Origin of the sequence: Pseudokordiimonas caeni, assembly GCF_026719705.1 — a bacterium.
Taxonomy (GTDB): domain Bacteria; phylum Pseudomonadota; class Alphaproteobacteria; order Sphingomonadales; family Kordiimonadaceae; genus Gimibacter; species Gimibacter caeni.
The window spans coordinates 1,576,865-1,634,535 of record NZ_JAPPRR010000001.1; the positions used below are offsets into that span (position 1 = coordinate 1,576,865).

45 protein-coding genes (2 of these 45 running past the window's edge) are annotated in these 57,671 nt (G+C 61.1%); 28 read left to right on the forward strand and 17 right to left on the reverse strand.

Annotated elements, in window-relative coordinates; translation table 11 throughout:
• The 3 genes in view from narH to OU694_RS07200 are tightly spaced (at most 10 nt apart) and all read right to left on the reverse strand, a layout consistent with a single transcriptional unit that may run on beyond the window.
• Window positions 1-373, reverse strand: partial view of a nitrate reductase subunit beta gene (gene narH, locus OU694_RS07190; RefSeq protein WP_308910297.1) — the 5' portion only. 1,178 nt of this gene lie to the left of the window's left edge; only the first 373 of its 1,551 coding nucleotides appear in the window; its start codon is at window positions 371-373; the stop codon falls past the left edge of the window.
• 10 nt (window positions 374-383) lie between these two features.
• Entirely contained in the window at window positions 384-4,121 is a 3,738-nt protein-coding gene (locus OU694_RS07195) for a nitrate reductase subunit alpha (protein ID WP_308910298.1), read from the reverse strand.
• Window positions 4,118-6,880, reverse strand: a complete 2,763-nt coding sequence (locus OU694_RS07200; RefSeq protein ID WP_373460272.1) for a nitrate/nitrite transporter — start codon at window positions 6,878-6,880, stop codon at window positions 4,118-4,120. Before OU694_RS07200 ends, OU694_RS07195 begins: the two co-directional genes overlap by 4 nt.
• Window positions 6,881-7,088: 208 nt before the next feature.
• Here OU694_RS07200 and OU694_RS07205 point away from each other — a divergent pair, with 208 nt between their 5' ends.
• From OU694_RS07205 to ytfE, 4 genes are all read left to right on the forward strand, one after another.
• The gene (locus tag OU694_RS07205) at window positions 7,089-8,657 is read left to right on the forward strand and encodes a nitrate- and nitrite sensing domain-containing protein (RefSeq protein WP_373460273.1); all 1,569 of its coding nucleotides are present in this window, start codon (window positions 7,089-7,091) and stop codon (window positions 8,655-8,657) included.
• Between the two features lie 115 nt (window positions 8,658-8,772).
• Window positions 8,773-9,759, forward strand: a complete 987-nt coding sequence (gene moaA / locus OU694_RS07210; RefSeq protein WP_308910301.1) for a GTP 3',8-cyclase MoaA — start codon at window positions 8,773-8,775, stop codon at window positions 9,757-9,759.
• Window position 9,760: 1 nt separating this feature from the next.
• A complete protein-coding gene (locus tag OU694_RS07215) occupies window positions 9,761-10,606 on the forward strand; it encodes a MogA/MoaB family molybdenum cofactor biosynthesis protein (protein WP_308910302.1) in 846 nt (281 codons plus the stop codon).
• A 25-nt stretch (window positions 10,607-10,631) separates the two neighbouring features.
• Entirely contained in the window at window positions 10,632-11,297 is a 666-nt protein-coding gene (gene ytfE, locus OU694_RS07220; RefSeq protein ID WP_308910303.1) for an iron-sulfur cluster repair protein YtfE, read from the forward strand.
• A 70-nt stretch (window positions 11,298-11,367) separates the two neighbouring features.
• Here ytfE and ubiV read toward each other — a convergent pair whose 3' ends face one another.
• Genes ubiV through ubiT form a run of 3 tightly spaced genes read right to left on the reverse strand, consistent with a single transcriptional unit; the run spans window position 11,368 to window position 13,786 of the window.
• Window positions 11,368-12,273 carry a ubiquinone anaerobic biosynthesis protein UbiV gene (gene ubiV, locus OU694_RS07225; protein WP_308910304.1) on the reverse strand — a complete coding sequence of 302 codons (906 nt, stop codon included), beginning with the start codon at window positions 12,271-12,273 and terminating at the stop codon, window positions 11,368-11,370.
• Window positions 12,264-13,247, reverse strand: a complete 984-nt coding sequence (gene ubiU / locus OU694_RS07230; protein ID WP_308910305.1) for a ubiquinone anaerobic biosynthesis protein UbiU — start codon at window positions 13,245-13,247, stop codon at window positions 12,264-12,266. Before ubiU ends, ubiV begins: the two co-directional genes overlap by 10 nt.
• Entirely contained in the window at window positions 13,244-13,786 is a 543-nt protein-coding gene (ubiT, locus tag OU694_RS07235; RefSeq protein WP_308910306.1) for a ubiquinone anaerobic biosynthesis accessory factor UbiT, read from the reverse strand. The genes ubiU and ubiT overlap by 4 nt, the downstream gene beginning before the upstream one ends.
• 185 nt (window positions 13,787-13,971) lie before the next feature.
• On the opposite strand from ubiT, the gene OU694_RS07240 reads away from it, so the two are divergent.
• The 6 genes from OU694_RS07240 (at window position 13,972) to OU694_RS07265 (ending at window position 20,196) form a co-directional block, all read left to right on the forward strand.
• Window positions 13,972-14,778 carry an outer membrane protein gene (locus OU694_RS07240; protein ID WP_308910307.1) on the forward strand — a complete coding sequence of 269 codons (807 nt, stop codon included), beginning with the start codon at window positions 13,972-13,974 and terminating at the stop codon, window positions 14,776-14,778.
• 118 nt (window positions 14,779-14,896) lie between these two features.
• A complete protein-coding gene (locus OU694_RS07245; RefSeq protein ID WP_373460221.1) occupies window positions 14,897-16,270 on the forward strand; it encodes an NAD(P)/FAD-dependent oxidoreductase in 1,374 nt (457 codons plus the stop codon).
• Window positions 16,267-17,064 carry a DUF1365 domain-containing protein gene (locus OU694_RS07250; protein WP_308910309.1) on the forward strand — a complete coding sequence of 266 codons (798 nt, stop codon included), beginning with the start codon at window positions 16,267-16,269 and terminating at the stop codon, window positions 17,062-17,064. The genes OU694_RS07245 and OU694_RS07250 overlap by 4 nt, the downstream gene beginning before the upstream one ends.
• Complete coding sequence (locus OU694_RS07255; RefSeq protein ID WP_308910310.1) at window positions 17,064-18,290, forward strand: class I SAM-dependent methyltransferase; 1,227 nt, start codon at window positions 17,064-17,066, stop codon at window positions 18,288-18,290. Before OU694_RS07250 ends, OU694_RS07255 begins: the two co-directional genes overlap by 1 nt.
• On the forward strand, window positions 18,277-19,551 hold the full coding sequence (locus tag OU694_RS07260; protein WP_308910311.1) for an MFS transporter: 1,275 nt from the start codon (window positions 18,277-18,279) through the stop codon (window positions 19,549-19,551). The genes OU694_RS07255 and OU694_RS07260 overlap by 14 nt, the downstream gene beginning before the upstream one ends.
• Before the next feature lie 60 nt (window positions 19,552-19,611).
• Window positions 19,612-20,196 carry a DUF3833 domain-containing protein gene (locus OU694_RS07265; RefSeq protein ID WP_308910312.1) on the forward strand — a complete coding sequence of 195 codons (585 nt, stop codon included), beginning with the start codon at window positions 19,612-19,614 and terminating at the stop codon, window positions 20,194-20,196.
• Here OU694_RS07265 and OU694_RS07270 read toward each other — a convergent pair.
• Together OU694_RS07270 and OU694_RS07275 are read right to left on the reverse strand one after the other, a co-directional pair.
• Window positions 20,193-20,954 carry an SDR family NAD(P)-dependent oxidoreductase gene (locus tag OU694_RS07270; RefSeq protein WP_308910313.1) on the reverse strand — a complete coding sequence of 254 codons (762 nt, stop codon included), beginning with the start codon at window positions 20,952-20,954 and terminating at the stop codon, window positions 20,193-20,195. The two genes, OU694_RS07265 and OU694_RS07270, sit on opposite strands and share 4 nt — an antisense overlap.
• Window positions 20,951-21,634 (reverse strand): DUF6134 family protein, encoded by a 684-nt coding sequence (locus OU694_RS07275; protein WP_308910314.1) that lies wholly within the window; start codon window positions 21,632-21,634, stop codon window positions 20,951-20,953. Before OU694_RS07275 ends, OU694_RS07270 begins: the two co-directional genes overlap by 4 nt.
• Window positions 21,635-21,812: 178 nt before the next feature.
• Here OU694_RS07275 and OU694_RS07280 point away from each other — a divergent pair, with 178 nt between their 5' ends.
• Entirely contained in the window at window positions 21,813-22,589 is a 777-nt protein-coding gene (locus tag OU694_RS07280) for an EAL domain-containing protein (RefSeq protein ID WP_308910315.1), read from the forward strand.
• 33 nt (window positions 22,590-22,622) lie between these two features.
• On the opposite strand, the gene OU694_RS07285 is transcribed toward OU694_RS07280, so the two are convergent.
• Genes OU694_RS07285 through OU694_RS07295 form a run of 3 tightly spaced genes read right to left on the reverse strand, consistent with a single transcriptional unit; the run spans window position 22,623 to window position 25,682 of the window.
• Entirely contained in the window at window positions 22,623-23,900 is a 1,278-nt protein-coding gene (locus OU694_RS07285; RefSeq protein WP_308910316.1) for an alanine racemase, read from the reverse strand.
• Window positions 23,893-25,308, reverse strand: a complete 1,416-nt coding sequence (locus tag OU694_RS07290) for a D-arabinono-1,4-lactone oxidase (protein WP_308910317.1) — start codon at window positions 25,306-25,308, stop codon at window positions 23,893-23,895. The genes OU694_RS07285 and OU694_RS07290 overlap by 8 nt, the downstream gene beginning before the upstream one ends.
• Window positions 25,308-25,682 carry a c-type cytochrome gene (locus OU694_RS07295; RefSeq protein WP_308910318.1) on the reverse strand — a complete coding sequence of 125 codons (375 nt, stop codon included), beginning with the start codon at window positions 25,680-25,682 and terminating at the stop codon, window positions 25,308-25,310. Before OU694_RS07295 ends, OU694_RS07290 begins: the two co-directional genes overlap by 1 nt.
• A 143-nt stretch (window positions 25,683-25,825) precedes the next feature.
• On the opposite strand from OU694_RS07295, the gene OU694_RS07300 reads away from it, so the two are divergent.
• Entirely contained in the window at window positions 25,826-26,446 is a 621-nt protein-coding gene (locus OU694_RS07300) for a TetR/AcrR family transcriptional regulator (protein WP_308910319.1), read from the forward strand.
• Window positions 26,447-26,517: 71 nt separating this feature from the next.
• Here OU694_RS07300 and OU694_RS07305 read toward each other — a convergent pair whose 3' ends face one another.
• Together OU694_RS07305 and OU694_RS07310 are read right to left on the reverse strand one after the other, a co-directional pair.
• On the reverse strand, window positions 26,518-29,772 hold the full coding sequence (locus OU694_RS07305; RefSeq protein WP_308910320.1) for a WD40/YVTN/BNR-like repeat-containing protein: 3,255 nt from the start codon (window positions 29,770-29,772) through the stop codon (window positions 26,518-26,520).
• Window positions 29,773-29,943: 171 nt separating this feature from the next.
• The gene (locus OU694_RS07310; RefSeq protein ID WP_308910321.1) at window positions 29,944-31,866 is read right to left on the reverse strand and encodes a TonB-dependent receptor plug domain-containing protein; all 1,923 of its coding nucleotides are present in this window, start codon (window positions 31,864-31,866) and stop codon (window positions 29,944-29,946) included.
• 576 nt (window positions 31,867-32,442) lie between these two features.
• On the opposite strand from OU694_RS07310, the gene OU694_RS07315 reads away from it, so the two are divergent.
• On the forward strand, window positions 32,443-33,789 hold the full coding sequence (locus OU694_RS07315) for an MFS transporter (RefSeq protein ID WP_308910322.1): 1,347 nt from the start codon (window positions 32,443-32,445) through the stop codon (window positions 33,787-33,789).
• Between the two features lie 3 nt (window positions 33,790-33,792).
• Window positions 33,793-34,599 carry an inositol monophosphatase family protein gene (locus OU694_RS07320; RefSeq protein ID WP_308910323.1) on the forward strand — a complete coding sequence of 269 codons (807 nt, stop codon included), beginning with the start codon at window positions 33,793-33,795 and terminating at the stop codon, window positions 34,597-34,599.
• Window positions 34,600-34,676: 77 nt separating this feature from the next.
• Here the strand turns inward: OU694_RS07320 and OU694_RS07325 are convergent, their stop codons facing one another.
• The gene (locus OU694_RS07325; RefSeq protein ID WP_308910324.1) at window positions 34,677-36,737 is read right to left on the reverse strand and encodes a phytase; all 2,061 of its coding nucleotides are present in this window, start codon (window positions 36,735-36,737) and stop codon (window positions 34,677-34,679) included.
• A gap of 282 nt (window positions 36,738-37,019) precedes the next feature.
• On the opposite strand from OU694_RS07325, the gene OU694_RS07330 reads away from it, so the two are divergent.
• Window positions 37,020-39,830, forward strand: coding sequence for a TonB-dependent receptor (locus tag OU694_RS07330; RefSeq protein WP_308910325.1), 2,811 nt, complete (start codon window positions 37,020-37,022; stop codon window positions 39,828-39,830).
• Window positions 39,831-39,945: 115 nt separating this feature from the next.
• Here OU694_RS07330 and iolG read toward each other — a convergent pair whose 3' ends face one another.
• Window positions 39,946-40,935 (reverse strand): inositol 2-dehydrogenase, encoded by a 990-nt coding sequence (gene iolG, locus OU694_RS07335; protein ID WP_308910326.1) that lies wholly within the window; start codon window positions 40,933-40,935, stop codon window positions 39,946-39,948.
• Window positions 40,936-41,087: 152 nt separating this feature from the next.
• Between iolG and OU694_RS07340 the strand changes: the two genes are divergently transcribed.
• Genes OU694_RS07340 through iolE form a run of 4 tightly spaced genes read left to right on the forward strand, consistent with a single transcriptional unit; the run spans window position 41,088 to window position 46,582 of the window.
• The gene (locus OU694_RS07340; protein ID WP_308910327.1) at window positions 41,088-41,900 is read left to right on the forward strand and encodes a 5-deoxy-glucuronate isomerase; all 813 of its coding nucleotides are present in this window, start codon (window positions 41,088-41,090) and stop codon (window positions 41,898-41,900) included.
• Entirely contained in the window at window positions 41,897-43,840 is a 1,944-nt protein-coding gene (locus OU694_RS07345) for a bifunctional 5-dehydro-2-deoxygluconokinase/5-dehydro-2-deoxyphosphogluconate aldolase (protein WP_308910328.1), read from the forward strand. The genes OU694_RS07340 and OU694_RS07345 overlap by 4 nt, the downstream gene beginning before the upstream one ends.
• Window positions 43,837-45,693 carry a 3D-(3,5/4)-trihydroxycyclohexane-1,2-dione acylhydrolase (decyclizing) gene (gene iolD, locus OU694_RS07350; protein ID WP_308910329.1) on the forward strand — a complete coding sequence of 619 codons (1,857 nt, stop codon included), beginning with the start codon at window positions 43,837-43,839 and terminating at the stop codon, window positions 45,691-45,693. Before OU694_RS07345 ends, iolD begins: the two co-directional genes overlap by 4 nt.
• On the forward strand, window positions 45,686-46,582 hold the full coding sequence (iolE, locus tag OU694_RS07355) for a myo-inosose-2 dehydratase (RefSeq protein WP_308910330.1): 897 nt from the start codon (window positions 45,686-45,688) through the stop codon (window positions 46,580-46,582). The genes iolD and iolE overlap by 8 nt, the downstream gene beginning before the upstream one ends.
• Before the next feature lie 21 nt (window positions 46,583-46,603).
• On the opposite strand, the gene OU694_RS07360 is transcribed toward iolE, so the two are convergent.
• The gene (locus OU694_RS07360; RefSeq protein WP_308910331.1) at window positions 46,604-47,719 is read right to left on the reverse strand and encodes a Gfo/Idh/MocA family protein; all 1,116 of its coding nucleotides are present in this window, start codon (window positions 47,717-47,719) and stop codon (window positions 46,604-46,606) included.
• 153 nt (window positions 47,720-47,872) lie between these two features.
• Here OU694_RS07360 and OU694_RS07365 point away from each other — a divergent pair, with 153 nt between their 5' ends.
• The 3 genes from OU694_RS07365 (at window position 47,873) to OU694_RS07375 (ending at window position 51,753) form a co-directional block, all read left to right on the forward strand.
• Window positions 47,873-48,736, forward strand: coding sequence for a MurR/RpiR family transcriptional regulator (locus OU694_RS07365; RefSeq protein WP_308910332.1), 864 nt, complete (start codon window positions 47,873-47,875; stop codon window positions 48,734-48,736).
• A gap of 120 nt (window positions 48,737-48,856) precedes the next feature.
• On the forward strand, window positions 48,857-50,482 hold the full coding sequence (locus OU694_RS07370) for a solute:sodium symporter family transporter (protein WP_308910333.1): 1,626 nt from the start codon (window positions 48,857-48,859) through the stop codon (window positions 50,480-50,482).
• A 20-nt stretch (window positions 50,483-50,502) separates the two neighbouring features.
• Window positions 50,503-51,753 (forward strand): metallophosphoesterase, encoded by a 1,251-nt coding sequence (locus OU694_RS07375; protein ID WP_308910334.1) that lies wholly within the window; start codon window positions 50,503-50,505, stop codon window positions 51,751-51,753.
• 206 nt (window positions 51,754-51,959) lie between these two features.
• Here OU694_RS07375 and OU694_RS07380 read toward each other — a convergent pair whose 3' ends face one another.
• Complete coding sequence (locus OU694_RS07380) at window positions 51,960-52,964, reverse strand: hydroxyacid dehydrogenase (protein WP_308910335.1); 1,005 nt, start codon at window positions 52,962-52,964, stop codon at window positions 51,960-51,962.
• 129 nt (window positions 52,965-53,093) lie between these two features.
• On the opposite strand from OU694_RS07380, the gene OU694_RS07385 reads away from it, so the two are divergent.
• From OU694_RS07385 to OU694_RS07410, 6 genes are all read left to right on the forward strand, one after another.
• Entirely contained in the window at window positions 53,094-53,495 is a 402-nt protein-coding gene (locus OU694_RS07385; RefSeq protein ID WP_308910336.1) for a saccharopine dehydrogenase NADP-binding domain-containing protein, read from the forward strand.
• Between the two features lie 168 nt (window positions 53,496-53,663).
• Entirely contained in the window at window positions 53,664-54,002 is a 339-nt protein-coding gene (locus OU694_RS07390; protein WP_308910337.1) for a PepSY domain-containing protein, read from the forward strand.
• Window positions 53,999-54,664 (forward strand): response regulator transcription factor, encoded by a 666-nt coding sequence (locus tag OU694_RS07395; RefSeq protein ID WP_308910338.1) that lies wholly within the window; start codon window positions 53,999-54,001, stop codon window positions 54,662-54,664. The genes OU694_RS07390 and OU694_RS07395 overlap by 4 nt, the downstream gene beginning before the upstream one ends.
• Window positions 54,661-56,049, forward strand: a complete 1,389-nt coding sequence (locus tag OU694_RS07400; RefSeq protein ID WP_308910339.1) for a sensor histidine kinase — start codon at window positions 54,661-54,663, stop codon at window positions 56,047-56,049. The genes OU694_RS07395 and OU694_RS07400 overlap by 4 nt, the downstream gene beginning before the upstream one ends.
• A gap of 4 nt (window positions 56,050-56,053) precedes the next feature.
• Window positions 56,054-57,106, forward strand: a complete 1,053-nt coding sequence (locus OU694_RS07405; protein ID WP_308910340.1) for an efflux RND transporter periplasmic adaptor subunit — start codon at window positions 56,054-56,056, stop codon at window positions 57,104-57,106.
• Window position 57,107: 1 nt separating this feature from the next.
• Window positions 57,108-57,671: the 5' end (the start) of an efflux RND transporter permease subunit gene (locus tag OU694_RS07410; protein WP_308910341.1), read on the forward strand. 2,526 nt of this gene lie beyond the right edge of the window; only the first 564 of its 3,090 coding nucleotides appear in the window; it begins with the start codon at window positions 57,108-57,110; the stop codon falls past the right edge of the window.

Consider the following 57,671-nt stretch of genomic DNA (forward strand, 5'->3'; position numbering starts at 1 on the left):
CACGCGCCGTCGGCACATCCTTGGCCTCGCCCGAGGTTTGCAGGTGGCCGTAATCGAAGGTGAACGGTTCGTAATAGTCGTCGATCTCCGGCAGGTCCGGGTTCGCGAAGATTTTGGCAAGCAGGCGGAACTTGCCGCCCATCTTGGGCTGCAGCTTGCCATTCTCCTTGCGGACCCAGCCACCGTTCCAGCGCGACTGGTCTTCCCAGTGGCGGGGATAGCCGACGCCGGGCTTCGTTTCCACATTGTTGAACCATGCGTATTCAACGCCGGCGCGGCTGGTCCAGACATTCTTGCAGGTGACGGAGCAGGTATGGCATCCGATGCATTTGTCCAGATTAAGGACCATGCCGATCTGTGCACGTATCTTCATCTTGCCCCTCCTATTCGGCAGCCGTCGCGGGAACTTCGTCCCCGAAATCGACATTGTGAAGTTTGCGGACGGTGACAAATTCGTCCCGGTTGGTGCCGCAGGTGCCGTAATAGTTGAACCCGTAGGCAAGCTGCGCATAACCGCCGATCATGTGGGTCGGCTTCACCACAACCCGCGTCACGGAATTGTGGATACCGCCCCGGTTGCCGGTGGCCTTCGACTTGGGTGTGTTGATGATCTTTTCCTGGGCGTGGTACATCATCGTCATGCCTTCCGGCACACGCTGCGACACCACGGCCCGCGCAACGATCGCCCCGTTGGCGTTGTAAAGCTCGATCCAGTCGTTATCGGCGACGTCGATCTTGCGAGCATCAATCTCGCTGAGCCAGACCACCGGCCCGCCCCGATTGAGGGTGAGCATCAGGAGGTTTTCGGAATAGGTGGAATGGATGCCCCATTTCTGGTGCGGGGTGATCCAGTTCAGCGCCACTTCCTTAGAACCATCCCGCTTGCCTTCCACGGATTTCAGGGTGCGCGTATTGACCGGCCCCTTGTAGACGCAGAAGCCTTCGCCGAAGTCGCGCATCCATTCGTGATCCTGATAGAATTGCTGGCGTCCGGTAAGGGTACGCCACGGGATCAGCTCGTGAACGTTCGTGTAGCCGGCGTTGTAGCTGACATGTTCGTCCTCAAGGCCCGACCAGGTCGGAGAGGAGATGATCTTGCGGGGCTGTGCCTTCAGGTCATGGAAGCGCAATTTCTCATCTTCCTTCGGCGTGGCGAGATGGGTGTGATCGCGCCCCGTGGTCTGGCTAAGTGCCGCCCACGACTTGACCGCAACATGGCCGTTGGTTTCGGGTGCGAGCGACAGGATGACCTCGGTTGCATCGATGTCGCTGTCGATCTTCGGCCGCCCGGCGGCTGCCCCCTTCAGATGGGTGCCGTTTAGCTTGCCGAGGAATTCGACCTCTTCTTCCGTTTTCCAGTTGATCCCCTTGCCACCATTCCCGAGCTTTTCAAGCAGCGGCCCGATCGAGGTGAAGCGGGCATAGGTGTTCGGATAATCGCGCTCGACCACGACGACAGACGGCATCGTCTTGCCGGGCACCGGGTCGCATTCACCCTTCGTCCAGTCCTTCACGTCATAGGGCTGGGCCATCTCGCCCGGCGTATCGTGCAGGATCGGTACTGTCACCAGATCCTTTTCGATGCCGAGATGACCGGGGCACAGGTCCGAAAACTTGCGGGCAAGGCCCTTGTAGATGTCCCAGTCGCTGCGGCTTTCCCACGCCGGGTCAACCGCGCGGGTCAGCGGGTGGATGAAGGGATGCATGTCGGATGTGTTGAGGTCGTTCTTCTCGTACCATGTGGCGGAGGGCAGAACGATATCGGAATAGACGCAGGTGGTGGACATGCGGAAATCGAGCGTCACCACAAGATCGAGCTTTCCTTCCGGTGCCTGCTCGTGCCAGCACACATCCTGCGGTTTCTGCCCGCCGGATTCGCCCAGATCCTTGCCAAGCAGTCCGTGCTGGGTGCCAAGCAGGTGCTTCAGCATATATTCGTGCCCCTTGCCCGACGAGCCGAGCAGGTTGGAGCGCCAGATGAACATGTTGCGCGGGAAGTTGACCGGATTGTCCGGATCGCTGCAGGCAAAGCCGAGCTTGCCGTCCTTCAGCTCCGACACAATGTAGGCATCGGCCGCTTGCCCGGACGCCGCCGCGCCCTTCGCGACCTCAAGCGGGTTGCGATCAAGCTGCGGGGCGGAAGGCAGCCAGCCCATGCGTTCGGCGCGCACGTTGCAGTCGATGAAGGTGCTGCCCTTCCACTTTTCCCGGTCCGCTGTGGGCGAAAGGATTTCACCCACCTCCAGCTTCTCGTACCGCCACTGGTCGGAATGGGCATAGAAGAAGCTGGTGGAGTTGATCTGCCGGGGTGGACGGCACCAGTCGAGCCCGAAGGCGAGCGGCAGCCAGCCAGTTTGCGGCCGCAGCTTCTCCTGCCCCACATAATGGGCCCAGCCACCACCGGACTTGCCGATACAGCCGCACATCACCAGAAGGTTGATGATGCCGCGATAGACCATGTCCATGTGATACCAGTGGTTCACGGCGGCGCCGAGGATCACCATCGAGCGGCCGTGGGTCTTGTCGGCATTGTCGGCAAACTCGCGTGCGACCTGGATGACACGGGCTGCCGGCACGCCGGTGATCTTTTCCTGCCAAGCAGGCGTGTAGGGAATGTCCTCGGAAAAGTCCTTGGCTACATTGCCGCCGCCAAGGCCGCGGTCGATGCCATAGTTGGCAACAAGCAGGTCGAAGACGGTGGCGACGAGAATCTCCCCATCCTTGGTTTTCACCCGCCGCACCGGGATATTGCGGTCAAGCACGCTGTCGTGTCCGGTGTGATGGAAGATCGGCTGGTCGTTTTCGATATTGCCGAAATATGGGAAGCCAACAGCCACCACATCGTCATGCTTCTTGACGAAGGTCACTTCCGGCCACAGTTCACTGCCGTCGGCGGCGGCGCGCATTTCGAGGTTCCATTTCGCGCTTTTGTCCCAGCGCGAGCCGATGGTGCCATTCGGCACCTTCACCTTGCCGGAATTGGCGTCGAACACGACCGGCTTCCAGTCGGCATGCTCGCCGGCGGCAAGGCCGTCCTTGAAATCGGCAGCGCGGAGCGTGCGGCCGGCTACGAAGCGGCCATCCCGTTCCTCAAGCTGCACAAGGAAGGGCATGTCCGTATACTGTCGGCAATAATCGTCGAAATAGTCGCTCTTTCCGGCGAGATGGAATTCCTTCAACACCACATGGCCCATCGCCATGGCGAGCGCGCTGTCGGTGCCCTGGCGCGGATTGAGCCACAGGTCCGTGAGCTTGGCGACTTCCGAATAGTCGGGCGTCACCGAAACTGTCTTGGTGCCCTTGTAGCGAACCTCGGTGAAGAAGTGGGCGTCGGGCGTTCGGGTCTGCGGCACGTTCGAGCCCCAGGCGATGATATAGCCCGAATTGTACCAGTCAGCGCTTTCCGGCACGTCCGTCTGCTCGCCCCACGTTTGCGGCGACGAGGGCGGCAGGTCGCAGTACCAGTCATAGAAGCTCATGCAGACGCCGCCGATAAGCGACAGATACCGGCTGCCGGCCGCATAGGACACCATCGACATGGCGGGGATCGGCGAGAAGCCGACCACCCGGTCGGGGCCATAGGTCTTGATCGTGTGAATATTGGCCGCCGCGATGATTTCGTTCACTTCATCCCATTCAGCGCGGACAAAACCGCCAAGGCCACGCACCACCTTGTAGGATTTAGCTTTTTCAGGATCGATGACGATGCTGTTCCAGGCGGCCACCGGATCGGCGTGCGTTGCCTTGGCGTCCCGCCACAGGCGCAACAGGCGGCTCCGGACCATCGGATATTTGAGGCGCGCGGCGCTATAGAGATACCAGCTGTAGCTTGCCCCCCGTGCGCAACCGCGCGGTTCATGGTTCGGCAGGTCGGGCCGTGTGCGGGGATAGTCCGTCTGCTGGGTCTCCCAGGTGACAAGCCCGTTCTTGACATAGATTTTCCACGAGCAGGACCCCGTGCAATTGACCCCGTGTGTCGACCGCACGACCTTGTCGTGTGCCCAGCGGCCGCGATAGGCCTTTTCCCAGTCCCGGCTTTCGCCGGTGGTGATGCCGTGCCCGTCCGCAAAAGTTTCGGGCGTGCGGGTCAGGTAAGTGAGCCTGTCCAGAAAATTGCTCATGACGATGATCCTTGTTCCGCAGGTTGTTCAGTAAGGGTGGCGAGCGGCGCGGCACGGCCCCGCTCGATATCGTGGAGAAGGCCGCCCTTTCGGGTGTAGACGAGCCAGGTGATGACGGCGCAGCTGACATAGAAGATCATGAAGCCCCACAGCGCGCCCTGGGGGCCGCCGGTGAGTGCGATCGAGCTGCCGTAAGCCTTGGGGATGAAGAAGGCGCCATAGGCGGCAATCGCCGAAGTGAAGCCGATGATGGCCGCCGCTTCTTTCTCCGCCTGACGCAGCCGGTCGGCCGGGTTCAGGTGCGGCATCAGATGCTCCATTTCCTTGCGCATGATCACGGGGATCATCTGGAAGGTCGAGGCGTTGCCGACCCCTGTGGCAAAGAACAGCACCATGAACATGGCGAAGAAGCCCCAGAAGGCGCCCGGTTGATCCTTGATGCCGAGGAAATAGAGGACACCGACGACGCCGAGGATCATCAGAATGAAGGACCAGAAGGTCACACGCCCGCCGCCGAACCGGTCTGAAATCCAGCCGGTTGCGGCCCGTGCAAGTGCACCGACAAGCGGCCCGACAAAGACGAACTGCAGCGAGTCAACCGTCGGGAACTGGCTTTTCGCGAGAAGCGGCAGGCCAGCCGAATAGCCGATGAAGGAGCCGAAGGTGCCAGTATAAAGCCAGCACATGATCCAGTTGTGCTTGCGCTGGAAGATGACCGACTGCTCGGCGAAGGTTGCCTTGGCCGATGCGATGTCATTCATGCCGAACCAGGCCGCGACGGTCGAGGCAAGGATGAAAGGCACCCAGATGAAGCCCGCATTCTGCAGCCATAGCGAGGTGCCATCCGCCGTGGCACGCGGCTCGCCGCCCATCACGCCGAACACACCCGCCGTGATGACAAGCGGCACCGCAAACTGCATGACCGACACACCAAGGTTGCCGAGCCCGGCATTGAGCGCCAGCGCGTTGCCCTTCTGGCTTTTCGGGAAGAAGAAGCTGATGTTGGCCATCGAGGACGCAAAGTTACCGCCGCCAAAGCCGCACAGCAGTGCCAGCACGAGGAACAGGACATAGGGCGTTTCCGGGTCCTGCACCGCATAGCCGATCCCGAAAGCCGGGATGGCGAGCGACAGGGTCGTGAGCGTCGTCCATGTCCGCCCACCAAACACCGGCACCATGAAGGCGTAGAAGATGCGCAGGGTCGCCCCCGAAAGGCCGGGCAAGGCTGCCAGCCAGAAAAGCTGGTCGGTCGTGTAGGTGAAGCCGATGCTCGGCAACTTGGCCACAACCACCGACCAGACCATCCAGACAGCAAAGGCCAACAGCAGGCACGGGATCGAAATCCAGAGGTTGCGCCGGGCAACGGCCGCGCCTGTGTCTTTCCAGAAAGCAGGGTCTTCAGGCCGCCAGTCGGTCAGCACATGATCCTTGGGCTCGGCCGCACCTTTCGGGATTTCGACACCCTGCAGTTCCGGGAATTGCGGAAGAGCGCCAAGTTCGGTGCCAACCGCCTGACGTTCCATCTGGCGAACCGCCACATGCATCCAGCCAAGCGATGCGACGACGATGGCAAAAAGCAGCATGAAGCAACTGGTCCAGATATTGGTCAGGTCGTTCATGACCCCGAAGGCGATGGGCAGGACGAAGCCGCCAAGACCGCCGATCATGCCGACCACCCCGCCAACCGCCCCGACATGACCGGGATAATAGACCGGGATATGCTTGTAGACCGCCGCCTTGCCGAGCGACATCACGAAGCCGAGGATGAAGATCAGGACGACAAAGGGAACTAGCCCCATCGACGTCGAGAAATTGATCGGCCCGTGGATGCCCTCGATCGTGTAATGGGTCGCGGGATAGGACAGCATGAACAGGCAGATCAGCGACACGATGAAGGTCACATACATAACCTTTCGGGCGCCGATCTTGTCCGAAAGGCTGCCGCCATAGGCACGGAACAGGCTTGCCGGCACGGCATAGGCCGCCGTGATCATGCCGGCCGTCTTGATATCAAGGCCGTAGGCGCCGATCAGGTAGCGCGGCAGCCATAGCGCCAGCGCCACGAAGGCACCGAAAACGAAGAAATAATAGAGGGCGAAGCGCCAGACCTGCTGTTTCCGCAGTGGCTCCAGTTGTTCAAGGAACGATGCATGCGCCTTGTGACTAGTGCGCCGCGCGCGGGTGACAGGGTCATCCTTGGTCACAAGATAGAAGACAACACCCGTGATGGCGATTGCGACGGCATAAACACGGGCAACTGCCTGCCACTCGCCGCCGAGAGCCGCGAGCAGGATCGGCGCACCGAAGCTGGTGATGCCAGCGCCGACGTTCCCCATGCCGAAGATGCCAAGCGCCGTGCCCTGGCGTTCTTTCGGATACCATTTGGAGACATAGGCAACACCGACCGCAAAACCGCCGCCCGCGAGGCCGACCCCGAGGGCCGCCACGAGGAACATTTCATAGGTGGTCGCCAGCGTCAGCAGCCAGGCGGCAACCGCCGTCAACAACATCTGGACACTGAAAATCACCCGTCCGCCGAACTGGTCGGTCCATATGCCAAGGAAAACGCGGCTGATGGAACCGGTGAGAACGGGCGTCGCGATCAGGATACCGAACTGGGTATCGCTGAGGCCCAGTTCCGCCTTGATACGGACACCGATGATGGAAAAGATTGTCCAGACAGCGAAACAGACGGTGAAGGCGAGCGTGCTTGCCCCCAGCGCCCAGTGCGAAGCCGCCAGCCCCCCGGCGGGGGACATTCCTTTGGCGGTCGGATCGGTCATAGTTGCCTCCTCTTCGTCAAGAAGTGGCACCATGTTCCGCCCGTTTTGCCGGTTTGGGTTTGACCGAGGTCAAGCGGCGCGCGACAATCTGCCGCTGTGATTTGACCTGAACGGCATGATGATGCATGCTATCTGAAGGCGAACCACCTGATGAAATGTGAGGAATGATCGCCCCGTGGCCAGCGTGACACCAATTCTACTAGCCGGGGAAGCGTTACTGCATGCATTGCAGTATGAGCGAGGCTGTGCGGCGCTTTTCCTCGATAGCCGCGGCAAGATTTTCAAGGAACGCCTTGCCCGCCGCCGTGCTGAAACCGACACGGCCGCTGCAAACTGCCTTGACGCCATCAAGCGCGCCGAGCAGGCGGCAACCCTGCCGACGCTCAGCAAGGCGCGTCTTGCCGACCTCCGGCGGCGCATTGGTGCGATGTCAGGGCTGCGCGGCGATATCGACAAACTTGCAACGAGCTACACGGGGGCGCTCAACGCCTTCACGTTCGAGCTCAACATGCCGCTTCTGGACACGATCATGATCGTCGCCCACGAGCACAAGGCGCTGAATTCCGCCCTGATCAGTGCGTTCGCCTATTTCCTGCAATGGAAGGAACGGATCGGGCTTGAACGCGCGCTCGGCTCGCGCGGCTTCTATTCCTTCGCCTTCCGCAACCCCGAATTCTGGGACAGGATGGCCGCCTTGTCGGCCGAAACCCGCACCTATCTTGATGGCTTCATCGGCCTTGCCGCGCCGAGCCAAATCGAAATTGTCCGCGATGTGCTTGCCAGCCGGGAGATGGGCGCACTTGATGAAGTGCATGCCCAGCTGAAGGAGGCTTCGGCGCCTGCGCATTTCGAGAAATTCGATGCCGAAGAATGGTTCGATCTCGTCAGTCGCGTGCTCGACCAATTGCATGTGGCGGGCCAGCGCATGATTGCCGGGCTTGCCGGCGCCTCTGCCCCCGAGGCTGCAGACACCACGCCGCCCGCCTTCCCCACCCATATCGCGCCGGGGGCCGAAAGGGTGCGACCCTACCTGCGCTCGCTGCCGCTTTTCGCGGGCATCGACGACGCCGACCTCGCCGAACTGCTGACCCACGCCCAGATCCGCGATTATCCGCGCGGCAAGCTCCTGTTCCTGCAAGGCGAACAGACACAGCGCATGTATGTGATCATCCGGGGATGGGTGAAGCTCTATAACGGCACCGAAAGCGGCGATGAAACGATCCTGCAGATGCTGACAAGCGGCGACACGCTCCTCGAGGCCGCGGTTTTCCTGAACACCGAATCGCCCGTGAGCGCACAGGTGATCGACGATGCCACCCTGCTTTCGATCCCTGCCCCGGTGATCCGACAGCGGGTCAATCGCAACAACACGCTGGCCGTCAGTATGCTCAATAATATCTCGCTGCGGTCCCAGACGCTGATCTATCAGATCGAACAGAACCGGCTGAAGGATGCACGGGCCCGCGTCGGCTGGTTCCTCCTGAAGCTGAGCCTGGCGCAAGGCAGCGAAGACGGGCGGATCCGCCTGCCCTATGACAAGTCGATCATCGCTTCCTATCTCGACATGCGGCCCGAGACCTTCTCCCGCGTCCTCAAAAAGATGCGCGACGAAGGGCTGGACGTGCACAATGACGAGATCACCCTGCCGAACCTCAAGATCCTGTGCGAATATTGCGATAGTTATGTCGCGCGCGACTGCAAGCGCGCCGGCACGCACGAATGCCCCTCCAAGGAACGCCTGGGCGCTGCCTGACCTGTCGTTCCTTGCTGCTTGACCCCGGTCAAGTTGACACTTCCCCTGCCTCCCTATCCTCGCCCTTGTCCCGTCGCGCGCAACGCGTCGCGGTCGGGCAAGGAAAGGAGCCACAATGCAGGCGGCAATGCTTCAGGACCGGTATAACCGGCGCTTCCCCTACCTTCGGCTATCGGTGACCGAGGCTTGCAACTTCCGTTGCACCTATTGCCTGCCGGACGGGTACAAGAAGACGGCACCGCACAATTTCCTTTCGGTCGATGAAATCCGCAATCTGGTGCACGCCTTTGCCGGGCTTGGCATCCGCAAGGTACGGCTCACCGGCGGAGAACCCACGTTGCGAGCCGATCTTGCCGACATCATCTCGGTGATCGCCGAAACGCCGGGGATCGAGACGGTGGCGCTGACGACGAATGGCTACAAGCTGACCCGGTCGCTGGCCGATTACCAGGCCGCTGGCCTTTCCGCCCTGAATGTCAGCGTCGACTCGCTCATGCCCGATCGCTTCAAGGCAATTACCGGGCACGACAGGTTGCAGGAAGTTCTGGGAGGCATCGCCCTCGCCGAAGAGCTGGGATTTCGTGCCGTCAAGATCAACACTGTCCTGCAACGCGGCGTCAATGACGACGAACTGCCCGGCTTCCTGAAACTGATCAGAAAGCGGCCGCTTTCGGTGCGCTTCATTGAGCTGATGCGCACGGGCGATAGCGCGGCCTATTTCGCCGAACGTCACCTCGACCCTGCGCCGATGATTTCGTTCCTCGCAGCAGCAAGCTGGGCGGAGCAAGAGCGGTACGCGACGGACGGCCCGGCCCGGGTGTTCCGGCACCGCGAATACGCCGGCAGCATCGGCTTCATTGCCCCTTATTCGAAGGACTTCTGCTCCACCTGCAACAGGTTGCGCATTTCAGCCCGTGGCGGCCTGCAACTGTGCCTGTTCGGCAACGACATTTTCGACCTCCGCCGCTTCCTCACGCGCGAGGACACGCTGGAAACGATGCAGGACCGGGTGGCAACGCTGCTTGGCCTCAAACGCGAAAGCCATGAACTGATCGAAGGCAAGAGCGGGCGAACCCGCCATCTCGCCATGATAGGAGGATAGTGTGTCGAGTCTCAAACTGAGTGAATCGTCGCTTTGCCTCAAGATGTCGCGCGATGAGGCGCACGCCCTTCTGGCGCAGGGCAGTCTTTATGAACGCTGTGTCTTGCCCGGCGGGCATGTCGTGCCATGGTATATCGAACTGAAAGACCGTATCGAGGTGATCGAGGCCGACGGCCTGCAATTCACCCTGCCCCGCCAGATGCTCGTCGATGAGATTGCTGAGCCAAGCCGGGACGGGCTGACGGTCACGGCCGGTGGTTTTCAGGTTCAGGTGCAGATCGACCTTCGCAAACCGAAGGCGAGCAACGGACACATGCCGGACAAGGATGCCCTGCCAGAAACCGGCTTGCCCCTTCACCAGCGCAGGGCGGCTGTGATCACGCTCAGCGACCGGGCCTCGCAAGGCATCTACGAGGACAAGTCCGGCAAACTCCTGAAAGATGGGCTGGAGGGCATGGGGGCCATCGTGGCTGATCATGTTCTTATCCCCGATGAAGCAGACGCGCTTGAAAGGGAAATTCTGGCAAGGATCGATCAGGTCGACCTGATCATGACGACCGGTGGTACCGGCCTTTCCCCGCGCGACATCACCCCGCAGACGCTTTCCTCCCTTGGTGGCCTGCCCGTGCCGGGCATCGGCGAGCTTCTGCGGGCAAGTGCGGCGGCGCATGTGCCGACCACATGGCTCAGCCGGTCGGTCGCCCATGTTTACGGCGCCACCCTTGTCATCGCGCTGCCCGGCAGCACCGGCGGGGTGAGGGATGGCCTCGCTGTCCTCGCCCCGATATTGCGGCATGCCCTGAATCATATTTCAGGGGCACCCGGCCACGCACCCCATATCGACTGACCCCCATCCCCTATAGGAGTATCCCATGACCCTTCTCGATCAATCCCTTGGCACCCTTGCGCAGGAAATCCCGGGTGCGACCGCCGTCTTCAACCGCCACGGCCTCAGCTTCTGCTGCGGTGGCAGTCATACGCTTCTGGAAGCTGCGACCAAGGCCGGTATCGATCATGCCGCCCTAGTGAACGAACTGACCGAATTGCAGCATTCGGATGAAGAGGCATCGGCATGGGAAAGCGCCCCGACCACCGACCTGATCCAGCATATCCTCGGCCGGTATCATCTGGTGCACCGCGCCCAGTTGAAGGAGCTGGTGCGGCTCGCCGACCGGGTGGAGCAGGTTCACGGCGACAAGCCGGGCGCACCGAACGGCCTTGCCGATCATCTGCGGCTGATGACTGTCGAGCTTGAAAGCCACATGCAGAAGGAAGAACAGGTCCTCTTTCCCTTGCTGACGAGCGGACAGGCGGAAATGGCCGCATGGCCGATCCGCGCCATGATGGCCGAGCATGAAGATCATGCCGGCGCGCTTGACGTGATCGACAGGCTGACGAACGGTCTGACGCCGCCGGACGGCGCCTGCAACACATGGCGTGCCCTCTATAGCGGCCTTGCTACCTTCAAGGCTGACCTAGAAGCCCATATCGCGCTTGAAAACAGCGTTCTTTTTGCACGCGCCCTCGGCAACGCCTGATCCGTCCGGCATTTCGATTAAAAGCGGTCGTCCGGTATCCGGGCGGCCGCCTTTTTATCCGGCCAAGCCGTCAGGCTGAAATTTCAGCAAGCCCCGCCACGTCATGGAAGAAACCGTTGGCAAAGGCCGCTGCTGGCACCAGCGCGGCGAGCCGGGCATTCGCTTCCTGGCCACCGATCCGTCCATCCAAACGGCCGCGGTAAAGATCGGCCACCTGCACCATGTCCGCCGTGTGAGGCGACAGCCGGAAGCCGCGGATCCCGATTTCCTGTAGTTTCGGCATTTCCCCGAGCAGGTTCAGGTAGCGATGCGACAGTGTCTGCAGGCCGTTGATGGCCAGAAAGGGCTGGCCGTCAAGGGTGTCAACCGTGAGCCCGTCCCTGTCCTGTTCGCACACATACTGGCAACCGCTTTTCGCCAGCCGGTGTGCGCGGGCATGGAAACACCGTGCCGAGATGGCAAGCGGAATGCGCCCGAACACCTGCACCTCCAGATGCGCCGTCGCCGCTGCCGCCAACGCCCGGAGGCTCGCCTCGGGCAGTTCGGCATTCAGGCTGACGCGCACGGCCCCTTCCTTCTCGAAGAAACGAAGCGTTGCCTCGTTATAGACATTCACCGAAGGGCCAATGGCAAAGGTACGGCCGCCAAGCAGGCTGCAGGCAGCCATATCGTTAGCCTCGACCAGAAAATCATCAGCCATTGCCACCATATCGGCCACCGCTGCCATGTCCTTACGGTCCATGACAAGCTGAAGGCTCGACAGGATCACCCGCTTTCCGCCCGCCTGCAGGCGCGTGATGATCTCCTCAAAATACGGCGCAATGAACGGGCGACGTTTGGCGCAGACCGCCTCGCCGAAATAGACCACATCGACATCGGCTTCATCAGCGATGCGGAAATAAAAATCCCGCACCTCGGCTGCCGGCCAGTTGAACAGCAGGGCCCCCAGGGAAAGGTCCGGTTTCGTTACATCCATTTCTTTGCATATGCTCCTGTCGTATTCTGCTGCCCTTCGGACAGGCCTTTCATATCAAGCGCCACGCGGTTGCCCTCAGCCGCTGCATCGATGGCGCGCCGGAATTCGGAGACAACCTGCTTCACATAGGCCTTGCTGCGCTGGCGACCCTCGATCTTGAGCGCCGTCACGCCCGCTGCCATCAGCTCCGGCAGGATTGCCGAGGTATCGAGGCTCGTCGGCTCCTCGAACAGATAGCCCGCTTCGCTGCCCGCGCTGAAACGACCCTTGCAGAGCGTCGGATAACCTGCCTGCTCGCCCGCCCCGAAACGGTTGATCGTGAAACCGCCAAGCCGACTTGCTAGGCTCGCCCCTTCATCGACATAGTCGACATGGCTGGCCGGCGAGCAGACCCCGTTGCGGTTGGGCGATTTGCCGGTGACATAGGAGGAAAGCGTGCAGCGCCCCTCTGCCATCGGGCACATGCCTCCGAAGGCGAAGACCTCGGTTTCGATATCGATCTCTTTGTTCAGCCGGGCGATGTCGGCCACCGTCAGCACGCGCGGCAACACCACGCGCTGCACGCCGAACCGTCGGGCATGGAAATTGATTGCCTCCGCGTTCGAGGCCGAAGCCTGCACCGAAAGATGCAGCCTGAGGCCCGGACAGGTTTCGCGTGCATGATCAAGGAGGCCAACGTCGGCGAGGATCAGGGCGTCCACCTTCAGCTCGCTTGCCGACCGGATGGCCGCCCGCCACGCCGCATCGTCGCCTGCACGGGCATAGGTATTGACCGCAAGGAAGACCATCGCGCCGCGTGCATGCGCATAGTCCAGCCCTTCGGCCAGTTCCTCGCGCGAAAAATTGAGACCGGGGAAGTTGCGCGCATTGGTCTCGTCGCGAAAGCCCATGTAAACGGCATCCGCTCCCGCGTCGACCGCCGCGCGGAGGGCAGCCGGTGTACCGGCCGGGCAAACGAGTTCCAGTTTTTTCATCGGCCGGCCTTTCCGGCAGGCACATACCCGGATACGCGCATTCGCGTCCACGCACTGCCTGCCTCGCTCGCCAACCGGTCTATGGGACGGGCGAAGAGGCCGAACAGGGAGACGATCTCCGCGCGCAGGTCGATATCCTCGCTATCGAGCGCATTCCTGAGCGTCAGGAGCGCCTCGGTATCACCCTCCACACTGATATCGCGCGAAAAGAATAGCGCGTCGCCGTCAAGCTGCCCCTCCACCAGACGAAGAAGCGACATGAAATCGCCCTTCACCCGAACATCAGTCGCCGTATGTTCTTGGCGAACAGCCGTCACGCGGATGGACCGGGCCGCGACTTCCATGAGAAAGGCAAGGCCAAGGTCGGTAGCACTGACAAGGAACCGCTTCCCGGCAACGGGTTCGAGGCGGCGGATGACAGCCGGATGACGGCGCCCCACATGGCGCGTGAAAAGATCGAGAAACCGGTTCAGGGGAAAAAGTGGCAATGGGGTCAAGAACCGCCGGGCCAAGGCGACCCCAGCGCGTGTATCGGTCATGAATGAATGCTCCCTTGGATTGACGGGAACATCATGACCCATCCTCCCGGATCAACCCTTGATATCGGTCAAGGGTGCTGCCATGACTCACCTCCGCCTCACGGCATCGTGAAGAATCGCTTTCAATCCAGCCCCGGCCCGCTCCCGTAACTGCTTGCATCGCAACAGCATCAGGGAGACCCATCATGACCTGCGATCGCAAGCAATCCCCTCTCTCGGTTCTGATTTTCGGCGCAACCAGCGCACTTTTCCTCACCACTCTGCCCGCCGCCGCAACCGACGGCCTTTATGTCGACCTTGGCGGTGGCTGGACCAGCCGGTCCGATTCCTCGAACAGCGGTGAACTGACAAGCGCCTTCACAACCGGTGCCGGCACCAGCATCCCGGCCGGAACAAGCCTGCCTGCCGGTACCGAACTCGGCTGGAACACCGATTTCAAAAGCGGCTACGCGCTCCGCAGTGCCATCGGCTACGGCTATGGCAGCGGCTTCCGGGGCGAACTCGAATTCGCATGGCGCCGCAACAAGGTCTCGAGCCACGATAGCGTTGCCGTTGGTGGCGGCGTGATCGACAGCGAAGACGCCGGCGTGCTGATCACCGGCTCCGGCAATCTCGGCGCCAGCGTCGGCGCGATCGTCGCGGATGGCCGCGGCAAATCCACAAGCTGGTCCTTCATGGCGAACGGCTATTACGACATCGACACGGGTTCGGCTGTCACGCCCTATGTCGGTGCCGGTATCGGCTATGCCAGCACCAAGGTGCGCTTCAACCCGTCCGGCGTTGCCATCGCGGATGACAAGGACGGCAGCCTGGCATGGCAGCTGATCGGTGGCCTGAGCTACCGCCTCAGCGAAAATACCGAGCTTTACACCGATTATCGCTACTTCGATGGCGGTTCGGCCAAGATCGCGCTCGACCTTCTGCCCGGCGAGCTTTCGGTCGACAACAAATCGCACAATCTGTTCGTCGGTATCCGCTTCAGCTTCAACTGATGTGTCCGCACTGTCGGGGCGGCATCCTGTCGCCCCGACCTTTTTGTGTGCCGGTGATCCGGCTCACATCCTCCGCCGTAAAGAAGGGCAATATCTGGCAACCCCTTGTCCCGGAAGGATGACCATAGTGCCGAGCCCCAGTCAGCGCAGGATCGCCATCGTCGGCACCGGCATTTCAGGCCTTTCCGCCGCGTGGCTCTTGCACCGCGACCATGATGTCACCGTCTTCGAGAAGAACGATTATATCGGCGGCCACAGCCATACGGTGGATATCGTGGTGGATGGCCGCCCCGTTGCGGTAGACACCGGCTTCATCGTCTACAACCCCGTCAATTATCCGAACCTCACGGCCCTCTTTGATCAGCTTGAGGTACCGACCCACCCGACCACTATGTCCTTTGCGGCATCGGTGGACGACGGATCGTTCGAATATTCGGGCGGGGACGGGTTCGGCCTTCTTGCCCAGCCGATCAACCTGCTGCGGCCACGCTTCTGGTCAATGGTCGCGGGTATCCTGCGCTTTTACCGGAACGCACCGGCCCTGACGGAACGCGCCGAGGAAAGTGCCTGCACCCTTGGCGAACTGCTTGCGGAAGCAGGCTACAAGGGCGCTTTCATCGACGATCACCTTGCCCCCATGGCCGGCGCCATTTGGTCATCCGACTGCCGTTCCGCGCTTGAAATGCCTGCAGCCCCGTTCCTGCGCTTTTTCCGCAACCACGGCCTCGTCCAACTGACCGACCGGCCCGGCTGGCGCAGCGTCAAAGGCGGCAGCCGCGAATATGTGGAGCGCCTGACGGCGGACTTCCGTGGCAGAATAACACTTTCGAATGGCGTGACTGCCCTTTCCCGCGAGGCCGGAAAGATCCGTGTCAGCTGCACAGACGGGACGTCCGACCTGTTCGATGACATCATCCTTGCCTGCCACAGCGATGAGGCCCGCGCACTTGCCGCCGGGTTCAACAGCGCTGCTGCAACGCCGCTCGCTGCCATGCGCTATGCCGAAAACGAAGTCATCCTGCACGGGGACACAAGCCTCATGCCAAAACGCCGGGCTGCATGGTCGGCATGGAATTTCCTTGCGCACACGGATGCGGCATCGGCCCCGCCCTGCGTGACCTACTGGATGAACGCCCTGCAGCAACTGGGCACCGATACGCCAGTTCTTGTAACCCTGAACCCCGACCGCCCGATTGACGAAGCCAAAATCCACGGGCGCTACACCTATGCCCACCCGGTGTTCGACAAGGCGGCGCTCGCCGCGCGGCAACAGCTCTGGCCGCTTCAGGGAACGGATGGCCTCTGGTTCGCCGGTGCCTATCTTGGCGACGGCTTCCATGAAGACGGCATTCAGGCAGGTCTTGCAATCGCCGAAATGATCGGCCCGCGCCTGCGGCCATGGGTGAAGCCCGGACAGAATGCCCGCATCGGCTTGCCCGATATCATCACGCCGAGCAACCCTGTCCTTCGCCAGATCCCGGAGCCCGTATGATCGACGCCGCTGCCGAGCTTCTTGTCGCAACCGTCTGGCACCGCCGCCATCTGCCGAAGGTACATGCCTTCCGCTATCCGAGCTTCTATCTGCTGATGGACCTCGACCAACTGGATGTTCTCGGGAAGATGTCACCCGTTTTCTCGGTCAACCGCTTCAATCTGGTCAGCTTCCATGAAAAGGACCATGGCGGTGCAGGCGACGGGCAGTTGCGCGGCAGGATCGCCCGCCTTCTTGCCGACCGGTTCGATGGCTGGCAGGCAGAACGCATTCTGCTGCTGGCGATGCCGCGGTGCCTGGGTTTCGCCTTCAACCCGCTCAGTGTCTTCTATGCCTACGGCGCAGACGGCCAGCTTGGCGCGATCGTTTATGAGGTCAGCAACACCTTTGGTGAAAAACATTCCTATGTCTTCCGCATAGCGGACGACACCAGCGAGCCCGCCGTGCACGGCTGCAACAAGCGCTTCCATGTTTCGCCCTTCTTTCCCCTTGATGGCCGGTACGAGTTCCGCCAGCGCCCCGGTGAAAAGATCCTGAGCCTTCTGATCCGCTATTTCGGCCCGAGCGGTGAGCGCCGCTTCGACGCAGGCGTCAAGGCCGTCAGGCGCCCCCTCGCGACCGGCGCACTCCTGAAGCAACTCGTGCGCATGCCGCTTGCCAGCGTCGGGGTCGTTGCCGCCATCCACTTCGAGGCCCTCAAACTGTGGCTCAAGCGGATTCCCGTGTTCACATGGCCGGGCAAGGCGCCCGAGCCGGTATCCTATCATCTTGTCACCAAGGACGGAGGTATCTGATGGACGGATCAGGCGCTTTCAGGGAAGACGCAAACGTCCGCCCTTCATCTTCACTGCCCTTCATGCCGCTGCTGCGCAAGCGAATGGAGCACCTTGCCATCGGCACGCTGGACATCACGTTTCCGGGCGGCGGATTTGAGCGGTTCGGCAATCCCGCGTCGGGGGCACCGCACCTTCACGGTGCAATTGTGCTTCACAATTGGCGGGCCCTGTCGCGTATGCTGCGCTCGGGGGCGATTGGCCTTGGCGAAGGATATATGGCCGGTGACTGGGACAGCCCGGACCTCGGTGCCCTCCTCACCATGCTGGCCGCCAACATGGACCGTGTGGAACGCAACAGCTTTGTCGGGCGCCTAACCCTCCAGCTCGACCGTCTCCGGCATTTCCTCAATCGCAATTCGCGAGAAGGCAGCCGCCGCAACATTGCATTCCACTATGACCTCGGCAACGATTTCTACCGCCTTTGGCTGGACCGCACCTTCACCTATTCGGCTGCCCTTTATGACCGGCCGGGCCTGACGCTTGAAGCGGCACAGACGTGCAAATATGCGCGGCTTGCCGAAGCCGTTGGCCTGAAACACGGCGACCATGTGCTGGAAATCGGCTGCGGCTGGGGCGGGTTTGCGGAATATGCGGCAGGCACCCTCGGCTGCCGAGTTACCGGGATCACGCTTTCGCAGGAACAGCTTGTCTACGCCACAGCCCGCATGAAGGCTGCGGGGCTTGATCATCTGGTCGAACTGCGCCTGCAGGACTACCGCGATGTGGGCGGCAGCTTCGATGCCATCGTCTCGATCGAGATGCTGGAAGCCGTTGGCGAAGAATGGTGGCCCACCTATTTCAACCAGTTGAAAGCAAGGCTGAAGCCCGGTGGCAAGGCCGGCGTGCAAGTGATCACCATTGATGACGAGCGCTTCGAGGGCTACCGCGCCAGCACCGATTTCATCCAGAAATATATCTTCCCAGGCGGGATGTTGCCTTCTGACAGCATTGTTCGCAAACAGGCGACGGCCGCTGGCCTCGCTGTCGACAGTCACCTTGCCTTCGGCCTCGGTTATGCAGAAACCTTGGCCGACTGGCACCGGCGCTTCCTGGCGGCACGGGCAGATGTGATGGGCCTTGGCTACGATATACGCTTCCTGCGCATGTGGCGCTTCTATCTTGCCTATTGCGAAGCGGGCTTCCGGCAGGGCCTGATTGACGTCCGCCAATATGTCTTCGCCTGACAAAAGCCCGGCAAGCCTCACACTTGCCTATGGCTTGCCGGCGCTGCTCCTTGCGGTGCCGACCATTCCGTTCGCAGTATATCTGCCTGCATGGTTCGCGAACGACCTCGGGCTCGGCTATCTGGCAGTCGGTGTCGCACTTTTTGCTGCACGCATTATCGATATCCTCAGCGATCCCGTCGCCGGTATCGTAAGTGACCGGGTGCCGCTTCTCGGCTACCGGCGCAAGGGATGGATGATTGCCGGGGTTGCGGTGGCCGGCATCGCGCTGACGATGCTCGCCAGCAGCGGCGGTGGCATGCTGCCGTTCGACCTGTTCCTCTGGTCGGCGATCCTATACATCGGCTGGACCTTCGCGACTGTGCCTTATCTGGCCATGGGGGCCGACCTTGCCTGCTCCGTGCATGATCGCTCGCGCCTTGCCGGCGCGCGAGAGGCGCTTTCCCTCGTCGGCATGCTGGTCGCCCTTGCCCTGCCCCTGATTGTCGGGGGCGAAGCCTCGATCATCCCGCGTTTGCCCGGTCTTTTGCTGCCCGGCGCCATTGTCTGCTTCGTACTTTTCTGCCTCATCGTGCCAGAACCGCGCCGGACGGAAGCCGAAAAAGACGAGCTGCCTGTCGCCCTTACCGGACTTCTGTCCGCGTTGCGACACAAGCCTTTTCGCAACCTTTCCACAGGCTGGCTGCTGCTTGCTGCCGCCAACGCCATGCCAGCAGTCCTTTTCCCCATATTCGTGAGCGACGTTCTCGGCGCCGATACCGGCACACGGGACTGGCTGATCGTCCTCTACTTTGTTGCCGCCATCCTTTTCGTGCCAGCCTGGCTCGTTGCGGCACGGCGGTGGGGCAAGCAAAGGGTCCTGACGGTCGGCGCCGCCCTCACCTGCCTTGTTTTCCTGCTCGTCCCCTTCATCGGCGAAGGCGGAATCCTGGCATTTGCCATCGTCTGCGGGCTCACGGGTGCCGCACTTGGTGCCGAGATGGTATTGCCCTCATCGATCCTCGCTGACATCGCCCGCGACGGCGACAGTAGAACGAAAGACAGGACAGGCTTCCTCTTTGCCTTGTGGAGCATGACATCGAAGATCGCACTCGCTGTCGGCATCGCCATCGCCTTTGGTGGCATGGCGGCTGCCAGCCGGTTCATTGACCCCGCCAGCCTGCCTTTCGCCGTCGCAATCCTCTATGCCCTCATCCCCGCCACGCTGAAGTTCATGGCGCTACCCTTTCTGGCCGCCAGCCAGAATATCTCGCCGCACTGATCCGCCGGGCCCCGCCCCGCGTATTGAATGCATACACTTCAACAAAGGAGCAACCGGCAGATGCATGCAGTGAAAATCCTCGCTTCGCTCTTTCTGCTAACCCTGCTGAGTGCCTGTGGAACCAACATGAAACCCACCGATTTTGCCAGCATGACACCTGAACTTAAACTCGAAGACTATTTCACCGGTCGCACGGTGGCGACCGGCCTTTTCGAAGACCGCTTCGGCAACGTGCGCAACCAGTTCGTCGTCACCATCGACGGCACATGGGATGGTCGCACCCTGATCCTGAACGAGGATTTCGCCTATTCCGACGGCACCAGCGAATTCCGTCGCTGGGAAATCGTGAAGGACGGCGAAAATCGCTACAGCGGCATCACCGAGCAGGTGATCGGCCGTGCCGAAGGCGAAACCTCCGGCAATGCCTTCAACTGGCAATATGATTTCAACCTCAAGGTCGGCGACGATATCTGGAAAGTCAGCTTTGATGACTGGATGTTCCTGCAACCCGATGGCACGCTTCTCAACAAAGCGACAGTGACACGCTGGGGCTTCAAGATCGGAACCGTCTTCCTGTCGTTCCGTCGCGTGGCCAACGAGGATGCGGAAGCCCGCCCGGCACCGCTCGCCGCCACCGGCTCCTAAGGGAGAAGGCGGCGAGTAAGGCTGAAGAACAAACCGGCCGGCAGCAGCCGCAGGATTTTCATCAGGAAGGCAAACCGGCGGGGCGTAGTGATTTCAAATCGCTTGCCCCGCAACCCTTTATGGATCGAAAGCGCAGCAGTGTCCGCATCAATCAGGAACGGCATCTCGAATTCGTTGCGGTCAGTCAGTGGCGTTGCCACAAAGCCGGGATTGACAAGCCGAAGGTCAAGCCCTTCCCGCGCCAGTTCCGGCCTCAGGGCTTCCGCCATATTGATGAGCGCAGCTTTCGAAGCACCATAGGCCGCAGCCCCCGGCAAGCCACGATAGCCAGCGAGCGACGCCACAATAACAATCTGGCCGCTGCCCCGCGCCCTCATGAGGGGCAGAAGTGCCGCCAGGCCATGCACCACGCCGAAATAGTTAACCTCCATAAGGGCTCGGTAATCGCTGACCCTGAAATTCTTCCCCCATGTGGGGATGTGATTGCCCGCGTTGAGAATGGCGACATCCGGAACCATACCCGCCACCCTAAGCGTGTCGGCCATTGCCCGCATGCCCGGCTCATCCGTCACGTCGCCCGGCAAGGGCCGGATTTCGCCGGGCAGGCTACTTCCGGCCGCGACGACTTCGTCAAGCGCCTCGCGCCTGCGGCCGGTGATCACAACGCGGCAGCCTTCCGCCGCATAGAGGAGCGCGAGGGCACGGCCGATGCCGGTTCCTGCCCCGGTGATCCATACTGTGTACGGCTTCGCGGTCATGGCTGACCAGCCTGCGTGGCTGACGAATCCCCATCTGGCGCACCGTCCGTGCGGCGGAACTCGATCTCGCTGCCGTCCTTGTGCCGGAATCGCATGCCGAGCCAGTTGCCGTCGTCGTCATAGGACGAGCGGATATTCAGATCACCCGTGACCGCATAGGTATTGGCATCCGGCTGTTCGCCGTCAACGGGTTGAATGGATACCTTGTTGACCTTGCCGGTGATTGTGTTGAAAAGCGCCGAAGCCTGCATCGCGGCCGGGTTCCAGTGATTGGTGGTGGCGAACTTGCCATGGGCCGCTTCAAGCTCGGCGATTTCATCCGCAGTCAGCTCGACCTTGCGATCGGTGCCATTGTCATCAACGTGCGTTGAAATCTGCCGCAGCCTGTCACCACACCAGACTTCGCGGGAGGTGTAGTCATACCGGAAAACGGTGACAAACAGCAGCTTCACCCGCATCCTGGTGCGGATATCGGCCACAAGCCGCCCGCCTTCCTGCTCCAACTGAATGGTATGTTCACCGATCTTCTTGCCGTTCCGATAAACATCATAGGCCGCCGGGGAGACAAGCTCGTCCGCGGGGCTGGCCGCCGCCACACACTGTGGCTGGTCCGCAACCTCGCCGACTGAACTGGCGGGAACAAGGGAGGTGCCAAGAAGCAATAGGGCTTCAAACATCATGACCAAAACGTCCCTGAAAGATGAATGTTCCTTGGTACGCAGCCAAGTGGCAAGTTGGATCAATTTCGGCCCGCAACCCGGTGCGAGTTTACAAATTGTTATTGCCGCATTGGTATAGAGCTGGATCAAGGCACCCGTCACGGCGCCCCATTTACGAAGGCAAGTTCAGGATATTGATGTGAAGACCCAGTTCGACGACCCCTTCCACCCGCTTCGCTGCAGCGCCTGCCGTGACCCCGAAAGCCTCGGCTTCGACTTCACCATGGCCTTTCAGCCCATCTGGGATATCGAACAGGACCGTGCCTACGCCTACGAAGCCCTGGTTCGCGGCGTGAACGGCGAAGGCGCGGGGCACATCCTGTCGCAAGTGACGGACGCCAACCGCTACCGCTTCGATCAGGCATGCCGCGTGAAAGCAATCGAGCTGGCCTACAACCATGGCATCCTCGACATGCCCGACTGCAAGGTCAGCATCAACTTCCTGCCGAACGCCGTTTACCGCCCCGAGACCTGTATCCGGGCGACACTGGAGATCGCCTCCGGCCTGAACTTTCCGCTCGACCGCATCATGTTCGAGGTGACCGAAGGCGAAAAGGTTCAGGACACGCGACACCTCAAGAATATTTTCGACGAGTATCGCCGCCACGACTTCACGACGGCGATTGACGATTTCGGCGCCGGCTATTCAGGCCTGAACCTGCTTGCCACTTTCCACCCGCATGTCCTCAAGCTCGATATGGAACTGATCCGCGATATCGACAGCCACCCCTCGAAAGCCGCCATTGTCGCCGGCGTTCTCCTGACCGCGAGCCGGATGGATATCGAGGTGATTGCCGAAGGCGTTGAAACGCGCGCCGAGCTTGAAACGCTCCGCAACATGGGCGTGCGCCTGATTCAGGGCTATCTGCTCGCCCGCCCGCAAACCGGCTGCCTGCCGGCTGTCGCTGCTTTTTGAACCGGCTCTGACGCAAATCGCAACAGGGCCTCCTCAGGCAGATACAGGGAAAGTCTCCCAGGCACCCTCGATCCTCTCGCCATCAAAGAGGACGATATCGCCGAATTGCAGGAAAACAGCCTCGCTCTGGTTCGGACGGAAGAAGACATAATCATCTGGCGCGAGCGCGACATTCGTCGACCCTGTGAGCATTTCCTGATTGCTGGACCGGCCAAAGAGGCTGCTGTACTGCAGACCCGGCGGCGATACCGGCGTTGCCAGCCAGTGCCCGCCATAAATGAAAAAGGCCCTCTCCGCGTTGGGATCCATGAAGCTCAGGGGACGGGTCAGCCACTCATGTCCCGGCAGCTGCATCGGGCCCGCCTTGATAACCGGCGTTGCAATGAAGCTTGCGGGCACATGATGATCAAGCAGGGACAGATCGAAATCGGCCGGTTTCACAAATGCAGACCCGACTGAAACCTCGTTCGCCACGGTTCCCTTTGTGTGGCGAAGATAGGTGGGGCTGCCCGCACCATTGAGCGTGAGGGACGTCGGATCGACCCCGAGCTTGCCCTTCAGCACCTCAATGGCATCGCGGTAGATCGCCTGCGATTTGCCGTAGGCGTCTTCCATATCGCCCATTTTGGGCACGTGCGGGTCATATCCCATCAGCCCCGTTATTGCGACATGGGGATAAGCGCGGGCCTTGTCCGCCACTTCGGCTATCTCGCCCGCGCTTTTGAAACCGCCCCGATGCAGGCCAATGTCCAGTTCGAGGTTAGCCCGCAGGTTCATCCCCCGCCCTGCTGCAATTTCAGCATACTGGCCAAGCCGGGACTGCGTATCGATCAGCCACTGAATACGACCCGCTGTCTCGGCCCCCACCTTGTCGATAAACGCGGCAAACTCGGCGGCTGGCAGCGGTTTGCCAAGCAGGAGATCCGCCCCTTCTCGCGCGGCCATGATCTCCAGCATCGCGCCGTTAAAGACCATGAAACGACTGGTCCCCATGCCTGCCGCCACATGGTCGATCAGTCCCATGGCGGGCAAGGATTTCACAACGACACGAAGCGGCAGCCCAGCGGCGTCCACCGTCGCACGGGCGGCGGCGATATTGTGATCCAGTCGCTTCTTGTCGATCACCAGAACCGGATGCGCGATGCCGGCTTTTCGGAGGGCGTCCGAAAGGGCGACAAAATAGCTGTCATGCGCACCGCCACGATCTTCCTTGCGGGACGCCAGCAGTGCCGCACCGCCAAGAATGGCCGCGCCGGCACCAAACATGGCCGCCCTGCGTGTCCACAATTGCCCTTTTTTATTGTCAGCCATCAAGGAATACCCCCGTCAGATAATCATTGAGCATGCGGCCATCCGGATCGAGCATGCGGCGCACTTCGCCGGCGTCCTTCCAGCGCGGATAGAGCCCCGCAAAGTCGCGCGCCTTCAGGCTGTGCAGCTTGCCCCAATGCGGCCGCCCTTCATAGCGGCGGAAGATCGGCTCGACGATGCTGAAGAAGAAGTCGTGATCTTCCTTATAGTAGGCGTGAACCGCGATTGACCCGCACTCACGGCCATGGAAGGGCGACAGCCAGGCATCGTCTGCCGCGATCACACGCAGCTCCATCGGGAAAAAGACATCCTTCCGGTATTTTTCAATGGCCGCGAGTATCTCCCGGATAGCCGGGATATGGGCCTCGATCGGCAAGTGATATTCGATTTCATTGAACCGTACCGGCCGCTCGTTCGACAGCAGTTTCCACCCCTCATCGACCGTTTCTTCCGCCGGCAACTTGGCAAGCTCCGATGCGGCCAGCCGCCGTCGCAGCCACGGCGCGAACTCGAACCAGTCGCGCAGCTGCTTCAGCCCCATCAGGGCCTCGACATCCGTGTCGGGCCCGCGCGGCCTTACCGGCAGGTCGGTAACATCATGGGTAATGACGACCGAACGGTCCGTGAAGGGCAGGACATAGAATTCAACGTTGCGATGGCGGGTCCGCAGCGTCGGCCAGTCCTCGAACACTTCTTCGGTCGGGCGCAGCTCAACCCGTTTGAGTACGCGCGTGAGCGGTTGGTTCTGCAGTGTCACCGCTGTCACGACCCCGAAAGCGCCGAGCCCCACCCGCGCAGCATGGAAAATGTCCGCGTTGGTTTCGTGGTCGCATTCGATCAGTTCCCCTGTCGGGGTGGCGATGCGCATGGCAATCACGGAGCCATGCACCGCCTGAATACCGCGCCCCGTGCCGTGGGTGCCCGTCGCGATGGCCCCGGCGATCGATTGCTTGTTGATATCCGGCAGGTTGACCATTTCCTGCCCGACAGCCGCGAGGGCGGGCCCGAGGTCGGCGAGGCGCGTTCCTCCGAGCACAGTGGCGCGGCTGGTCGCCGGATCATGGTCGACAAGCCCCGACATGCCGTCGAGCGTCAGGAGCGTGCCATCCGTTGGCACAAGTGCGGTAAAGCTGTGCCCCGATCCGACCGGCCGGATCGGGCCCGGCGCATCCCTCAGAACCGCAAGCAGCTCATCTTCGCCTCGCGGCGCGGCGCGCTGGCCCGGATAGGCATGCTCGATCCCCGACCAGTTGCGCCACAGGAGGCGGCCGTCCGCATCCTGCAAGGGCGGCAGTGCCGGCTCGCGGTCACGCATGTAATTTCTTCCGGCGACACCACCGGCGGCGGCAAGCCCGACACCGGCAACACCGCTTCCGACGAGAAAAGCCCGCCGTGTCAACTTTCCCATCAGTCCCTCCCTGCCATGAAACGGATCAGCGCCTGATAATCCTCTGGTGAACAGGCGAAACACTGGCCGCCCGCCGGCATGCCGTTGATCCCGCCGATGGTGCTTTCCAGAAGTGCCTTCTCGCCCTTTGCCCAGCGCGCATCCCAAAGTGTGCGATCCCCGGTCAGCGGCGCACCGGTATCCAGCACCGTGTGACAGGATTTGCAGGACTGCTGGTAGAGGCCGGCAATGCGGGGGTCCGTGGGCGCGAGGGCAGCGCTTTCCTCAGGCGTCAGGGGCTTTGCAGGCGGTTCGCCCTCGCACGCCGCCAGCACCAGCGAGCCGCAGACCACCAACAAAGCGGCCGAGAGTGGATGTTTTTCCCGATATTTCATGCCTTCCGCACCTTGCCCCAGTTTGCAGCTGATGCTAGATTATAGTCATGACTATAATTTTGCAATAGCCCAAGACAGGACAATCCCGAGGGCCTGTGTTGAGCCCCGGCAACAAGCCGCCGAATGCCCGAAGGAAATCAGTGTTGGCCAGAGCGAAGAAAGAAAACCCGAGCCAGGGCAAGGTACGCCGCTCCACGCGCGACCGCCTTCTGGACATGGCAGGCATCCTGCTGTCGGAAGTCGGAGTGGAGCGGATTTCAACCAACATGATCTGCGAGCGCGCCGGCGTCACGCCGCCTGCCCTCTATTATTATTTCGCAGACAAGTATGAAATCCTCGTCGCCCTCGGTGAACGTCTGATGGAACGGCAGAATGAAGCCCTGATGCGCTGGCTGGCACGCCACGCAGGCGGGGGCATCGATGCTTATGCCGCCAGCCTTGAGGAACTGCTGCGCGAAACGGCGGAGATAACCGAGGCCGAACCGGGCGGCATCTGGATCGAACGCGCCCTGCACGCAACGCCGCGCCTCGATCATGTCCGCATTGAATCGCACCGGATCGTGACGGAAACGCTGACCGAGGCGTTCGCACCTTCCCTGCCCGATATCCCGCGTGACGTTATCTGGCACCGCGTCCGCATGCTTATCGAGTTCGGCTATGTCGCAACCGAACTTCTCCATGCCGGGAGTGGCCTGGACCGAGACAGGGTCCTCGCCGAAACCGCCCGCATGCAGCAACTGGCGATCATGGACCTGCAGCGCTGACCTCATTCCCCGGACCAGCTGCCGCAGGTGGTCCGGGGATGCATGCTGTTTACGCTCGGCCGGAGCCCGCGTCAGTTCAGGTCAGGTAAGCTGGTCGATCCGCGTACCCAGGGCGCGCCTGCCTCTTCGAGTGCCTTCTCGAAGGCCGGGACCGTACCGCCAATCAGCGTTTCGAGGCGAGCTTTGACACCCTCGAATGCTTCAAGCGCATAGCCCAGTTGTTCACGGCTCTGGGCCGTCGGGCCATAGCTTGTCGAGCTGCTGAACTTGGCAAAACCGACCCGGCTGCTGATGGTGGCGGGCGTTGCCCCCATAAGGTCGCGCGACCGCTGGCCGTCGATGGCTTCCTCAAGGCTGAAGAGCTCCGCACGAATGGCAGCGAACCGGGCTTCCAGTGCATCCCTGTTGGACGTCTGGTCAAGCGCCGTCCGATAGCCTTCAAGCCGCTTCTGCAGATCGGCAATCGTGATGCTGGCCGCCTTGACGGCTGCTTCCGCCTTGACCACCCGCTCCTGGAATGCTTGCGCTTCCTGCAGCGTCGGGCTTTCAAGGGACGGGTCGATATATTCGGTCACCTTGAATTCGACCGGACCTGCCAATTCCCTGATCGCTCCATTCTCACGAAGATTGAGCGTAGCGGTATATTGCCCCGGCAACGCCCTGACGCCCTTGGGCTCGCCATACCATGACGGTTGCGGTTCGTTGGTGACGGGCTCTTTCAACGCATGGTGAAGATCCCAGGTAACCCGCTGGACGCCCTTCTTGTTCGTGGCCGGCACGTGACGGACGATGGCGCCCGTCGCATCCTTGATGGTCACGAAAACGGCGGGCCCTTCTTCGCGGCGTTCCGCTTCAAGCACATCCCACGCCGGGAACAGCACACCCTTGCCAGCTTCAACGGCTTTCTTGTCAGCTTCGACACGCTTTTCTTTGGCCGATTTGAAGCTGTCTTTCAGATAATAGGTCAGCATCGCGCCGTAGGGCGGGTTTTCTGCCACCCACTGGTCGTCACCCTGACTATCGCTGTGAAGCTCGTCCTCGACATAAAGCAGGGTCTCCGGGTCCGCGAACAGCAATGCTTCCTTCTCAAGAGCGGCCGCATTGATGCTGCGCAGCGGGCTATAGTCGTCAAGGATGAAGATGCCCCGGCCGAAGCTGCCGGCAACGAGGTCGTTTTCACGGCGCTGGATGCGCACATCGCGGAACGAGATGGTCGGCACGCCGCCCGTCAGTTCGATCCACTGTGCACCGCCATCAACCGTGAAATAGAGACCGAACTCTGTGCCAAGGAACAGGAGATCCTTGTTCACATGGTCCTGCGTGATGCGCCAGACGAGGGTCTTCTCCGGCAGGCCGCCGGTGATCAGTTGCCAGCTCTTGCCGAGGTTGGTGCTCTTGATCAGGTACGGCTTGTAGTCGCCTTCCTTGTGATTATCGAGCGCCGCGTAAACGGTATTGGCATCGAAATTATCGGCGCGGATATCGTTCACATAGGCGTTCGCGGGCACGCCCTTGATCTTGCCAATCTCGTAGCGGGTCCAGTTCTGGCCGCCGTCGGTCGTCACCTGAATAAGACCGTCATCCGTGCCGACATAGAGGATATTCTCGTCCACGGGGCTTTCCGCCACGTTCGCGATGGTGTGATAGTCGGACATGGCATAGAGATCCCACCCGGCTTCCGGCCCCCAGGTGCGGTCCATGACGGGCATGTGCAACCGGTTGCCGTTGCGGGTCAGATCGCCCGAGATCGGGGTCCAGCTGTCGCCGCGATCATCGGACCGCCACAGGCGCTGCGAGGCATGATAAAGTCGCTTCGGATCATGGGTCGACACATTGATCGGCGCATCCCAGTTGAACCGCTCGGCCGGCTCGCCCGGTTTGGGCTGGGGCTGGATGAAGGTGCTTTCGCGCAGCTTGCGGTCGTGGCGTGTCAAGCTGCCTTTCTGCCACTGGGCATAGACGATATCCGGATTGCCGGGTTCGGTGGCAGGCTGATGACCATCGGCACCAAGGATCAGATACCAGTCGGAATTCTTGATCCCTTCCGCCCGCATGGTGCGGCTCGGGCCGCCTTGGGTCGAGTTGTCCTGCGTGCCGCCATACACATTGTAGAAGGGGTAATCATCGTCTGCGGCAATCTTGTAGAACTGGGTGACCGGGATGCTCTGCATGAAACGCCAGGTCTTCATGTCGTCCCGGCTTTCGTAGAGCCCGCCATCAGACCCCACAAGGATGAAATCGGGGTCAGTCGGATGGAAGGCGAAGGCGTGGTCGTCCACATGGCGGTTTTTCACATTCATGGTTTCCCATGTCTTGCCGCCATCTTTCGAGACCGCACTTGCGTTGTTCGACATATAGAGCATGTCGAAGGTATGCGGATCCGCGAAGAGTTCCTGATAATAGTGGGGACCGGTGCCGCCACCCACCATGTCGGACATTTTCTCCCAGCTTGCGCCCTTGTCGGCGGAACGCCAGATACCGCCCTTACGCTCGTCCAGCTCGATCGCCGCATAGACCACATTCGGGTTCATCGGCGACACAACGAGGCTGGACTTGCCCATGTTGGTCGTCGGCAGGCCATTGGTCATCTTCACCCAGGTCTCGCCGCCATCGTCAGACGTATGAAGCGCCGAACCCGGCCCGGTGTTCACGAGCGCCGCGACCGTGCGCTGGCGCTGCCAGGTGGCAGCATAGAGCTTGTTCGGGTTCTCGGGATCAATGGCCACGGAGCCAACGCCGGTCCATTCATCGCCTTCAAGGACATTGCGCCAGGTCTTGCCGCCGTCGGTTGTCTTGAAGAGGCCGCGCTCACCTCCCTTGGACCACAAGGGGCCCTGTGCCGATACCCAGACGGTATTCGAATCCGTCGGATGAATGATGATGTCGCCGATATGTTCGGACTTGCCGAGGCCCATGTTTTTCCAGGTCTTGCCGCCGTCCATGGACTTGTAGACACCATCCCCGAAGGCGATATGGCGGCCACCATTATTCTCACCCGTCCCCACCCAGATGATGTTCGGGTTACTCGGATCGAGCGTCACATCGCCAATGGAATAAACCGCTTCATTGTCAAAAATCGGCGTCCATGTGGTACCCGCGTTGACGGTTTTCCATACGCCGCCGGAGCCGATGCCCACATACCATGTGTTCGGGTCGGCCGGGTCAACGGCGATATCGGCAACGCGGCCGGACATATAGGCCGGCCCGATGTTCCGAACCTTCAGCCCTTCGAACGTCTTGGCAGACATCGGCTTATCATCTTGCGCGCCCATGGCCGGCGTGGCCGCGAGCATCATTGCGATGGCAACATTCATTCCGAGTTTCATAGGTTCCCCCCAATTCGTGTCTGTTCTACTGCATTTTCGTTTGGGAAACGGCTTCCCAACCACATCGAAAAGTCACTTCAGTCAGATGTGTTTTGTTACACAATAACAAAACACATCCTCTAAACCTTTGTTATGATCTACGGCGCCGCACACTTGCAGTACGCGTCACCGTCAGTTTCCCGAAAACCGGATGCCGACCTTGAAAGACCGGCCGGCCTCAGGCAGGCCAAGCTGGGGCAGTATCAGGGCGTCGGTAATATTGTTCAAGGCGCCATAGAACTGCCACACGCCGAGACCGGTCTCTTTCAGAGGGATATAGAATTTCGCGTTAAACTCGGTCGAGCCGTCCAGCCGGGCGACGCTGCCGTCCTCGTTCTCGTCAAACGCATGGCCGGTATGGTTCATCTCGACCCGCATGTTGGCACCGCCTGTGAATGTATGATTGACGGCAAAAAGCAGTTGCCCCCTCGGGCGCTGATACAGGGTGGGACGGTTGCCATCCTCGTCCCGGTCAGCATTGAGATCCTGCCACAAGGCACTGGCTTCCAGTGTCAGCGCCTCGGACACCTGCCAGATCGCGCCGGCCTCGATACCGTATCCGCGAGAACCTTCAAGATTATATCGCTGAGTGAGCGAGACGCCGTCCACCATCACCCTGCGCTGCGAAAGCGTATCGCTGATGCGCGTGAACCACGGTGTGAGCGACAGTTGCAGCGGTAGTGCTTGCGGTGCCCACTCGAAGCTCAGGTCCCCGACAAGTGCGGTTTCCGGCCTCAAGTCGGGATTGAGGAGAAAGCGGCCGAGTGCCGTGCCATAGAGTTCGCGCATGGTGGGGAACCGCGTGCGCAGCCCAAGCGTCGCTGTGATTGTAAGCTCATCTGACGCCAGCCACTGCGTTGCACCGCTTGCCGCCCATTTCGAGATCGCCGGCTGCGTCGGCCGCCCGCCGGTCAGCGGCGTCGATGACCGGTCATAGGCAAAGGCAACCGAGGTCTTGACCGTCTCGCCCAGGGGCACATCCACTTCGCCGCCGATGCTATAGAGACGCTGCCGGAAACGCTCAACGTCGCCGTCCACGCCATTTGAAAGATCCGTCTCGAACTGGGTATGAGTGCTTTGCTGCAGGGAGGTAACCAGACGGGTCGTCATGTGCGACCAATCTGTGGCCAGCACCAGCCGACCGCCATAGGTGCGATCCTGATCGTTTTGCTGGTCTTCCGCCACGCTATAGGTGACGTCGCTATAAGATACGATCGCCTGACTGAACCGCTGGTGCCATGTGTTGACACGCAGATTTGTGCTTTCCCCGAGCCTGATATCACCGGAGAGGCCAATCTGCCGCATGTGCCAGTCGGGATATCGCCAAAAGCGGGGGCTGGCTTCGGCGGGGTCCAGATGCGCGGCAGCGGCGATGCCCTTGTCCGCGTCGATATCCATTACGGACAGGCGCAAGGTGCCCCACGTTTCCTCAAGCGCAGCAGCGCCAAAAAAGCTGGTGCTCGTCAGATCGGTGTTGGTGCGCCCGTCGCCCGCAAGCGGATCGAACGGAATGGCTTTCCTGTCCGCCACACTGATGGCATCGCGGCTGAAATGGTTGCCGCCAAACTGCAGGCCCACATTACCGACCGGCACATAGGTCTCGCCTTCCACAAGATAGGAACCGTGGGTCCCTGCCTCGCTCCGGGCGCTCAGTGTAAAGTCATCCCCCGTCGCAAGGGTGGAGATATCGACAACACCAAGCACGGCATTGGCACCATATTCTATGGGAGCGGCGCTTTTGATGATAGTAGCCCGCCGGATCAGGCTCGCCGGGAACAGCGACAGGTCGGCACGGCCGTCCCACGGCACGCTGATGGGTGCGCCATCGATATAGAGTTGGGTCTGACGCTCTTCCGAACCCCGGAGGCGGAGGACGGCCTCCCCGCGGGAATTGGTCCTGACCCCCACGCCCATGACGCCGCGAAAGACCTCGGTAAAGTCGGTGGGAACCGTCCGCCTGAAATGCTGTTCGTCAAGCTTGAGGGCGGGTTGCAGAGCGCGATCTTCGCTCCTGACAGCCAGAACGCTGATTTCCTCAAGACTGGATGTCGTCACCTCTGCCGCCCGGGCCGGTGGTGCCATCAGTGCCGACACCAGAACGCAGGAGACAACCGCGCCAGATGCGGTGGTTGCTGATAGTCTCCCGGGAAGATCTGAGATACACGAACGACCCATATAGCGAATACTGTTCCTTGTTTATCCGACTGCACCGAAGGCTCGGCAGGTATGATGAAGCGGCACTTTTCCGTCTCTCAGAATCTGAAGACGGACCATCAAACCTGATTAATGAATTACGGCCACCAGCAGAAGCACACCTAAAGTTTAGCAGGCACCCGCCCCCTGATCGGCCCGGTGATTGCGGCAACAAGCAGACGCTGCGCAATCCCGACCAAGCCACCACCGCGCACGGTAGCGGGATTCTCTTCCAGCCACAACCAGCGCAGGCGGCGCAGCAAAGGCCGAAGAGGTGAAACGGAAAAGCCATTTGTGCCGTTGCCCAGCATCGAGACAGCGCCTTCCCTGCCTCAAAACGTAATATTTATTTTATTTTTATTGACGATCAGAATTTAAATTGCATTCTGGTCACGGGAAGGGATTGGCTGCGTGCAGCCAAGTATGATGGAGGAACCCGTGGCTGGCATTTTCAATCTGTTTGCTCCGCTGCCGGCCACCGCGCCACTGACCGACAAGTCGGAAATCGACCGCCTGTACAAGCGGCACCGGCTGCGGGTGATGCTGGCGATCACGCTTGGCTACGGCATCATCTATACCTGCCGGCTTGCCCTTGGCCTCGTCAAAAAGCCATTGATCGACAACGGTATTTTCACACCGGATGATCTGGGCTTGATCGGATCGGCGCTTTTCTATGCCTACGCCATCGGCAAGCTGACGAACGGTTTTCTGGCCGATCATGTGAATATCAAGCGCGTGCTGGCGCTCTTTTTCCTGATGACGGCGCTCTGTAACATCGCCATGGGCTTTGTTGGCGCCGTGGGCGCCGCCGTCCTTATCTGGGGTCTTAACGGCTGGTTCCAGAGCTTCGGGGCACCCGGGAGTGTGGTCGCCATGACGCACTGGTTTTCAAACCACGAGCGCGGCCGCATGTATGGGATCTGGAGCACCGCCCATTCCATCGGCGAGGGGCTCACCTTTCTTGTCGTCGGATCGCTTGTTGCCCTGCTCGGCTGGCGTGCCGGTTTCTGGGGGCCGGGGTTGATCGGCCTCGCTGTCGCGCTCGTTTCCTGGCGCCTGCTGCAGGACCGGCCCGCCTCGCTTGGCCTGCCCACGGTTGCTGACTGGAAGAACGATCATTATGAAAGCACCAGCCCCACGCAAGGCGCAGCCTCGGTATTCCGCACCCAGATTGCCATCCTGAAGCTGCCGGCGGTCTGGGTTCTGGCGCTCGCCAGTGCCACCAACTATGTCACCCGCTACGCCATCAACTCATGGGGTGTCCTCTATCTGCAGGAAGACCGGGGCCTGACACTCCCCGAGGCTGGCACGCTCCTGATGATCAGCACGCTCGCCGGGATCGCCGGGGCCATTGCCTATGGCTTCGTGTCCGACAAATTCTTCAATGCGAAACGCCCGCCAGCGAACCTTGTGTTCGCACTGATGGAAATCGCCGGGCTTCTTCTCCTGTTCTACGGGCCAGATAGCATGCCGGTGATGGTGATTGCCGTGCTGCTTTTCGGCCTTGGCATGACCGGCCTTGTGACCGCCCTTGGTGGCCTTTTCGCCGTGGACATATGCCCCAAGCGGGTGGCCGGGGCTGCAATGGGCGTGATCGGGGTGTTCAGCTATATTGGCGCCGCCGTGCAGGAGCATGTGTCCGGTATCCTGATCAATGATGGCATGACGATCACTGAAGGTGTCCGCCACTATGATTTCGACGCCGTCATCCTGTTCTGGATCGGCTCGTCCGTCCTTTCAACCCTTCTTGCCGCAAGCCTGTGGCGCACCCGCCTGAGAGATTGATCCATGCTGAACCCGTCCCGCCATCTGCAAGCCATGATCGACGCCGCCCGTGCGGCCGGCGCCGGCCTCATGGAAGACCAGAAGACGCTCGACACGCTCGAAATTCGCCGCAAGGGGCCGGCCGACCCCGTGTCCGCCGCCGACGAGCGCGCCGAAAAAACCCTTCGCACCCTGCTTGCTGCGGCCGAGCCTTCCTTTGGCTTCCTCGGCGAGGAAGGCGGCCTGGTGAAAGGCTCCGACCCCGATCATTGCTGGATTGTCGATCCCCTGGATGGCACTGCAAACTTCCTGCATGGCACCCCGCTTTTCGGGGTGAATGTGGCGCTTGCCCGGGGGAACGACGTGATCGCCGGGGTCATCTATCTGCCGGCCCTTGATGAGATATATGCTGCAGAAAAGGGCAAGGGCGCCTTCTGCAACGGCAGGCGCATACAGGTTTCAAAGCGCAACAACCTTTCAGAAGCAGCGCTGGCCTGCGGCATTCCCTTCGAAGGCAAGCCCGACCATGACCTGTTCATGCACGAGATGCAGTTGCTAACCCACCGGGTGGGCGGTATCCGGCGCACCGGGGCGGCGTCGGTTGATCTCGCCTTTACCGTTGCCGGGCGCTGGGACGCTTACTGGGAACGCTGCACGTCAGCCTGGGACATGGCGCCGGGCACGATCCTCGTGGCCGAGGCCGGCGGACGCTTCTGCCATCCCTCGGGCGATGACTGGACCATCGATGGCGGCGCCATCCTCGCCACCAACGGCGCGGTCCATGACGAATTGCTGGGCATCCTGAAAGAAGCCAAAGCGGCACGTCGCTGAGCCTTTTTTCTACCCTCAAGGCATAAAAAAGCGGGCTCGGGAATATTCCCGAGCCCGTAGTCTTGTGGCCCCGCGTGTCAGCGCGAGGATCGGTCGGACGGCTTGTCCAACCCCAGTGCCGTGGCAATATCTTCCCACGGCACAAGCTTGAAATTCTGGTGTTCTTCCGGTGCGATGTTGCGACCGTCCTGCGCGATGAAGGCGCCGTGCGGGAAGGCCGGGCCCATGGGGGCGGCCGTCACATCAAGCCCGTCGGTTTCCGAAGAGCCATCGATGCCGGTGCCATCGCCCGCCACTACGGTGAAGGAGCCGATATAGGCATGCGGGGCCTTGCGGTCGAACACCGCATAGCTGTTGTTGCCTTGGCTTGAAAGCACCAGATACCCGGTACCATCGTGGCCATAGTAGATCGACACGCCTTCAAGGTCGTCCTTGAGCGCCGGATTGGTATCGACGGACGTGACCATGGTGCGGGCATCGCCGGTTTCAGGCTCGGCGCCATATTTCCAAAGGGCAACGTCTTCTTCGGCAATATAGAAGGCACCGGTTTCATCATCGGCCACACAGCCCTCGGCCTGACTGCCGACCGGGAACTTGCGAACCTCTTCGATCTTCACCTTGCCGGGCGCGCCTTCGATGAGCTTCCACTGATGCACGGTGCCATCTGCGTCGTTCCCGAGCACATAGGTGCTGCCGTCTTTCGCACTTTGATACATGCACATGCCGTAAGGGTCCGACATGGTGGTTTCCTGCACGCCGTCCGACACGTCTTCCATCTTGCCGGTGGCTTCATCCATCCGGAAAATGGAGATGCTTTTTTCCGTGCGGTTGGTGGCGGTGACGAGCGTCATCGGGGCGCCGCCGATCTGCACATTGTAGCGGATGTCCACATTGTTCACCCTGCCGACCGGCAGATACTGGTGCACAGCACCATCCAGCGTATAGCTATAAAGTCCGCCCTTCTTGTTGGTGCCAAGGATAAGGCTTTTCGCCGGATCATCAGGGTGCAGCCACACGGTCGGGTCATCCGCCGCGTCACCGTCATTCACCACTGGCGCGGTTTCCACGCTGGCCGAAACCGGCTTGAAGTCGAACTCGACCGGGCGGTCCTGCCCCAGCGCCTGCCGCTTGCCAAGGTCCAGCCCCTTGGCCACGCCTTGCCAGTCAATCAGCTTGAAGTTGGCGCCAGTATCATTGCTGTTGTCGGCAACGAGAAGGGTGCCATCGGCATAGGAAATACCGTCCCCCAGATCGTCCACGCCGTCGATACCGCCCTGCTCCGCGATCACGGCGCTGCCCAGATAGGCGTTGCCGGCATTGAGGTCATAGACATTGACGTGCGCGGCACCGGCATCACCCGCCAGCAGCACGGCCTTGCCGTCGGCATCCCGCACGAGCGCCAGGCCCGCGACTTCGCCCTTGATGTTGCCGAAATCACGGACATCGACGAGCTTCGGCACCACTTCGGCTTCCGGGTTGGCGTCGAAACGCCAAATGCCAACGGCTTCTTCCGTTACATAAAGGGAATTCGTCCAGGCATCGGCCACACAGAATTTCGGTTCCGTGCCCAGCTGCAGGGTGCGGATCTGGCGCCCAGCGACCTTGCCATCTGCCTTTTCAAGCTGCCACTGCTCGATAATGCCATCACTGCCGAGGAGGAAAGCATAGGTCGCGCCGTCAAGGTCGCTTTTATAGGCGCACATGCCTTCAAGGAGGCGCCCGGCCTTCACCGGCTTATCCATCAGGGCCGAGGGGGCAGCGTCAGGCGCACTTGCATCCAGCTTCCACGCCTGCAGTTCCAGCGACGAGGTATCAAGTGTCAGTAGCATGTCGCCGACAAGGGCGAGGCCTTCCACCTTGCCACCGCCGAACGAGGTCTTGAAGCCCCCGTCGCGGCCATAAACTTCCACACCATCTTCAACCGCACCGAAGATTCGCGCGTTCGCCCCTGTGCCCCACAGAAGGGCAATGCCTGCACTTTCGGTGCGCGAGGGGGTGGTTTCGGCCGAAGCAGCCACATTCACGAGCGAACGACTCGGCCCCGACTGCGTCGGCTGCTCGGCGGAACAAGCTGAAAGACAGGTTCCTGCGAGCGCTGCGACGAGGGTCGACGACCGTATATAGTTACCGATAGGCACTGATTTTCTCCCTTTTTCACTCCCTGCCCTGCACTCGATATGGCAGGCAATCCGCCACATTTCAAGAAAAAAGCAACAAATCTTCTATTTTCATTTAACAAAGGAATTTAAATTCTATATTGTATGCGAGAGCGGCACTGGGGAGTGACCGCCTTTGGGCCTTGGGGAAGGCTCATCCATATAGACACCCGGCAAGCCGCAGTGCGGCCACGCGAGGGGAAAAGGGGAGATGAAATGCACAGGAACAGCTTACTAAATGCACTGCTCTGCAGTTGCCTGACCTTGACCCTGGCGCCTGCCGCCGCGGTCATGGCGCAGGACGCAGCGGAGGGCAACACCGCCATCAGTGACGCCACGGGCCGCGGTTCGGTCACCGGCCGCGTGATCGACGCGGGCTCGAACCTCGGTTTCCGGGGCGCCATCGTGAAGGTCCGTGAACTTGGCATTCAGGCCAATACGGGCGCAGATGGCGACTTCCGTCTGCGGGATTTGCCCGCCGGCACCTATACACTGGAAGTCAGCTATATCGGCGCTGAAACAGCGACACAGACAGTGACCGTATCCGCCGGCCAGACCGTTTCGGTCGATGTGGCGCTTTCCTCCGCCGTCGGCGAGTTCGAGGAAATCATGGTCGTCGGCCAGAAGGCGCGCGCCCTGAATGCCCTCAACCTGAAACGCTCGGCGGCGGTGGTGAGCGACTCGATCACTTCCGATTCCATGGGACAGTTCCCCGACCAGAACGTATCGGAAGCCGCACGCCGTATCGCCGGTGTATCGGTGGTGAACGACCAGGGCGAAGGGCGCTTCGTCACCATTCGCGGTGCCGACCCGAACCTCAACGCTGTTTCCATTGGTGGCATTCGCATGCCGTCGGCCGAAACCGATGCCCGCCAAGTATCGCTTGATGTGGTGGCGTCCGAACTTCTCTCCGGCATCACGGTGAAAAAGACCATAACACCGGATATGGACGGCGATGCCGTTGGCGGTACGGTCGAGGTTAAAACCTTCAACGCGTTCGACCGCGCCGACACCTTCGTCAGTGCTACGGTCGAAGGCAGCTACAACGACCTGATGAACAAACTGTCGCCCAAGGCCGCACTTTCGGCTTCGAAGCGCTTCAAGGTCGGTGAGGAAAACGAGCTCGGCATCGCCGTCGCCGGCAACTATTTTGACCGCAAGTTCGGCTCCGACAATGCCGAGAACGGCGAAGGCTGGGATACGGCGGAATTCGGCGGTCAGGAATTCTATATCCCGATCGAGGTTTCGCAGCGCCCGTACCGGATCAGCCGTGAACGCGTGGGATTGGTCGGCAATATCGACTATCGCATCGCCAGCCACAGCGAAGTGTATCTGCACACGATCTATAGCCGTTTCTCCGACACCGAAGGCCGCTCGGCGACCGACTTCGAATTCGATGATCCGGAATTCACCAGCCTTTCGGCGACCAGTGCGCTTGCCAACAACGGCACCTACGAGCTTGGCAAATCGACGAAGGACCGGACCGAAACCCAGTCCGTGATGTCGCTCAATCTTGGCGCCAAACACATGACCGACGCCTGGACCGTTGACTATCAGGCGGCCTACTCGAAATCGAAGGACAATTACAGCAACCTCGAAAGCGCGTGGGAAGGCGACTTTGATGACGACCTTTCGGTCGGCTACCAGCTTTCGGACAAGAATCCGAAGGTGATGCAGATCATCGCAAGCGACATGGACGCCATTGCCGATATGGACGCCTATGAGCTGGATGAGTTCGGGCTGGAATCAAGCGACTATGCCCAACGGCAATGGACCTTCGCTGGCAATTTCCAGTATGACTTCACAGCTGGCGATGTGCCTGCCTTCATCAAGTTCGGGGCGAAATCGACCCGTAACAAGAAGACGGCGGACGAAACCAACACGGTCTATGACGATTTCGACGAGGACTATACCCTCGCCCACGACAATCTCTCGACCACGCTGGACTATAGCCTTGCCAATGTGGGGCCGTTTGCCAACATTCCGGGCATTCGCAGCTTCTTCGATGCCAACAACGGTTCGTTCGGCATCAATGATGAAGATACCTATATCGACAGCAACGCTGCCGACTTCGAAATCCGCGAGAATGTGACGGCTGGTTACGTCATGGGTCAGGCGGACTTCGACCCGCTCCTGATCGTTGCCGGCGTCCGGGTGGAACACACCAAGTTCAGCGCCGATGGCCATCTTCTTTCAGTGAACGAGGATGACGAAACGCTGGAGATTTCTCCCGTTTCGGCGAGCAAAAGCTACACCGACTATTTCCCGAGCCTGAACCTGAAATACAGTGCCGGGGAAGCGGTAATCATCCGCGCCGCCGCCAGCCGCACCATCGCCCGCCCGAACTACAACGATGTGGCGCCGATCTATGAAAGCGCCATCGAGGAAGGCGAGCTTGAGGGCAGCTTCGGCAACCCGGATCTCGACCCCTACAGCTCCAAGAACCTTGACCTGTCATTCGAATATTATCCGGGTGACCTGACGATGATTTCCTTCGCGGCCTTCTACAAGGACATCAAGAATTTCATCGTGACGGCCGATCTTGGCGGTGTGCCGGGCCAATATGAGGATTTCAATGTGGCGATCACCAAGATCAACGGTGAGAGCGCCACACTGAAGGGCTTTGAAGTTTCGCTGCAACAGCAGTTCAGCTTCCTGCCCGCACCGTTCGACGGGATGCTTGCCAACGTCAACTATACCTACGCTGACGGCAAGGCCCACCTCGACCTCGGTGACCGCGACATGCCGCTACCGAACCAGTCAAAGCATATCTTCAACGCCTCGCTCGGGTATGAGAAGGATCGCCTCGGCTTCCGCTTCGCGGTTGCCTACAAGGGCAAATACCTGGCGGAGATTCTGGACCCTGAAGACCCGGCCTTCGACAATTATGTCGATGCCCACATTTCCTACGATTTCACTGCTGACTATGAAATCACGGACAATGTGAAGCTCGCCTTCAAGATCCAGAATATCAACGGTCGCCCGTTCCATTCCTACTTTGCGAACAAGCGCTTCCCGGGCCAGTACGAAGACTATGGCTGGACCGGCAGCTTCGGCATTACCGCCAAATATTGAAGAAAAAGGTGCCGCCCCACGGGGCGGCCTCTTTCCCTGGGGATTTCCCGGTCCCCGCAATATAAAAGGCAGGCCAATCGGCCTGCCTCTTTTTTGTCGCGGTAGTGAAGATCGATCAGGGAGCGACAGCCATCCCGGTTGCCAGCGATTTCGCCGCCGCCTCGGCGAGCTTCAGCGCCTGAATGCCGTCGTCACCGCTGACGAGCGGCTTCGACTTGCCTTCCATGACCTCAAGGAAGTGTGCTGCTTCGGCCTTATACGCGCCTGCGTAACGCTCAAGGAAGAAATCAAGGAGCCGGGCGTCCGTCGTGCCTTTCACGCCAGAAATGCGCACGGTGTTCTCAAGCACGTTACCGGCCTGCGCCAGTCCGTCACTGCCATGCACCTCGATCCGCTGGTCATAGCCGTAAACGGCCCGGCGGCTGTTCGATATCTGGCAGATGCGCCCGGATGCAGTTTGCAGCGTCACGGCGGCGCTATCCACATCACCCTCAGCGCCGATCGCCGGATCGACAAGGCAGCTCGCGACCGCCGACACCAGCACCGGTTCCTCGCCCAGCAGCCAGCGGGCCATATCAAGGTCATGGATCATCATATCCTTGAAGAGGCCGCCACTGGTGGCAACATAGCTCGCCGGTGGCGGAGCCGAATCACGACTGGTGATCTGCACCATTTCCACTTTGCCGATGGAACCGCCATCGATGGCTTTCCGAAGGGCGGCAAATTGCGGGTCGAAACGCCGGTTGAAAGCCAGAAAGAGCGGCACACCCGCCTTTTTCACAGCTTCCACGGATTTCAGCGTGCGCTCCATATCCAGCGCCACCGGTTTTTCACAGAAAATTGCCTTGCCGGCGGCTGCCGCCTTTTCGATCAGGTCGGCATGGGTGCTGGTGGCACTGCAGATGGCAACCCCATGTACCGCAGGGTCTTTAAGCGCTTCTTCAAGGCTCGCCGGGCGGGCGCCAACTGCAGAAGCCAGCGCTTCTGCAGCCTCGGCTACCGGGTCCACCACATAGCGGACAGCCGCTCCTTTCAGGGCAGCAAAGTTGGATGCGTGAATGCGGCCGATACGGCCGGCACCGATCACGCAGACAGAATGGGTCATTAAGTGGTTCTCCTTACCCTCTAAATTTCACAAACAGAATATATATTCTTGACCTTCATATCAAACGGAATAATTATTCTGTTTAAGGAATCGCTATCATTCCTGTCGCCGACCGAGGGGGAAGGCTGCAGGAAGGACTGAGGGGACATCCGTTGACTGAACATATCACAAATCACAGGTCGGGATTCGATTTCGGCCTGACCCGTATAACCGACTTCCGCAATCCGGACGAACCCACAGGGATGGGCTTTGCCGTCCTGCGCCTGAAGGCCGGCGAAAGCCATTCGGAAACCTTCGCGCACGAACAGGCATGGCTGTTGATGCAAGGGGCTGCCAAGATCACCATCGGCGGTGAAACGCTCGACTGGTGGCGCGACAGCCTCTTTGACCAGCATGGTGGCTGCGTGCACGGCGCCAAGGGAACGAAAATTTCGATTGAGGCAGTCACCGACTGCGAATTCACGGTCTATGAATGCCCGAACGAGAAAAGCTTCCCGCTCGAAGTCTATGACCCAACGGAAGGTGCTGACGAGTTTCGGGGCAAGGGTCAGGTCGGTGGCGCATGCCTCAGGATCGTGCGGACCTTTTTCGACGACACCAACTCCTCGCCCGACGCCGAGCTGGTGCTTGGCGAGGTGGTCACCCTGCCCGGCCGCTGGTCGTCCTACCCCCCGCACTATCATGACCAGCCGGAAATCTATCACTACCGCTTCACCGATCCGCGCGGCTGGGGCCACGGCGAACTCGATGATGATGTACTGAAGCTGCGCCACGGCGACACCGTGCGCATTCTGGACGGCAAGACGCATGCGCAGGTCTCAGCCCCCGGCTACGGCATGTATTATGCCTGGGTGATCCGTCACCTGCCCGGCAACCGTTATGGCATTCCGACCTTCAAACCGGAACATGCCTGGACAATGGACAAGGATGCCCAGATCTGGCACCCGAAGGGACTCGACGAATGACGCCGCCCGTGAAGACACTGGATATCATCTGCCTCGGTCGCTCGAGCGTCGACCTTTACGGCGAACAGGTCGGCGGCCGGCTTGAGGACATGACGAGCTTTGCCAAATATGTCGGCGGCTGCCCCACGAACATTTCAGTGGGCACTGCGCGGATGGGCCTGAAAAGCGCCCTCCTCTCCCGCGTTGGCGACGAGCATATGGGCCGTTTCATCCGCGAAACGCTGATACGCGAAGGGGTCGATGTCTCGCATCTCCGCTCCGATCCCGACCGGCTGACAGCACTTGTCATCCTCGGCATCCGCGACAAGGAAACTTTTCCGCTGATCTTCTACCGCGAGAATTGCGCGGACATGGCCCTATGCGCCGATGATGTGGACGAGCCCTTCATTGCGTCCGCCAAGGTCGTGGTTGTCACCGGCACGCATATCTCGACACCCGGCACCCGCAGCGCCACGGACGCCGCCATCACCTTCGCCCGCCGCAACGGCACCAAAGTGGTGCTCGATATCGACTATCGCCCTGTCCTTTGGGGGCTGACCGGCAAGGGGCTCGGCGAGAATCGCTTTGTCGAATCGGAACGAGTGACTGAAACCCTGAGGGATATCCTGCCGCTTTGCGACGTGATCGTCGGCACGGAAGAAGAGTTTCACATCGCCGGTGGCTCCACCGATACGGTCGAGGCCTTGAAGGCGATCCGCAAACAGACCGGCGCCGTGCTCGTGCTGAAGCTCGGGGCCGACGGATGCGCCGTCTATACAGGTGACATTCCGACAAAGGTCGAAGGGGGGCTTGTCGTTCCGGGCTTTCCGGTCGAGGTTTTCAATGTGCTCGGCGCCGGTGATGCTTTCATGTCCGGCCTGATGCGCGGCTATGTGGCTGGGGCCGGCTGGTATGAATGCGGCCAGCTTGCCAACGCCTGCGGGGCGCTTGTCGTCTCCCGCCACGGCTGCGCCCCGGCGATCCCGAGCTACGCCGAGGCACTGACCTTCATCCGTGAGGGCAGCCCCGAATTCAGCTTGCGGAAGGATGCAGCGCTTGAACAGCTTCATTGGTCCAGCACCCGCACGCGGCGCTATGACGAGGTGCTTGCCTTCGCCTTCGATCACCGCAAGCAACTGCATGACATGGCAGAGGCTGAGAGCTTGGGCGAGGACAAGATCGCCGAATTCAAGCTCCTCTGCCTTGATGCCTTCAATAGCGTTCGCGAGAAACGCAACGGGCGCGGCCTCGGCATCCTTTGTGACGGGCGCTTCGGCGAAGATGCGCTTGCCAAGGCCAGCGGTACCGGCGCCTGGATCGGGCGGCCCATCGAGTTTCCGGGCTCACGTCCGCTTGCCTTCGAAGGCGGCCACAGCGTGATGGCGACGCTCCGCGAATGGCCGCAGGAACACTGCGTGAAATGCCTCGTCTTCTATCACCCGGACGATACGCCCGGCATGCTTCTGGAGCAGGACAGGCAGCTCAGGCGCCTTGCTGCCGCGAGCCGCGCCACGTCGCACGAACTGCTGGTGGAAGTGATCCCGCCCGCCTCGATGCCGCGCGACGGCAACACCATCGCCACCGCCATCGACCGCATCTACAAGCTTGGGATCTATCCGGACTGGTGGAAATTGCCGCCGCCGCTGGACGACCGTGAGTGGGATAATCTCGCCGGCATGATCGACAGCTACGACCCGAACTGCCGGGGTATCCTGCTTCTGGGGCTGGATGCCCCCGAGGAAGAGATCGCGGCCGCCATCGCACAGTCGGCGCGCCACGATATCTGCCGGGGCTTCGCGGTCGGCCGCACCATCTTCGGCGATGTGGCACGGCGCTGGTTCGCCCGACAGATCGATGACGACGCGGCAATCGCAGAGATAGCCGCGCGGTATGACCGTCTGATACAAGTCTGGGCAGAAGCACGCCCCACGATCACCGAACGCAAAGAGGCCATCGCATGACGACCATCCGGCTCACCGCAGGGCAGGCCCTCGCCCGCTACCTGACAGCCCAGATCAGCCTACTGGACGATGGCAGCGAGGCACCGCTTTTTGCCGGGGTCTTCGCGATCTTCGGCCACGGCAATGTGGCGGGGTTCGGTCAGGCGCTTGAAAGCGTGAAGGACATACTGCCAACGTTTCGGGCCCATAACGAACAATCGATGGCCCACACCGCCATTGCCTACGCGAAGGCCAACGCGCGCCGCCGGATGATGGCCTGCACCACATCGGTCGGCCCCGGCGCCACCAATATGGTGACGGCAGCGGCCCTCGCCCATGTCAACCGTCTGCCCGTCCTCCTGCTGCCCGGCGACACGTTCGCCAACCGGCGGCCGGATCCGGTGCTGCAACAGATCGAGAATTTCGGCGATCCCCTGATGGTCGCCAACGATTGCTTCCGCCCCGTCAGCCGATATTTCGACCGCATCACGCGGCCCGAACAGCTGATCACCAGCCTGCCGCAGGCCATGCGGGTGCTGACCGACCCAGCCGACTGCGGCCCGGTCACCCTGTGCCTGCCGGAAGACGTGCAGGCGGAGGCGTACGACTATCCCGCCGCCATGTTCGAGCCGCGCCGCCACCGGCTGCGCCGGCAAGGGCCCGACGCTCACGAACTGGCCGTTGCATCCTCCCTCGTTTCCTCAGCGAAGGCACCGCTGATCGTCGCGGGCGGCGGGGTTCACTATAGCGGTGCGTGCGAAGCCCTCGCTGCCTTCGCCGCCAAGCACGCAATCCCGGTCGCCGAAACGCAGGCGGGCAAAAGTGCGCTCGTCGACGATCACCCGTGTGCGGTAGGCGGCATCGGTGTCACCGGCACCGAAGCGGCCAACAGTTTCGCCCGCACGGCAGACGTTGTGCTGATGGTCGGCACCCGGCTTTCCGATTTCACTACCGGCTCACGCAGCCTCTTTGCCAATCCGGACGTGAAGTTCGTGTCATTGAATGTAGCAAGCTTCGACGCCATCAAGCACAGCGCCCAGCCGCTGGTGGCCGATGCCTTGCTGGGCCTTGAGGCCTTGGACGGTGCGATGACGACACCCGCAGGCAAGGATATCCGTGCCGCCGCCATCGCCAAGGCGAAGGCCGACTGGCTGAAGGCGGTGGAGCCCATCGTGACGGCGCAGCAGAACACTCTGCCGACCGACGCGCAGGTGCTTTCTGCCGTCAACGCGGTGGCAGGCCCGAGGGATATGGTCGTTGCCGCTGCCGGTGGCCTGCCGGGCGAACTGCACAAGCTTTGGCGCTCGAAAGGGGTTGGCACCTATCACCTTGAATATGGCTTCAGCTGCATGGGGTACGAGGTCGCAGGCGGCCTTGGCGTCAAGATGGCGCGACCGGACGGCGATGTGTTCGTGATGGTGGGTGATGGTTCATACCTCATGCATAATTCCGAACTCGCCACTTCCGTCCTGATGGGCCAGAAAATCATCCTGATACTTCTGGATAATGGCGGCTTCGGCTGCATCAGCCGGCTTCAGAACGCGACCACAGGCAGCGCCTTCAACAACCTCTTTGACGCCGGCACCCGGATCGACGGCGTACGGCCGGTGATAGATTTCGCGGCCCATGCCCGCGCCCTTGGCGCGATTGCCGAAAATGTACCTGACGTCTCGTCGCTCGCCGCCGCCATCGCCCGCGCCCGCGCGGCAGACAGGTCCAGCGTCCTCGTCCTTTCAACCGACCCCCGTGTCAGCACCGGCATCGGTGGCCACTGGTGGGATGTGCCGGTCATCGAGACGGGCGGCCATGACGGATACGAACAACGCCTTGACGAACACAAGGCACAACAGAGAAAGCAGAGAATAGATGGCTAACAAGGTCACTTTCGGGACAAACCCGATTGCCTGGTCCAACGATGACAAGCGCGAGCTTGGTGGCGCCACACCGCTTGAGGTTTGCCTCAGCGAAGCGGCCCTCGCCGGATACAGCGGGATCGAGCTTGGCCACAAGTTCCCCCGTCAGGCAGATGTGCTGCGGCCGATCCTTGCCGAACATGGACTGTCGCTGATTTCCGGCTGGTATTCGTCCGAACTCCTGCTGCGTTCGGTGGCCGACGAGAAGGCTGCGCTTGAGGCGCACCTTTCGCTGCTGGCTGATATGGGCTGCAAGGTCGTGGTCTGGGCCGAGACAACCAACTGCATCCACGGGCGCGAGGATGTTGCCCTCGGTGCCCGCCCGGTGATTGCGGAAGGCGACTGGAACCGCTTCTGCGATGGCCTCAGCGCCATGGGCGAGCATGTGGCCGCGCGCGGCCTGACACTTGCCTATCACCACCATATGGGCACCGTGATCGAAACCGAGGCCGAGATCGACCGGATGATGGCGGGTACTTCCGACAAGGTCGGCCTGCTTCTTGATACCGGGCACCTGACCTACGCGGGTGGCAGCCCGCTTGCCGTTGCCAAACGCCACGCCAGCCGCATTGCCCATGTCCATTGCAAGGATGTGCGGGCGGGCGTCCTCGCCGCTGCCAAGGCCGGCGACTGGAGCTTCCTCAAGGCCGTCACCGAAGGCGTCTTCACCGTGCCGGGCGACGGCATGGTCGATTACCCACCGGTGATGGATGTGCTGAAAGGCGCGGAATACGAAGGCTGGCTGGTTGTGGAGGCCGAACAGGACCCCGCCAAGGCCAATCCGCTTGAATATGCCCGCAAAGGCTATCAAGCGCTTGTCAAATACGCCAAGGATGCCGGGCTCGCATGAGCCCGGCCTTCGGGCACTCGCTTAAAGATCAATCCAGCGCCGTTCTTCGGCTGAAAGCAGCCAGGCATCGATGATGTCCTCGATTTCGCACGCCTTGTGTACGTCCACCGGCACTGGCGCACCTTCGGCAATCGCCTTCATCAGGCGGTTCACTTCGATCACCTTCAGGTCGTTATAGCCAAGGCCGTGACCGGGTGCGGGACAGAAGGGTGCGAAATCGGGGCAGGAACCATCCACCAGCAGCGTCTTGAAGCCGCGGCGGCCAACCGGCGCGCCGGCTTCATACAGCCGCAACTCGTTCATCCGCTCCTGATCGAACTCAACGCTACCTTTGGTGCCGACAATCTCAAACGCCAGCCCCTGCTTCTTGCCCTGCGCCACGCGACTGGATTCGAACACACCCATGGCGCCGCCTGCAAAGCGCACCATGGCGTGGCCCTGATCCTCGTTCTCGACCGCGCGGGAAGCGCCGCTCGCATCCTTGCGGGTCGGGATCACTGTCTGGATATCGCCAGCGATAACGGCCGCGGGCCCCACCAGATGCAGGGCCATGGAAATAAGGTGCGAGCCCATATCGCCGATTGTGCCACTGCCGGAAAGGGCGCGTGAACAACGCCAGCCGAACGGCACGTTCGGGTCGGCCATATAATCCTCGTTATGGCGCCCGCGAAAATGCACGATCTCGCCCAGCTCGCCGGCATCGATCATCGCCTTCAGCGTGCCGATCATCGGATTGCACAGATAATTGTAGCCGAGCATATGGACGAGATTCTTGCCCTTGAGGGCTGCCGCGATCTCCCGCGCTTCAGCGGCATCAAGTGCCAGCGGCTTTTCGATATAGACATGTTTGCCCGCTGCGATGGCCGCGAGCGCCATTTCCCGGTGCAGGCTGTTGGGCGTGGCAATCGCCACCACATCAACGTCCGGATCCGCCACCAGCGAACGCCAGTCACCGTAAGCCTTGCCGATATCAAGCCGGTGGGCAGCATCAGCCGCACGCGCGTCGCCGTCGTCCGCCACGGCCACACAAACCGGATTGGCAGGACCGCCAAACACGCTTGTATGTGTGCGATAGGCAATCGCATGCGTCTTGCCGATATAGCCGCTGCCGATAAGGCCGATCCTTATGTCTCTCAAGATTTCCCCTCCCCTTGGGACGCCCACACCATCGGAATGGTGGTTCCGGTATGAAAATTTACATTCTGAAATCAAAAGCAGCTAGTAAATTCTGAAACGGGAATTTAAATTCCATTGAAACGGCATTCAGGCGCAACCGGAGGCACAGACCGTATGACCAGCATGGAAAAAGGCCAGATCAAGGACGTCGACGGGTTCAACGCCTATCTCGCCAGCCGGTTCGACGGCCTCAGCAAGCAACTGAAGAAGATCGCCCGTTTCGTCCTCGATAACCCGATCGACACGGCGCTTGATACCGCCGCCGAAATCGCCGGAAAGATCGAGGTACAGCCTTCAAGTCTCATCCGTTTCGCGCAGGCACTGGGTTTTGACGGCTTTTCCGAAATCCAGCGCATCTTCCGGGGCGGCCTTGTGCAGCAACTGCCCGGTTACTCCGCCAACTATTCCCACCGGATCGAGAAACTGAAGGAAGGCACCGAAGACACGGCGTCGAGCGACCATCCGGTGCTGAACGTTTTCATCGATGCCAATATCGATGCCATCAATGCGCTTCGGGCCGATGCTACTGAGGCCAAGCTCAACGAAGCGGTCGGCTATATCAACAAGGCACGGCATGTGTATGTAGTGGGCCAGCGCCGGTCTTACCCTGTTGCCATCTATCTTTACTATATGATGCGCAATCTGGATGTGCCGACCTACCTTCTGGATGGTGTGGGCGGCCTCTTGCCTGAACAGGCCAACCAGATCGGCCCGGAAGATACCGTGATTGTTGTCACCTTCCCCAATTATTCGGATCAGGTGATCAGCATTGCCCACAAGGCTGCGGAAAACGGCGCCAAGGTCGTGGGGCTCACCGACCGTCTTGTCAGCCCCATCGTGAAACTGAGCGATGTCTATTTCCTTAGCGACAAGGTAGAGGTGAGTGGATTCCGTACCGTTGCCGGCACCATGTGCCTTGCCCAGGCGCTGATGATCGCGCTCGGCCTTGACCGCGAAACGGCAGGCGAAAACGCCTGACAGGAATCTGCCCCTCTTTGTCTTGACACCCCTTCGCAGTCAGAATAACAATTCTGATAATGCATGCAGATGGAATTTAAATTCATTTGTGATGCGTCATCTTCCTGGGGAGGGGGACCGATGCTGTCACTTGTATCATTCGTTGCTTTCACGGGGCTTGTTGCCCTCATCGCCTGGTGGAAAACCCGGCACGACCGAATGGAAACGTCCGACGCCTATTTCCTGGGCGGTCGCAGCCTCACGGGCTGGGTGATCGCCGGTTCCCTGATGCTCACGAACCTGTCGACCGAGCATCTGATCGGTCTCAATGCCGACGCCTTCAACCATACGATTGCCGTGATGGCATGGGAAACGACGGCCGCGCTCGCCATGGTGTTGACGGCTGTCTTCTTCCTGCCGCGGTACCTGCAGCGGGGCCTGACGACCATCCCGGAATTCCTCGCCTCGCGCTATGACGAAGGCACGCGGGTGATCGCCTCGGGCCTGTTCCTCTTTTCCTATATTCTTGCGATCCTGCCCGTTGTGCTGCTCTTTGGCGCCACCGGCCTTGAAAGCCTCTTCAGCGTGGCCGACACGTTCGGCATCTCGCAAACGGCCGCGATCTGGATGATGGTCTGGGGCGTGGGCACGCTCGGCTCGCTGTACGCCATCTTCGGCGGGCTCAAGGCGGTGGCCATCTCGGATACGGTAAACGGCGTCGGCTTCCTCATTGCGGGGCTCATGATCCCGCTGCTCGCCCTCATGATGATCGGCGATGGCAACCCGCTTGAAGGCCTCGCCACTGTTTACACGGAAGAACAGCCCAAATTCGATATCACCGGCGACGAGCCCGGCTCGTTCCTGCCGTTCGGCGTGCTGTTCACGGGCATGATCGTCAACCAGATCTTCTTCTGGTGCGTCAACCAGTCCATCGTGCAGCGGGCCCTTGGTGCCAAGAACCTTGCCGAAGGCCAGAAAGGCGTCCTGATCGCCGCAGCCCTCAAGCTGCTCGGGCCGTTTGTGATCGTCTTGCCCGGTGTCATCGCCTTTCACATGTTCAAGGATACGATTGCGCCTGAAAACTATCTGATGGCCTACCCGACCCTTGTGAAGGCCGTGCTGCCCGATGCCATGGTCGGCTTCTTCGCTGCCGTGATGGTCGGGGCGGTCCTCAGCACCTTCAACAGCGTGCTCAACAGTTCCGCCACCCTGTTCAGCCACGGCATCTACAAGACACTGATCCGCAGTGGCGCATCGGAACGTGATCTGGTGAAGGCTGGAAAGCTGTGCAGCGTCGTCCTTGCGCTCGCGGCCATGGCGATGGCGCCCCTGATCGATACCTCCGGCAGCCTTTTCAATTACCTGCAGAAGATCAACGCCACCTTCTTCGGCCCCATGCTTGCCGTCATCCTGCTCGGCCTGCTGACCCGCACTGTCACCGCTCGTGCTGCCCGCACCGGACTGATTGTAGGGCCGGTGCTTTTCTATCTGCTCGTCTTTGCCTTCGGGGCCGAGACGCAGGCAGCGGCACGCGCCCTGTTTGGCGTCACCGAAGACCTGCATTTCCTGCATTTCCTGGGGCTTGTCTTCGTGATCGTTACCCTGCTGATGGCCGCCGTAAGCCGGCTCATCCCCGGCGCCGCGCCCGTCGTTGCTGCGACGCAGGCCCCTGCCCCGGTTGACATGACACCCTGGCGGCACCTGAAGCTCGCGAGCATTGTCATCATAACCATCACACTCGTTTTCTATATCGCCCTAGCCCAATGAACCGGATCATGGAGAGAAAAATGCTGAGATCATCCCTGTTGCGTACCGCCGCCCTGTTGCCCCTGCTTGCGGCACCCGCCTGCGCCGCCGACAAGGATGCCGAGATCGGCTTCATAGCCTTTGGCGACAGCGGCTATCACCATGACTATATGGCCGCGAAGGAATACAAGAATCCCCTGAAAACGCTGGAGGAATTCATGGCCGCCGAAAAGGCGGATGCCGCCGAAGATTATCTGCCGCTTGAAAGCTTCCAGATGCCGCCCGCCTATTTCCACCCGGGCATCGGGGGCTATATCACAGCAAGCGGACAGGACGCGGTGGCCAGGGCCATGACCCGATACTGCGAAAAGGCGCTGTGCCAGTTCGCCACGCTCGCGGGCGACAATATCTACCCTGACGGCGCCACCGTCGGCGCCGACGGCAAGGATGACGCCAAGCGCTTTGAGGATATCTTTGCCATCCCCTATGCGGATTTCGGCAAGGATGTCGCGGATTTCAAAATCTATGCGGCGCTCGGCAACCACGACTGGAACACGTCCCGCGAGGGTGCCATGGCGCAGGTTGCCTATCTCGAAAAGTCACCGAAATTCTATATGGACGGCATCTTCTATCGCGTCAGCCCGCCCGCCACGAACGGCGAGGTCGAAATCTTTGTGATCGACACAGACGTGATGCTGGCAGGCCTCGAGGTACGCGAGGCCGAGCTCAACCCCGACGGCAGCGAAGTGAAAAACACGCCGATCGACCAGCCCGACGAATGGGTGAAGCCGGCAAACGACGCCGAACGCAACATGGCCAAATGGCTTGAAGAGGCGATGGCTTCCTCCACCGCCAAATGGAAGCTTGTGCTGGCTCACCATCCGCTCTGGTCGTCGGCCGGAGGCAAGTTCGAACAGGCCCGTGTGCTGCGCCGGGTCCTGCTGCCGACACTTTGCAAATATGCCGACGCCTATCTTTCGGGCCACGAGCATTCGATGGAACTGCATGAAACAAGCTGCACCGCTGCGACCGGCAACCCCGACGCCGAGCCGCTGCCTGAAATCCTTTCGGGAGCCGCCGCCAAACAGCGCCCGCTCAACCCCAATTTCATGGCCTATCAGGAAAAGACCTACCCTGAATACAAGCCCTATTACCGGCGTGGTATGGTCTGGGGTTTTGCGCATGTGAGCCTGAAGGGCGATGAGGCAAAAGTGACGGTCGTCGCGACCCCGAACGACGAAAGCGGCACCCCCGTTGAAGACTTCAGCTGGAGCTTCAAGAACAGGCCCTGATTGCCTGTCCGCCATTTCAAAACAAGCAGCCCGGACCTCCCGTCCGGGCTGTCTGCCTTCCTCCATCGATTCGAAATACAGCAAAATCAATCAATTGAGTAACTGGCGCCCACTGCCAGCACCCGAGATTCAATCATGCCAATGTCTGACAGGCCTTAATACCGCCGCAGCCCCACGCCCAGAGCTGGCGCCACTCCGGCTGGTGGTCAAATCACTTTGTTCTGCGGTGAGCCACTCGCAAACGCCTCGATATTCCGGATCGTCGTCTCGATAATCCGGGCCTTGGCTTCGCGGGTATTGAACGCGATATGCGGGGTAACGATCACATTGGGGAAGCGCAGCAGCACATGATTGGCGACGAGCGCCCTCAGATCGGGTGCCTTACTGCCTGCATCGGCCCGAAAAATCTGGGCTTCATCGCGGGTAAGGGGCTCCTCGGGCAAGACATCGAGCCCTGCCGCACCAACCCTTCCGCTTGCCAGGGCGCGGACAAGTGCCTCGGTGTCGACAACGTTGCCCCGCGCTGTATTGATCAGGACTCCGCCTTGCTTCATTTCGCCAAATTCTGCGTCTGATAGCAGGCCATGCGTATCGGCAGTGGCCGGCACATGAAGGCTGATGATATCCGAGATGCGCAGCAGATCCGGAAGGCTGCAATAGCGGAACCCCAACCGCGCCCCGCACGCGGGATCGGGCACTATATCATTGGCCACAACATCCATGCCGAAACCGCGCGCTATCTCGATGACCCGCCGGCCGATGCGGCCGACACCGACCACCCCCAGTGTCTTGCCGCGGAGGTCAAAACCGCAGGTGCCGACTTGCGAAAAATCGCCATGCCTTGTTCGCTCGGCGGCTTCGGGAATATGGCGAGCGAGCGCCAGGAGAAGCGCGAAACTATGCTCGGCAACGGTGTGGTCGCCGTAGTCCGGCACATTGCAGACGACAATTCCATGATCGCGCGCATAATTCATATCGATATGATCGAACCCGGTCGAGCGTGTGGCGATCAGCCGCAAGGACGGCATCTGGGCGAGGACATCTGCCGTCAGCCGCGAGTTGATGAAGGTTGTCACCACCTCGGCATCGGACGCGGTTGCCACCGTCCGCGCGTCAAGCATGCCGCGCTCACATCGCACATCATGCGACTGACCAAGACGCACACAGGCGTCTTCTTCCCATTCGTCGGTTTCGAAAACCCAGATCTTCATTCCGGAGGCCTTCCCTGTGCCGTCAGCCCATCCTGCAACGATCCGAAAGACGAACCATTGACCGGGATCAACAATCAAACCGCGCAGCCTTGATAGGCTGGGAACAGCCTTTCCAAGTGGAGCACGCCGGTGAACGATTGGCCCCGACATGGTCACATCAGCGGCCCCCTCGTGATCGTCGGATTCGGATCGATCGCGCAGGGTGTCTTGCCGCTCATCCTCCGGCACTTCCTCCTCGACCGGGATAACGTGACCATCGTCACCGCCGATGACCGCGGCGCGGACATTGCCCGTGCGGACGGTATCCGGCACATGATCGAGCCGATCGACCCCGACAACATGCGCGCTGTCCTCGCTCCTCTCTTCAATCGGCCGGGCGGTTTTCTGGTCAATGTGTCGGTGAATGTCTCGTCTACTGCGCTCGTCCATGGCGGCCTCCTTGCAGACATGCCGCATTTCGGGGGAGTACGGCTGACGGGGCGCAGTCTGACAGACCAGTTGGAAATGCCATTGATTGCGGTCAATGGCTGATCCTAATTTCTTCGTGATCAGGAGCCGCCGGGACGCTCGGCGATGATGCAAGGGAGAGAGGTTGGACGTGCAATGGCAGGACTGACCGGACCATGCGGTATAGTAGAGGCTCGCGAAACCTGATCCATGTCAGCTTCCTGTCAGCCAGATGAGGATATGGTGCTTCGCATGAAAAGCAGGTTCAACAGATTGATGGCGGCAGCCTTGGGCTGCCTTATCCTCGCAGCCGGTGCGCCGCCCCTCGCACACGCTGACCGCCATCATACCGAAAACCGCGACCAGCGGCAGGCGCGCGAGGCGCTGGCCCGCGGTGAGGTTATGCCGCTTGAGCGCATCCTTGCTCTTGTGCGGCCAAAGTTGCACGACGAAATCGTCGGCATCAAGTTCGAGGCTCATGACGGAGTCTGGTACTATGAATTCCGCACGGTCGATGCGCATGGCAGGCTCACCTATCACCATGCCGACGCCAGAACCGGTACCCTTGTGACGGTGGAGAACCATCCATGAGGGTCCTCCTTGTCGAAGATGACGATCGCATCGCCGCCGAGGTAGCCCTGGCCCTCCAAGGCGCCGGCTTCACTGTCGACAGGGAAGCCGACGGCGAGGAAGCCTGGTTCCGGGGCGACGTCGAGGATTACGACGCCGCCGTCCTTGACCTCGGCCTGCCGGGACTGGACGGACTGACGCTTTTACGCCGCTGGCGAGGTGCCGGACGCAGTTTCCCCATCCTGATCCTGACGGCGCGCGGGCGCTGGGCCGAACGCGTGGAGGGCATTGAAGCGGGCGCCGACGACTATCTGCCGAAGCCCTTCCACATGCCGGAACTGCTTGCACGGCTCAGGGCCATCCTGCGCCGTTCAACCGGGCATGCCGAGCCGGTCTTGGCCGTGGGGCCCGTCACGCTGGACCCGCGCCACCAGACGGTCAGGGTCGATGACCGCACGATCACCCTCACCCATCAGGAATATCGCATTCTTGCCTATCTCATGCACCATGCCGGGCGCGCCATCTCGCAGGGTGAACTTCTGGATCACCTGTATCCGGCCGACACGGAAACCAGTGAAAACACGATTGAAGTGCTGATCGGGCGCGTGCGCCGGAAGCTCGGCATAGACTTCATCCAGACCCGCCGCGGCTTTGGATATAGTGTCGGAGGGACCCAGCCATGAGCCTCCGATCCCTGCGCCTGCGCCTTCTGGCCTTTGCCGCCATTGCGATTGCCGGGGCGCTTGCCCTTGCAGCCCTTGGCCTTGCGGCCCTTTACGACCGCCATGTCGAACGGCGCATCCATGAAGAGCTTGCCACGTACCTGAGCCAGGTCTCGGGCGGCATCGAATTTGCCGAGGATGGCTCTTTCTCGCTGGGTGTACCGCTTGCAGACCCCCGTTTCGAAATTCCCCTCAGCGGCCTGTACTGGCAGATCGAGGATGATGAAATGGGACTGTCGCAACACTCGCGGTCCCTGTGGGACACCCGGATTGCCCTGCAGCCCGACCAGCTCGACGCCGGCACCGTTCACCGCCATTCGTTGCCCGGCCCCGGCGGTGCCACCCTCATTGTTCATGAGCGACGCATCGTTCTGCCGACCCTGACGGGGGACCGGTCCTTGCGCATTGCCATCGCCCTCGATCATGCCGACCTTACAACAGCCCGTAATGCTTTTGCCGCCGATCTCACGCCCTCGCTGGCGCTTCTGGGATTTGTCCTGTTCGCGGCGGTATGGCTGCAGGTCTCCATGGGCCTGCGCCCCCTCGCCGCGCTCAGGAAAGGGATTGCCGCCATCCGGACGGGGGAAAGCGAACGCCTGTCCAGCGACCAGCCGGACGAGGTCCTGCCGCTGGTAGAGGAGGTGAACACACTCCTCGATGCGCAAGAAGAAACAGTACGCCGCGCCAAGGCGCGGGCCGGCGATCTTGCCCACGGCCTGAAAACGCCGCTGACCATCCTGCAAGGCGATGCCGACCGGCTTCGCAAACAGGGAGAAGTCGCGATTGCCGGGGAAATCGATCAGGTCATCGACACCATGCGCCGGCATGTCGACCGGGAACTGGCGCGCACCCGGCTTGCCGGGGCTGGTGTCCGCACCTCCACGCCCTGCGACGTGCGCACCATGGTTGACCGGCTGGTTCGCACGCTCGAACGCTCCCCCGAAGGGAGTATGCGCCGATGGGAGATCCGCGTCCCCGACCGGCTGACGGTCAGGATGGAGCCCGACGATCTTGCCGAACTTCTGGGAAACCTTCTCGACAATGCCGTCAAATGGGCAACCCGGTCCGTCTCCGTCGAAGGCAGCCGGCATGACGCTTCCGGCCCGGTTGTCGTCACCATTCGCGACGATGGACCCGGCGTGCCCGAGGACGCCCTGCTGAAACTTGGCGAACGCGGCTTGCGGCTCGATGAAACGGCTCCCGGCAACGGCCTTGGCCTTGCCATCGCACGGGACATTCTGGCCGCCTACGGCGGCACAATGACGCTGACCAATATCCCCGAAGGCGGCCTTGAAGCACGGCTGGAACTGCCCGCCTCCCCCCTCCCTTCCCGCACAGAGGACTAAACCCATGTTCCGACCCCTGTTGATCGCCACGAGCGTTTTCATGATGGCCGCACCAACAGTACATAGTGCACAGATCGCCATATCCGACGCACAGGCATCCCGCCTCGGTATCGTGACCGCCAAAGCAACGGTCGGCGACAGGCAAACGCTCGCCACCCTGCCCGGACGGGTCACCCTGCCGCAGGACGGCGCACATCTGGTTGCCGCTGCATATGCGGGTACCGTGCGCCGCTATATCGCGCTTGAGGGGGCTGCCGTCCTCAAGGGCACGCCGATCCTGTCTGTCGAAAGTCCCGACTATCTGGCAGCGAAGGCAGCACTCGCCGAACAGAAGGCCCTTTATGGCAAGGCTCAGGCTGCAGCAAAACGCGCGCGCCTTCTCGCGGATGAAGGCATCGGGGCTCTCGCCCTGGCCGAAGCAGCCGAGGCCGAGGCCCACGCCGTCAAGGCGATGGTCACGTCCCTGCAGGACCGCCTCGCTCGCGTTCAGCCCGACCCGGAAACGCCGGGCGCCTATCTCTTGACTGCGCCGCTTGAAGGCACGCTCGGGAGCCTGCCGTTCGCCCCTGGCATGCAGATTGCCGCGTCGGACATTGCAGCAACCCTGACCACGGGCAGCGCCTTCTGGGTTGAGGCAAATCTGCCGGCCTCCCTGATCGGTAACATGGCACCCGGCCAGCAGGTCGAGGTTGAACCGGGTGGAGGAACCGCGACAGTCCTTTCTGTTGGTCGGACAATTGATCCGGAAAGCCGCGCCGCAACGCTTCGGGCGCGGCTCGATGACGCCACCCGCCTCGCCCCCGGCATGCTTGTGCGGATAACGATATATGCAGCACCCGCAGGGAACAGCGTGAACGTGCCACGCGCCGCCCTCATTCGCCTTGACGGGCAGGACAATGTCTTTGTCCTGCGCGACGGCGGATTTGAGCCCGTCCCGGTGACCATTCTGGCCCGAGGTGCTGAAGCTGCTTCGGTCACGGGTCCGATCGCGGAAGGCGACCAACTCGCCGTAGGCGGACTTACGGAACTCAAGGCACTCGCGCTGGCGGGGGAATGACATGCTGAGCCGTCTTGTCGAATTTGCGCTGGCACAGCGCCTTCTGGTCATCGTGCTTGCCGTTCTGGTGGCGGCAGCAGGTGGCTACGCCTTCTCGAAACTGCCGATCGATGCCTTCCCTGATATTTCACCCACGCAGGTGAAGCTGATCCTGAAGGCGCCGGGCATGACGCCCGAGGAAGTGGAACAGCGCGTGAATGTTCCGCTCGAGATGGAACTTCTCGGCATACCGCGACAGACGGTCCTGCGTTCCATCGCCAAATATGCCATTGCCGATGTCACCATCGATTTCGAGGAAGGCACCGATGTCTATTGGGCCCGTCAGCAGGTTGCCGAACGCTTCGCCGGTGTCGCGGATATCCTGCCCGCCACGGTAACCGGGGGTCTTGCCCCGATATCGACCCCGCTTTCCGATGTTTTCATGTTCACGGTGGAGAGCGACACGCTGAGCCTCGCCGAGCGCCGCACCCTGCTTGACTGGGTCATCCGCCCGGCTCTGCGGACCCTGCCAGGGGTCGCCGATGTGAACGCCCTTGGCGGACGGGTCCGCACCTTCGAGGTCGTC

What these genes read in the sequence shown, in the direction of transcription:
- OU694_RS07195 (WP_308910298.1), bottom strand. Translation starts at nt 4,121, where the DNA reads ATGAGCAATTTTCTGGACAGGCTCACTTACCTGACCCGCACGCCCGAA.
- OU694_RS07200 (WP_373460272.1), bottom strand. Translation starts at nt 6,880, where the DNA reads ATGTCCCCCGCCGGGGGGCTGGCGGCTTCGCACTGGGCGCTGGGGGCA.
- moaA (WP_308910301.1), top strand. Translation starts at nt 8,773, where the DNA reads ATGCAGGCGGCAATGCTTCAGGACCGGTATAACCGGCGCTTCCCCTAC.
- ytfE (WP_308910303.1), top strand. Translation starts at nt 10,632, where the DNA reads ATGACCCTTCTCGATCAATCCCTTGGCACCCTTGCGCAGGAAATCCCG.
- ubiV (WP_308910304.1), bottom strand. Translation starts at nt 12,273, where the DNA reads ATGGATGTAACGAAACCGGACCTTTCCCTGGGGGCCCTGCTGTTCAAC.
- ubiU (WP_308910305.1), bottom strand. Translation starts at nt 13,247, where the DNA reads ATGAAAAAACTGGAACTCGTTTGCCCGGCCGGTACACCGGCTGCCCTC.
- ubiT (WP_308910306.1), bottom strand. Translation starts at nt 13,786, where the DNA reads ATGACCGATACACGCGCTGGGGTCGCCTTGGCCCGGCGGTTCTTGACC.
- OU694_RS07240 (WP_308910307.1), top strand. Translation starts at nt 13,972, where the DNA reads ATGACCTGCGATCGCAAGCAATCCCCTCTCTCGGTTCTGATTTTCGGC.
- OU694_RS07245 (WP_373460221.1), top strand. Translation starts at nt 14,897, where the DNA reads ATGACCATAGTGCCGAGCCCCAGTCAGCGCAGGATCGCCATCGTCGGC.
- OU694_RS07250 (WP_308910309.1), top strand. Translation starts at nt 16,267, where the DNA reads ATGATCGACGCCGCTGCCGAGCTTCTTGTCGCAACCGTCTGGCACCGC.
- OU694_RS07255 (WP_308910310.1), top strand. Translation starts at nt 17,064, where the DNA reads ATGGACGGATCAGGCGCTTTCAGGGAAGACGCAAACGTCCGCCCTTCA.
- OU694_RS07260 (WP_308910311.1), top strand. Translation starts at nt 18,277, where the DNA reads ATGTCTTCGCCTGACAAAAGCCCGGCAAGCCTCACACTTGCCTATGGC.
- OU694_RS07265 (WP_308910312.1), top strand. Translation starts at nt 19,612, where the DNA reads ATGCATGCAGTGAAAATCCTCGCTTCGCTCTTTCTGCTAACCCTGCTG.
- OU694_RS07270 (WP_308910313.1), bottom strand. Translation starts at nt 20,954, where the DNA reads ATGACCGCGAAGCCGTACACAGTATGGATCACCGGGGCAGGAACCGGC.
- OU694_RS07275 (WP_308910314.1), bottom strand. Translation starts at nt 21,634, where the DNA reads ATGATGTTTGAAGCCCTATTGCTTCTTGGCACCTCCCTTGTTCCCGCC.
- OU694_RS07285 (WP_308910316.1), bottom strand. Translation starts at nt 23,900, where the DNA reads ATGGCTGACAATAAAAAAGGGCAATTGTGGACACGCAGGGCGGCCATG.
- OU694_RS07290 (WP_308910317.1), bottom strand. Translation starts at nt 25,308, where the DNA reads ATGGGAAAGTTGACACGGCGGGCTTTTCTCGTCGGAAGCGGTGTTGCC.
- OU694_RS07295 (WP_308910318.1), bottom strand. Translation starts at nt 25,682, where the DNA reads ATGAAATATCGGGAAAAACATCCACTCTCGGCCGCTTTGTTGGTGGTC.
- OU694_RS07305 (WP_308910320.1), bottom strand. Translation starts at nt 29,772, where the DNA reads ATGAAACTCGGAATGAATGTTGCCATCGCAATGATGCTCGCGGCCACG.
- OU694_RS07320 (WP_308910323.1), top strand. Translation starts at nt 33,793, where the DNA reads ATGCTGAACCCGTCCCGCCATCTGCAAGCCATGATCGACGCCGCCCGT.
- iolG (WP_308910326.1), bottom strand. Translation starts at nt 40,935, where the DNA reads ATGACCCATTCTGTCTGCGTGATCGGTGCCGGCCGTATCGGCCGCATT.
- OU694_RS07345 (WP_308910328.1), top strand. Translation starts at nt 41,897, where the DNA reads ATGACGCCGCCCGTGAAGACACTGGATATCATCTGCCTCGGTCGCTCG.
- iolD (WP_308910329.1), top strand. Translation starts at nt 43,837, where the DNA reads ATGACGACCATCCGGCTCACCGCAGGGCAGGCCCTCGCCCGCTACCTG.
- iolE (WP_308910330.1), top strand. Translation starts at nt 45,686, where the DNA reads ATGGCTAACAAGGTCACTTTCGGGACAAACCCGATTGCCTGGTCCAAC.
- OU694_RS07365 (WP_308910332.1), top strand. Translation starts at nt 47,873, where the DNA reads ATGACCAGCATGGAAAAAGGCCAGATCAAGGACGTCGACGGGTTCAAC.
- OU694_RS07370 (WP_308910333.1), top strand. Translation starts at nt 48,857, where the DNA reads ATGCTGTCACTTGTATCATTCGTTGCTTTCACGGGGCTTGTTGCCCTC.
- OU694_RS07375 (WP_308910334.1), top strand. Translation starts at nt 50,503, where the DNA reads ATGCTGAGATCATCCCTGTTGCGTACCGCCGCCCTGTTGCCCCTGCTT.
- OU694_RS07380 (WP_308910335.1), bottom strand. Translation starts at nt 52,964, where the DNA reads ATGAAGATCTGGGTTTTCGAAACCGACGAATGGGAAGAAGACGCCTGT.
- OU694_RS07390 (WP_308910337.1), top strand. Translation starts at nt 53,664, where the DNA reads ATGAAAAGCAGGTTCAACAGATTGATGGCGGCAGCCTTGGGCTGCCTT.
- OU694_RS07395 (WP_308910338.1), top strand. Translation starts at nt 53,999, where the DNA reads ATGAGGGTCCTCCTTGTCGAAGATGACGATCGCATCGCCGCCGAGGTA.
- OU694_RS07400 (WP_308910339.1), top strand. Translation starts at nt 54,661, where the DNA reads ATGAGCCTCCGATCCCTGCGCCTGCGCCTTCTGGCCTTTGCCGCCATT.
- OU694_RS07405 (WP_308910340.1), top strand. Translation starts at nt 56,054, where the DNA reads ATGTTCCGACCCCTGTTGATCGCCACGAGCGTTTTCATGATGGCCGCA.